The organism is Streptomyces sp. NBC_00249 (assembly GCF_026342355.1).
Lineage (GTDB): Bacteria > Actinomycetota > Actinomycetes > Streptomycetales > Streptomycetaceae > Streptomyces.
In genome coordinates, this window is record NZ_JAPEMV010000003.1 from 1 (window position 1) to 56,636 (window position 56,636).

Annotated in this window: 49 protein-coding genes and 4 pseudogenes (1 of these 53 running past the window's edge); 37 read left to right on the top strand and 16 right to left on the bottom strand. The window is 72.9% G+C overall.

Annotated elements, in window-relative coordinates; translation table 11 throughout:
- The first annotated feature begins 373 nt into the window (after positions 1-373).
- From OOK31_RS14325 to OOK31_RS14335, 4 genes and pseudogenes are all read left to right on the top strand, one after another.
- Positions 374-1,489: a hypothetical protein gene (locus OOK31_RS14325; RefSeq protein ID WP_267012890.1), complete on the top strand. Its 1,116-nt coding sequence runs from the start codon at positions 374-376 to the stop codon at positions 1,487-1,489.
- A gap of 48 nt (positions 1,490-1,537) precedes the next feature.
- A pseudogene (locus OOK31_RS14330) lies at positions 1,538-1,750 on the top strand (DUF6444 domain-containing protein); the annotation flags it as partial.
- Positions 1,751-2,104: 354 nt separating this feature from the next.
- Positions 2,105-2,347: pseudogene (locus OOK31_RS39535) on the top strand (transposase); the annotation flags it as partial.
- 128 nt (positions 2,348-2,475) lie between these two features.
- Positions 2,476-2,925 carry a transposase gene (locus OOK31_RS14335; RefSeq protein WP_267012891.1) on the top strand — a complete coding sequence of 150 codons (450 nt, stop codon included), beginning with the start codon at positions 2,476-2,478 and terminating at the stop codon, positions 2,923-2,925.
- Positions 2,926-3,055: 130 nt separating this feature from the next.
- Here OOK31_RS14335 and OOK31_RS14340 read toward each other — a convergent pair.
- Together OOK31_RS14340 and trpS are read right to left on the bottom strand one after the other, a co-directional pair.
- Positions 3,056-3,307, bottom strand: a pseudogene (locus OOK31_RS14340) (2'-5' RNA ligase family protein); the annotation flags it as partial.
- Positions 3,308-3,461: 154 nt separating this feature from the next.
- Positions 3,462-4,478 carry a tryptophan--tRNA ligase gene (trpS, locus tag OOK31_RS14345; protein WP_267012892.1) on the bottom strand — a complete coding sequence of 339 codons (1,017 nt, stop codon included), beginning with the start codon at positions 4,476-4,478 and terminating at the stop codon, positions 3,462-3,464.
- Positions 4,479-4,545: 67 nt separating this feature from the next.
- Here trpS and OOK31_RS14350 point away from each other — a divergent pair.
- From OOK31_RS14350 to OOK31_RS14360, 4 genes and pseudogenes are all read left to right on the top strand, one after another.
- Positions 4,546-5,065, top strand: a pseudogene (locus tag OOK31_RS14350) (RNA polymerase sigma factor).
- Between the two features lie 123 nt (positions 5,066-5,188).
- A complete protein-coding gene (locus tag OOK31_RS14355; RefSeq protein ID WP_267012893.1) occupies positions 5,189-5,512 on the top strand; it encodes a hypothetical protein in 324 nt (107 codons plus the stop codon).
- Positions 5,513-5,546: 34 nt separating this feature from the next.
- The gene (locus tag OOK31_RS39540) at positions 5,547-5,747 is read left to right on the top strand and encodes a transposase family protein (RefSeq protein WP_353962693.1); all 201 of its coding nucleotides are present in this window, start codon (positions 5,547-5,549) and stop codon (positions 5,745-5,747) included.
- The gene (locus OOK31_RS14360; protein ID WP_267012894.1) at positions 5,708-6,421 is read left to right on the top strand and encodes a transposase; all 714 of its coding nucleotides are present in this window, start codon (positions 5,708-5,710) and stop codon (positions 6,419-6,421) included. Before OOK31_RS39540 ends, OOK31_RS14360 begins: the two co-directional genes overlap by 40 nt.
- 186 nt (positions 6,422-6,607) lie before the next feature.
- Here OOK31_RS14360 and OOK31_RS14365 read toward each other — a convergent pair whose 3' ends face one another.
- Positions 6,608-7,150, bottom strand: coding sequence for a TIGR00730 family Rossman fold protein (locus tag OOK31_RS14365; protein WP_267012895.1), 543 nt, complete (start codon positions 7,148-7,150; stop codon positions 6,608-6,610).
- 151 nt (positions 7,151-7,301) lie between these two features.
- Positions 7,302-8,318 (bottom strand): pyridoxal-phosphate dependent enzyme, encoded by a 1,017-nt coding sequence (locus OOK31_RS14370; protein ID WP_323188214.1) that lies wholly within the window; start codon positions 8,316-8,318, stop codon positions 7,302-7,304.
- Positions 8,319-8,863: 545 nt separating this feature from the next.
- On the opposite strand from OOK31_RS14370, the gene OOK31_RS14375 reads away from it, so the two are divergent.
- The 8 genes from OOK31_RS14375 to OOK31_RS14410 are packed head-to-tail and all read left to right on the top strand — an operon-like array spanning position 8,864 to position 16,118.
- Positions 8,864-9,871, top strand: a complete 1,008-nt coding sequence (locus OOK31_RS14375; protein ID WP_267012896.1) for a pyridoxal-phosphate dependent enzyme — start codon at positions 8,864-8,866, stop codon at positions 9,869-9,871.
- Between the two features lie 38 nt (positions 9,872-9,909).
- Entirely contained in the window at positions 9,910-11,088 is a 1,179-nt protein-coding gene (locus OOK31_RS14380; RefSeq protein WP_267012897.1) for an MFS transporter, read from the top strand.
- Positions 11,085-11,732 (top strand): bifunctional 2-polyprenyl-6-hydroxyphenol methylase/3-demethylubiquinol 3-O-methyltransferase UbiG, encoded by a 648-nt coding sequence (locus tag OOK31_RS14385; RefSeq protein WP_267012898.1) that lies wholly within the window; start codon positions 11,085-11,087, stop codon positions 11,730-11,732. Before OOK31_RS14380 ends, OOK31_RS14385 begins: the two co-directional genes overlap by 4 nt.
- A gap of 8 nt (positions 11,733-11,740) precedes the next feature.
- Complete coding sequence (locus tag OOK31_RS14390) at positions 11,741-12,373, top strand: YqcI/YcgG family protein (protein WP_267012899.1); 633 nt, start codon at positions 11,741-11,743, stop codon at positions 12,371-12,373.
- Positions 12,370-13,605, top strand: coding sequence for a hypothetical protein (locus OOK31_RS14395; protein WP_267012900.1), 1,236 nt, complete (start codon positions 12,370-12,372; stop codon positions 13,603-13,605). Before OOK31_RS14390 ends, OOK31_RS14395 begins: the two co-directional genes overlap by 4 nt.
- Complete coding sequence (locus tag OOK31_RS14400; protein WP_267012901.1) at positions 13,592-14,404, top strand: SAM-dependent methyltransferase; 813 nt, start codon at positions 13,592-13,594, stop codon at positions 14,402-14,404. Before OOK31_RS14395 ends, OOK31_RS14400 begins: the two co-directional genes overlap by 14 nt.
- A complete protein-coding gene (locus OOK31_RS14405; RefSeq protein ID WP_267012902.1) occupies positions 14,401-14,973 on the top strand; it encodes a non-canonical purine NTP pyrophosphatase in 573 nt (190 codons plus the stop codon). The genes OOK31_RS14400 and OOK31_RS14405 overlap by 4 nt, the downstream gene beginning before the upstream one ends.
- Entirely contained in the window at positions 14,970-16,118 is a 1,149-nt protein-coding gene (locus OOK31_RS14410) for a GNAT family N-acetyltransferase (RefSeq protein ID WP_267012903.1), read from the top strand. Before OOK31_RS14405 ends, OOK31_RS14410 begins: the two co-directional genes overlap by 4 nt.
- A gap of 250 nt (positions 16,119-16,368) precedes the next feature.
- Here OOK31_RS14410 and OOK31_RS14415 read toward each other — a convergent pair whose 3' ends face one another.
- From OOK31_RS14415 to OOK31_RS14425, 3 genes are all read right to left on the bottom strand, one after another.
- Positions 16,369-19,128, bottom strand: a complete 2,760-nt coding sequence (locus OOK31_RS14415; RefSeq protein WP_267012904.1) for a LuxR family transcriptional regulator — start codon at positions 19,126-19,128, stop codon at positions 16,369-16,371.
- 147 nt (positions 19,129-19,275) lie between these two features.
- Positions 19,276-19,437 carry a hypothetical protein gene (locus OOK31_RS14420; protein ID WP_267012905.1) on the bottom strand — a complete coding sequence of 54 codons (162 nt, stop codon included), beginning with the start codon at positions 19,435-19,437 and terminating at the stop codon, positions 19,276-19,278.
- Positions 19,438-19,549: 112 nt separating this feature from the next.
- A complete protein-coding gene (locus OOK31_RS14425) occupies positions 19,550-20,635 on the bottom strand; it encodes a LuxR family transcriptional regulator (RefSeq protein ID WP_267012906.1) in 1,086 nt (361 codons plus the stop codon).
- A 197-nt stretch (positions 20,636-20,832) separates the two neighbouring features.
- Between OOK31_RS14425 and OOK31_RS14430 the strand changes: the two genes are divergently transcribed.
- The 3 genes from OOK31_RS14430 to OOK31_RS14440 are packed head-to-tail and all read left to right on the top strand — an operon-like array spanning position 20,833 to position 25,414.
- Positions 20,833-21,774 (top strand): oxygenase MpaB family protein, encoded by a 942-nt coding sequence (locus OOK31_RS14430; protein WP_267012907.1) that lies wholly within the window; start codon positions 20,833-20,835, stop codon positions 21,772-21,774.
- Positions 21,756-23,828 carry a serine/threonine-protein kinase gene (locus OOK31_RS14435; RefSeq protein WP_267012908.1) on the top strand — a complete coding sequence of 691 codons (2,073 nt, stop codon included), beginning with the start codon at positions 21,756-21,758 and terminating at the stop codon, positions 23,826-23,828. Before OOK31_RS14430 ends, OOK31_RS14435 begins: the two co-directional genes overlap by 19 nt.
- On the top strand, positions 23,825-25,414 hold the full coding sequence (locus OOK31_RS14440) for an NAD(P)/FAD-dependent oxidoreductase (RefSeq protein WP_267012909.1): 1,590 nt from the start codon (positions 23,825-23,827) through the stop codon (positions 25,412-25,414). The genes OOK31_RS14435 and OOK31_RS14440 overlap by 4 nt, the downstream gene beginning before the upstream one ends.
- A gap of 39 nt (positions 25,415-25,453) precedes the next feature.
- On the opposite strand, the gene OOK31_RS14445 is transcribed toward OOK31_RS14440, so the two are convergent.
- Positions 25,454-25,894 (bottom strand): nitroreductase family deazaflavin-dependent oxidoreductase, encoded by a 441-nt coding sequence (locus tag OOK31_RS14445; RefSeq protein WP_267012910.1) that lies wholly within the window; start codon positions 25,892-25,894, stop codon positions 25,454-25,456.
- A gap of 72 nt (positions 25,895-25,966) precedes the next feature.
- A complete protein-coding gene (locus tag OOK31_RS14450; protein ID WP_267012911.1) occupies positions 25,967-27,181 on the bottom strand; it encodes an FAD-dependent oxidoreductase in 1,215 nt (404 codons plus the stop codon).
- A 79-nt stretch (positions 27,182-27,260) separates the two neighbouring features.
- Here OOK31_RS14450 and OOK31_RS14455 point away from each other — a divergent pair, with 79 nt between their 5' ends.
- Positions 27,261-27,878: a TetR/AcrR family transcriptional regulator gene (locus OOK31_RS14455; RefSeq protein WP_267012912.1), complete on the top strand. Its 618-nt coding sequence runs from the start codon at positions 27,261-27,263 to the stop codon at positions 27,876-27,878.
- 9 nt (positions 27,879-27,887) lie between these two features.
- Positions 27,888-28,265, top strand: coding sequence for a VOC family protein (locus OOK31_RS14460; protein ID WP_267012913.1), 378 nt, complete (start codon positions 27,888-27,890; stop codon positions 28,263-28,265).
- A 187-nt stretch (positions 28,266-28,452) separates the two neighbouring features.
- Here the strand turns inward: OOK31_RS14460 and OOK31_RS14465 are convergent, their stop codons facing one another.
- Entirely contained in the window at positions 28,453-30,333 is a 1,881-nt protein-coding gene (locus OOK31_RS14465; protein WP_267012914.1) for a serine hydrolase, read from the bottom strand.
- 148 nt (positions 30,334-30,481) lie between these two features.
- On the opposite strand from OOK31_RS14465, the gene OOK31_RS14470 reads away from it, so the two are divergent.
- A complete protein-coding gene (locus OOK31_RS14470; RefSeq protein WP_267012915.1) occupies positions 30,482-31,588 on the top strand; it encodes a nitronate monooxygenase family protein in 1,107 nt (368 codons plus the stop codon).
- Between the two features lie 33 nt (positions 31,589-31,621).
- Positions 31,622-33,187 (top strand): acyl-CoA synthetase, encoded by a 1,566-nt coding sequence (locus tag OOK31_RS14475; RefSeq protein ID WP_267012916.1) that lies wholly within the window; start codon positions 31,622-31,624, stop codon positions 33,185-33,187.
- Between the two features lie 28 nt (positions 33,188-33,215).
- Here OOK31_RS14475 and OOK31_RS14480 read toward each other — a convergent pair whose 3' ends face one another.
- Positions 33,216-33,767, bottom strand: coding sequence for a DinB family protein (locus tag OOK31_RS14480; RefSeq protein WP_267012917.1), 552 nt, complete (start codon positions 33,765-33,767; stop codon positions 33,216-33,218).
- Positions 33,768-33,926: 159 nt separating this feature from the next.
- Between OOK31_RS14480 and OOK31_RS14485 the strand changes: the two genes are divergently transcribed.
- Positions 33,927-35,060 (top strand): calcium:proton antiporter, encoded by a 1,134-nt coding sequence (locus OOK31_RS14485; RefSeq protein ID WP_267012918.1) that lies wholly within the window; start codon positions 33,927-33,929, stop codon positions 35,058-35,060.
- A gap of 36 nt (positions 35,061-35,096) precedes the next feature.
- On the opposite strand, the gene OOK31_RS14490 is transcribed toward OOK31_RS14485, so the two are convergent.
- Positions 35,097-37,604 carry a penicillin acylase family protein gene (locus OOK31_RS14490; RefSeq protein ID WP_267012919.1) on the bottom strand — a complete coding sequence of 836 codons (2,508 nt, stop codon included), beginning with the start codon at positions 37,602-37,604 and terminating at the stop codon, positions 35,097-35,099.
- Positions 37,605-37,774: 170 nt separating this feature from the next.
- Here OOK31_RS14490 and OOK31_RS14495 point away from each other — a divergent pair, with 170 nt between their 5' ends.
- A complete protein-coding gene (locus OOK31_RS14495) occupies positions 37,775-39,274 on the top strand; it encodes a fatty acyl-CoA synthetase (protein WP_267012920.1) in 1,500 nt (499 codons plus the stop codon).
- Positions 39,275-39,335: 61 nt separating this feature from the next.
- Here the strand turns inward: OOK31_RS14495 and OOK31_RS14500 are convergent, their stop codons facing one another.
- Positions 39,336-40,223, bottom strand: coding sequence for a YhjD/YihY/BrkB family envelope integrity protein (locus OOK31_RS14500; protein ID WP_267012921.1), 888 nt, complete (start codon positions 40,221-40,223; stop codon positions 39,336-39,338).
- A 189-nt stretch (positions 40,224-40,412) separates the two neighbouring features.
- On the bottom strand, positions 40,413-41,714 hold the full coding sequence (gene paaK, locus OOK31_RS14505) for a phenylacetate--CoA ligase PaaK (RefSeq protein ID WP_267012922.1): 1,302 nt from the start codon (positions 41,712-41,714) through the stop codon (positions 40,413-40,415).
- Positions 41,715-41,829: 115 nt separating this feature from the next.
- Here paaK and OOK31_RS14510 point away from each other — a divergent pair, with 115 nt between their 5' ends.
- Both OOK31_RS14510 and OOK31_RS14515 read left to right on the top strand, forming a co-directional pair.
- Positions 41,830-42,678, top strand: a complete 849-nt coding sequence (locus OOK31_RS14510) for an alpha/beta fold hydrolase (protein ID WP_267012923.1) — start codon at positions 41,830-41,832, stop codon at positions 42,676-42,678.
- Between the two features lie 81 nt (positions 42,679-42,759).
- Positions 42,760-42,975 (top strand): hypothetical protein, encoded by a 216-nt coding sequence (locus tag OOK31_RS14515; protein WP_267012924.1) that lies wholly within the window; start codon positions 42,760-42,762, stop codon positions 42,973-42,975.
- 70 nt (positions 42,976-43,045) lie between these two features.
- On the opposite strand, the gene OOK31_RS14520 is transcribed toward OOK31_RS14515, so the two are convergent.
- A complete protein-coding gene (locus OOK31_RS14520) occupies positions 43,046-44,677 on the bottom strand; it encodes an acyl-CoA synthetase (protein WP_267012925.1) in 1,632 nt (543 codons plus the stop codon).
- 175 nt (positions 44,678-44,852) lie between these two features.
- Here OOK31_RS14520 and OOK31_RS14525 point away from each other — a divergent pair, with 175 nt between their 5' ends.
- The 10 genes from OOK31_RS14525 (at position 44,853) to OOK31_RS14570 (ending at position 54,878) form a co-directional block, all read left to right on the top strand.
- Positions 44,853-45,653, top strand: coding sequence for a crotonase/enoyl-CoA hydratase family protein (locus OOK31_RS14525; protein ID WP_267012926.1), 801 nt, complete (start codon positions 44,853-44,855; stop codon positions 45,651-45,653).
- 178 nt (positions 45,654-45,831) lie between these two features.
- Positions 45,832-46,794 (top strand): Zn-ribbon domain-containing OB-fold protein, encoded by a 963-nt coding sequence (locus OOK31_RS14530; protein ID WP_267012927.1) that lies wholly within the window; start codon positions 45,832-45,834, stop codon positions 46,792-46,794.
- A complete protein-coding gene (locus OOK31_RS14535; protein WP_267012928.1) occupies positions 46,794-47,876 on the top strand; it encodes a thiolase domain-containing protein in 1,083 nt (360 codons plus the stop codon). The genes OOK31_RS14530 and OOK31_RS14535 overlap by 1 nt, the downstream gene beginning before the upstream one ends.
- On the top strand, positions 47,873-49,048 hold the full coding sequence (locus OOK31_RS14540; RefSeq protein ID WP_267012929.1) for a thiolase domain-containing protein: 1,176 nt from the start codon (positions 47,873-47,875) through the stop codon (positions 49,046-49,048). The genes OOK31_RS14535 and OOK31_RS14540 overlap by 4 nt, the downstream gene beginning before the upstream one ends.
- 106 nt (positions 49,049-49,154) lie before the next feature.
- Positions 49,155-49,364 (top strand): DUF397 domain-containing protein, encoded by a 210-nt coding sequence (locus OOK31_RS14545; protein WP_267088280.1) that lies wholly within the window; start codon positions 49,155-49,157, stop codon positions 49,362-49,364.
- A 270-nt stretch (positions 49,365-49,634) separates the two neighbouring features.
- Positions 49,635-50,099 (top strand): hypothetical protein, encoded by a 465-nt coding sequence (locus OOK31_RS14550; protein WP_267012930.1) that lies wholly within the window; start codon positions 49,635-49,637, stop codon positions 50,097-50,099.
- Between the two features lie 10 nt (positions 50,100-50,109).
- Positions 50,110-50,517 (top strand): ACT domain-containing protein, encoded by a 408-nt coding sequence (locus OOK31_RS14555; protein WP_267012931.1) that lies wholly within the window; start codon positions 50,110-50,112, stop codon positions 50,515-50,517.
- A 101-nt stretch (positions 50,518-50,618) separates the two neighbouring features.
- Positions 50,619-53,339: an AAA family ATPase gene (locus OOK31_RS14560; RefSeq protein WP_267012932.1), complete on the top strand. Its 2,721-nt coding sequence runs from the start codon at positions 50,619-50,621 to the stop codon at positions 53,337-53,339.
- Between the two features lie 78 nt (positions 53,340-53,417).
- On the top strand, positions 53,418-54,236 hold the full coding sequence (locus OOK31_RS14565) for a maleylpyruvate isomerase family mycothiol-dependent enzyme (protein ID WP_267012933.1): 819 nt from the start codon (positions 53,418-53,420) through the stop codon (positions 54,234-54,236).
- A gap of 141 nt (positions 54,237-54,377) precedes the next feature.
- Positions 54,378-54,878, top strand: coding sequence for a hypothetical protein (locus OOK31_RS14570; protein ID WP_267012934.1), 501 nt, complete (start codon positions 54,378-54,380; stop codon positions 54,876-54,878).
- A gap of 27 nt (positions 54,879-54,905) precedes the next feature.
- Here OOK31_RS14570 and kstD read toward each other — a convergent pair whose 3' ends face one another.
- Positions 54,906-56,636, bottom strand: the 3' portion of a protein-coding gene (gene kstD / locus OOK31_RS14575) for a 3-oxosteroid 1-dehydrogenase (protein WP_323188215.1). Its footprint extends 48 nt past the window's final position; 1,731 of the gene's 1,779 nt are visible here — the last part of the coding sequence; its start codon lies beyond the right edge, outside the window; it ends in the stop codon at positions 54,906-54,908.

Below are 56,636 nucleotides of genomic sequence, written 5' to 3' on the forward strand. Positions count from 1 at the left end.
GCTCACCTCCTTGATCCTCATGGCCGGGCCTCTTCGGAAGACGCGGGACTTCCCAGAAGTGCCTGTCGTGGTTCTACAGCCGTGAGCCTTTCCCGAAGTTCCGCGGTTGGTATCCATCGCATGCCAGGTCAGGCTGCTCTGAATTCCGAAATCATTGGGACACGTTTTGTTTGCTGCACTTCTGAGCGCCGGCCTTCTCGCCCATCAATTCATCTACGTACTCATGTACAGGCGAGAATACCTGACGTTGAGCTTCGCACCTGCTCTGGGACTCACGCTTCCGCGTCCAGTCTTCACTGCCGTGCAGATTGCCGCTATACCGATAATTTCGATACTGATGATTCTTGGGGGTCGAGCGGCAACATTCGCCGCCTTGGTCACCCTGCTTCTCTGGTCATCGATTCAAAGCCTGCGCATGTCGAATCACATCTGGCTGACTCTCTTCGGTGTGCTGGTTTTTGCCTTCTCGAACCCGGCCGAGCACGTTGTAGAGGCTCGCATGCTGCTCGGCTACCTGTACGTTGCCGCAGGAGTATTCAAATGCAACAGCGAGTTTCTCCTGTCGGACCGAAGTCTGGCCAGGGGGATAGTTAACCGTCAGGCGTCCGGTCTTAATTTGCGGGCTCCCAAGCTCTTCGTTGCGCTGTCTCCGGCAGCCGTCGTACTCGGCGAACTGGGTGCGGGATTCATGCTCTTGCTCAACTACAGATTGGACATCGCTTTCCTGGTGTGTGCCGGGCTCCACCTGGCGTTCAGCATCGTGGGAAACGCGCACTTCGCGCTCATCGCCCTTGCGTTCTGGTACGAGGCTCTGGGGGGAAGCCTGTCCTTCACGGAACTGTTGATCGGGAACGTTGCTCTGTTGGTAACGGTCATCGTGATCGGAGGGCTCTCCGGCTACGTCATCGGAAATCACACGCTGCACGGCAGTAGGATTAAGGGTGGACTCGCGGACGCCCTTCTCGTAGGCATCTATTGCGCCGCCACCGTCCTCGTCTGGAAATCTGCTGCCACGTCCACGCTGCGCGAGGGGGAGTGGAGTGCCGGGGCCGTAGTTGTTCTGGCCGCATTCTTTCTCAACTTCGTGCTGCTCTTCCTTGGCCTCAAAGGGGAGTGGGCCTTCGCCATGTTCTCGAATGTGCGCCCGTACGGAAAGGCCAAGATCCTCGGCGTCGCTCCGCGTTGGCGGACGACCTATTTCCGAGTTGAATGGGACGGCGATTTCCCCAAGTCGGCATCTGATGCACTACCCCGACATGTCATAGCACAAGTCAAGGATGGCCGGAATGTGGTCTCCGGGCCTGTTGCACATGAACTTGGGATGACTTCGGAGAAGTTCAGCACAGGCCTGCGTCTCATACCGCAGAAATATGACGAAGTTGCCGACGGTTTCGTCGACCTCCAGGACTCTGAAGTTAAGGTGAAACGGGGCCCGATCTGGGTCGCGCCGATCATCAGTCGCGACCCGGAGGCCGCCCACAAAGGATAGGTAAGTGTTCAGGGGTGCCGCTGACCTGGGCTGTTGTTCGTGGGGTGGATGGGGCCGGATAGGCTGCCGGTCGTGTCGGATCCGAGCGGGCCTGTGAGCGGTGAAGTCGCCGCGTTGAAGCTGGCGTTGGCGGCGTCCGAGGCGCGTGCGGATCAGCTTGCGGGGCTGGTGGAGGGCCTGCTGGTGCGGATCACCGAGCTGGAGGCCGCGCTGAACAAGGCCTCGAAGAATTCCTCGAAGCCGCCGTCGAAGGACGGCCCGCCCGGGGAGTGTGCCGGCTGCCTAGTGCTGTGACCGGAAAGGTTCACCGTGTCGCGGCGCCCGGCACGGCACCTCGCTGCGTTGTCGGACCACCCGAGTACGTCCAGTACGAGCGGCGGCCCTCCGCCTTGCGAGGTACCGCACCGGACACCGCGACCCGGCAAACCTTCCCGGCCACAGCACTAGCGGGATCTGTCCGGGCTGGATCTCCCGGCGCCAGAAGACGCCGAGGTGGCAACCGTGGCCCAGGTGCTGGACGTGGAGCCGGTGAAACTTCGCTGCACCGAGTACCGCACGGTGAAGGCCACCTGCCCCGCTTGCGCGGCTGTCACATCTGGACGACTGCCGGATCGAGTGTTCGGGCCGGTCTGCTACGGACCGAACGTGAAGGCGGCCACCGTGCTCCTCGCGGTCCGTGGCCACATGAGCGTGGAACGCGCGGGACAGATGATGCACGCGCTGCTGGACGCGGAGGTTTCGACCGGATTCACCAGCGGCCTGACACGACGCCTGGCCACCGAACTCGAACCGTTCATGCGCGAGTTGACCAACCGGCTGCGCGCCGCTCCGGTTCTGCACGTCGATGAGACCACTGCCACAGTCTCCGGTGACGAGGTCCGGTTTGCTGAGCGTCAGGCCCTGCTGGTCGGCGAATCCTTGGACGGCGCACGTGCGGACGCGGCGCCGGCGAGTGGGGTCTCCCCTGCTCGAACGAAGTTGAGAGCTTGGGGAAGTATGTGCACACCGCGACCACCCCGGGCGGCTTGGTTTTCCTCGGCGCTCACAAGCGCCGTTCGCACAAGGCCACCGACTCCCTGGGAATCCTGGGCAACCACCAGGACGTCCTACGCGACTTCAACACCGCCGTCGAGACGGCGAAAGCCGCAGGTCACACCCGACTCGACCCAAACATCGCGGCCGAACTGGCCGAACGCTACAAACACGCCCACCTCGTCGGACGCGCGAACAACACCGGACGCCGCACCAGCAAGGGCAAACGTCGTCCGGCCTGGGTGATGGCCGAGACCCTGCACAAACGACAAGACGAGATCCTGCTGTTCACCCGCCGCTTCGACGTGCCCTGGACCAACAACGCCGCCGAGCGCGCGCTCCGCATGGCCAAGTCGCAGATGTGCGTCTCCGGCTGCTGGCGCCGCGTCGAGACCGCCGACTGATACTGCACCGTCCGCTCCTACCTCGACACCGCCCGCAACCACGGCGCCAACCTCCTCGACGCACTCCGCGACGCCTTCACCGGCACCCCCTGGATGCCCCCGCACCACGCGTAACCCCTGAACAGTTACCCGGTGACAGGGGGCGGAAGGTGCCGGTGCCGCTCAGCCGCAGCGGGAAGGGGCGTCCGGACGACGCCACCTCCGCGAGGTGGCGTTCGATGCCGGGCAGCGCCTCCGCGTCCGCCTCGGTCGGCGGGAGCAGCGTGATGTGGGTGGGGATGCCATGGGCCGCCGGGTCGCCGAAGCCGGCCCGGCGGGCCTGGAGCAGGCTGCCGTGCGGCTCCGGGACCGCGATCGAGACACCGAGAGTGACGGTCCCCACGTTCCTCATCCTCCGTCTGCGGAGTCGTGCGAAGTCATGCGAGTGGGGTGGTGCGCGGGCAGTGTGGCGGGCGGCAGGTCCCGGCCGCCAGAGCCCAAGGGCCCGGGCCGGTACGGAATGTACCGACCCGGGCGGCCGCTCAGTGCTTGGCGGGTCAGTGCTTGGCGGGCAGGAAACCCACCCGGTCGTACGTCCGTGCCAGGGTCTCCGCGGCGACCGCACGGGCCTTCTCGGCGCCCTTGGCAAGGATCTGGTCCAGCGTCTCGGGGTCGCCCAGGTATTCCTCGGTACGGGCCTTGAAGCCGGTGCAGAAGTCCGCCATGACCTCGGCCAGGTCGGTCTTGAGCGGCCCGTACATGGAGCCCTCGTACCGCTTCTCCAGATCGGCGACCGGGGTGTCGGTCATCGCGGAGAGGATCGTCAGGAGGTTGGAGACGCCCGGCTTGGTGTCCCGGTCGAAGCGGACGACGGCCGGGTCGTCGGCGTCCGTCACCGCGCTCTTGATCTTCTTGGCGGTGGCCTTGGGCTCGTCCAGGAGGTTGACCAGGCCCTTCGGCGTCGGCGCCGACTTGGACATCTTCACGGACGGGTCCTGGAGGTCGTAGATCTTGGCGACCTCCTTGAGGATGTGCGGGTCCGGGACAGTGAAGGTGTCGCCGAAGCGGCCGTTGAAGCGGGTCGCGATGTCGCGGGTCAGCTCCACGTGCTGGCGCTGGTCCTCGCCGACCGGGACGGAGTTCGCCTGGTACAGGAGGATGTCCGCGACCTGCAGGATCGGGTAGGTGAACAGGCCGACGGTGGCGCGGTCCGCGCCCTGCTTGGCCGACTTGTCCTTGAACTGCGTCATCCGGGACGCCTCGCCGAACCCGGTGATGCAGTTCATCACCCACGCCAGCTGGGCGTGCTCCGGGACGTGGCTCTGCACGAAGAGCGTGCAGAGCTCCGGGTCGAGACCGGTCGCGAGCAGCTGGGCGGCCGCGATACGGGTGTTGACGCGCAGCTCGGCGGGGTCCTGCGGGACGGTGATCGCGTGCAGGTCGACCACCATGTAGAAGGCGTCGTGGGACTCCTGCAGCGCCACGTACTGACGGATCGCGCCCAGGTAGTTGCCGAGGTGGAACGAGCCCGCGGTGGGCTGGATACCGGAGAGCGCACGAGGTTGGGAAGGCATAGCGCTCATTGTCTCAGGTGGCCCGTGCACACGGGGAACCGATCCGGCTCCCGCGGTGTACACAGGTGTGAGCACGCGGGAGGGGAGCCGCACCCTGACACCGGGGGACGAGAACGCGCTGATCGCGCGCGTACGCGCCGGGGAGGCCGAGGCGTACGCGGAGGACGTGGTGCAGGCCGCGTTGCTCAAGGCGTACCGGGCGCTCGGATCGTTCCGGGACGGCGCCTCGTTCCGTCCCTGGCTCCTTCGGATCGTCGCCAATGACGAAGAACACGGCGCGCGGGGAGGTGCGACGGCGGTCGCTCGCCGACCGAGAGGCGCGGCTGCGCACCCCGGACACCGGCCCCGATCCGCTCTCGGCCGCCCTCGACGGGGAGCGCCGCACCGTCCTTGCCGCCGCCCTCGGGCAGCTCAGCGACGAGCACCGGCAGGTCGTCACCTACCGCTACCTTCTGGAACTCAGCGAGTCCGACACGGCGGCCGCGCTCGGCTGCCGTCCCGGCACGGTGAAATCCCGGCTCAACCGGGCGCTGCGGAAACTGGAGCGGGCGCTGAGGGAGGAAGGGGGCGAGGGGCGTGTCGTCTGAGCTGGAGAACGAGCTGCGGTCGTACGGCCGCGGCCTCGCCGGTCCCGCGGACGGTGACGCGATGGCCGCCCGGGTCCTCTCGGAGATCGCGGACGGTGGTCTCGTCCCGGACGTCCCCCGGCCGTGCGGGTCTGGGCGCGGCGGCGCCGGCAGGCGCTGCTCGCCGTGTTTGCGGTGCTGGTGCTGGTGCTGGTGCTGGTGCTGGTGCTGGTGCTGGTGCTGACGCCGCCGGTGCGGGCGCAGGTCGCGCAGTGGTTCGTGCCCGTCGTGCCGGGTGAGGCGGCCGGGCTGGGCGCGCCCGACGCGGTGACCGTCGCCGGGACGGAGGAGGGCCGGCGGGTGGTGTCGCTGTGCTGGCGCGACGGCAGTGACGGCGGGTGGATCCGGCTCGACGCCGGAAGACGTCGTGAACGTCCTTCTGCCGCATCTGGCTGCGGTGGTGGTTGAGTCGGGCGTGGTGGACGACGGGGTCGTGGTCGTCATGGCGCGTACCCGGGATGGTCCGGCGGCGTGTACGGGCTGCGGGCAAGAATCGCTGTGGGTGCACAGTGACTACCAGCGGCACGTGGCCGATGAGGCGGCCGGAAGCCGGTCGTTGCGCATCGATCTGACGGTCCGCCGTCTGTACTGCGAGAACCCGTCGTGCCCAAGACGACGTTTGCCGAGCAGGTCGCCGACGTAACGGTGCGCTACCAGCGGCGGACCCCGGCCCTGCAGCAGGTAGTGGCCGCCGTGGCCGTGGCCCTGGCGGGCAAGGCCGGATCGCGTCTGCTGCACCATCTGAACCAGACGCTGAGCTGGGCTCCTGTGCTGAACGGCCTGATGGCGCTGCCGGATCCGCCGGCACCGGAGCCGAGGGTGATCGCGGCAGACGATTTCGCGCTACGCCGCGGTCGTCGCTACGGGACGCTGGTAGTCGACGCGGAGAGCCGACTTCCGCTCGATATGTGGGACAGCCGCGACGCCGAACCGCTGGCCGCCTGGCTGCGTGTCCACCCGGGCATCGAGGCGGTCTGCCGGGACGGCTCGCAGACCTACCGCTCCGCGATCAGCGCCGGGGCACCCGAAGCGACCCAGGTCAGCGACCGCTTCCACCTGTGGCAGGGGCTCGGGCGAAAGGTCTACGAGGTCGTCGCCGCGCACCGGGGATGCCTGCCCGAGCCCGGGCCGGAGGCGACCGCGCCAGCGGTGGCGGGCGGCCTGACCGCCGCCCGAACGCGCCGCCGCCGAGGCACGCCTTGGTACGGATCATCAACGGAGAAGCTGCATCGGGATCTGAAGGCCGTCGGTCGCACCCGAGGGAACCTTCCGCCCGGAGGGCCGATGGCCTCGTGCCCCGGCGAAACACCCCCGTGACCTGCGGTGTACCAAAGTGCCAGCTGTCTCGCTGATTCCATACCAGCAGTTACTGAACCTGGTTGGCATCGATGCAGGTCCCGGACGTGGCCTGGTGCCAACTACGAAGCCTGGTCACAACGCCGGTGGCCCCGCCGGAGAGTCGCGTGCGGGTCAGGAGGGTTCCCGCTCTGCGGTCATCATTTCTTACGCCGGCCCCGACGCCGGTGTTGCGTGGATGGCCGACATGACTTCCTCGGGTGTTTCCACGAATGCGGCCACGTCGGCGAGTGGCACGTTCAAGAAGTCCTCTTCGTGCATTCGCTGCAGAAGCTCCTGCAGCGGACGGTAGAAACCATCGGTGCTCAGGAAGACCAGCGGGGCCGACGTCATGCCGTGGCGTCGCAATTCGATTGCGTCCGTGGCTTCGTCCAACGTACCGGTTCCGCCGGCGACCACCACGACGGCGTCGGTGTTGGAAAGAAGCTGTTTCTTTCGGTCGGCGAGGTCTTGAGCAATGGTCATTGTCGATCCAGGTCTGATGTACCGCTCCAGGAAACCGACGGAAATGCCTTCGGACTTTCCACCGGCCTCTTCGGCAGCATCGACCAGAACCTTCATGAGGCCCAGATCCGTTCCGCCCCACACGACGGTGTGCCCGGCTTCGCCGAAGAGGCGTCCGAGATGACCGGCCGCTCGTTGATAGCGATCGGGAACAGGGTTCGAGGACAAGAAGACTGTGATCCGCATCCGGGCATCCTAAGGAGGGCTGTTACGCAAGATCAGCGCTATTTCGCTCAGCAGGTCGAACATAGTGGTGCCCGGTCGCGCCGCGCGGATATTCGAGCGGTACTGGAGGGCGCCTGGACCGGGCCTCCGGCCCCGGGCGCCCTCGCAGTGGTCAGCCCGCCGCCGTGACCAAGGCGACAACATGGCCCTTGTGTCCACGCTGCCGGAGCTCGGCCGCGCCGGCCAACGCTGCGGCGGAGGAGAGTTCGACCAGCCAGCCGTGCGAGGCGGCGACAGCCTGCGCCTTGGCCAGGTCGTCGTCGTCGACGACCAGGACATCGCCACCGCTGTGGCGAACTGCCCGTGCGGCAGCGGCCGTTGCCTGGGGGTCGCTGATCGACAGTGCCGCCACCCGGTCGGGGTACTCGCTGGTCAGCGGCTGCCGGCGGCCGCTGCGGACCGCCTCCTGGAGGCTGGGGAAGCGCACCACCGCGAGCATCCGGGGGATCCGGGAGATCCAGCCGAGCCGCCGGATCTCGTCGAACCCCGCCACCATCGCGCAGAGGGCATCGGCGCGGGAGACCGGTACGGTGATCCAGTCGGGGACCGACCAGGCCCGCTGTTCGGCGATCTCGTAGGCCAGCGTCCGGTAAGCACGAACTCCGACGGGATGGCTGCTCACCGGCGGGACCTGGTAGTTGCTGACGGGGAACCAGCCCCGCTCGCGGACCCCGCGTTCGAGTTCGGTCCAACGGTCCTGCCAGGATTCGGTGAAACGGATCTCGGCCCCCATGGCTCGCAGCGAACGCTCCGTGTCCGGCGACGCCATTCCGCCTTCTTTGGCGAGGATCACGCAGTGCAGTCCCGCGGCAGCGGCATAGGCGGCCGTGGAGACGGCTGCGTTCCCGGTCGAGGCGACCGCGACCGTGCCGAATCCCCGGGCCTGTGCCCATGACACGGCCGTACTCGCCATCCGGTCCTTGAATGATCCGGTCGGATTCGCCCGTTCGTCCTTGATCCAGACTCCTGTCATGTGCCGGAGGGGGACCAGCGGGGTGTTTCCCTCCCCCAAGGAGACCGGGTCCGGCAGGGGAGGGAAGAATTCGCGCCACTTCCACATGGAGGCATCGCCCTGCACAGAGGTGGGGCGCTGCGGTCCGATGCCTTCACGGTGCAACTCGACGGCCATGTGTATGCCGTGGTCCAGGCACTGCGGGCAAGGCTGTACCGCGTGGGATATTCCGCCCTCCCACAGGCAGCTTGGGCATCGCAGGCCCCAGACGTCATTGTGGTTGGCCAAAATTGTTCTTCCCTTCAAAATCTGACAGTGATCTTGTGTGTCTTCGTCAAGCCGAATCACTACAGGCCTTGGCGTAAGTCTGTCTACTTCGGGGGAAGTTCATGGATCGGCGTGTGCGTGTGCTGCGTAAGGGGCCGGCGAAACGTGGAGCCCGGTGGCCCGATTCGGTCCCTGACGGCGCTGTCGAGCCCGCCTGAGCCGGGCCGTCACCTCCAGCGCTCCCTTCTCTGAGACCCCGCACCCGACCCTGTCGCCGTCCGCGTTCCTCTTCGTGAACTCGGACGAGTCCGCGCGGCCGGTGCGGTCCGCGCCCTCGGGGCCCCTGTCGATCCGCTGTGCGCGGAGCGGGTCCCTCCTTCGGCGCGGGTGCTGACCACCGGCGTGTCCGCCGACCTCAAAGCCGCCCGTTACCTGATCCGTGGAGAGCTCTTCTCGTGTACAAGCACATCGCAGACATGCTCGCGCAGCCGGCACTCGTCCAACTGGACCCCGGCTTATTGGTCATCCGGTTCGAGTGCATGAAGGTCGCATCGGCCCTCGGTGTCGTCGAGTCCCTGATCCAGGACGGGGTCGTGGAGAAGGGCGACACCCTCGTCGACAGCTCAAGTGGCCTCTACGCGCTCGCGCTCGCGCTGGCCTGCTCGAAGTACGACCTGCGATGTCACATCGTCGCCAGCCCTGCCGTCGACCCGGCCCTGATGGTCCAGCTCACGTCCTTGGGCGCCACCGTGGAGCAGCCCTCCGGAACGGGCGACGCCACGTTCGACCAAGGTGCGCGGGTCCAGCGCGTCCAGGAGATCGTCGCCGGCCTCCCCGGCGCCTACTGGATGCGCCAGTACCACGACACACGGCACTACGACGGCTACCGGGCCATCGCGAAATCCGTCGCCGCCTCGCTCGGGTCGGACGAGGCCGTACTCGTCGGCGGAGTGGGTACCGGTGTGTCCACCGCGGGGATCGGGCAGGGACTGGCCGAGTGCGGCATCAGCCCCACTGTCATCGGGGTCCAGCCGTTCGGCAGCGTGTCCTTCGGGAGCCAGCACGTCGAGGACCCCGAGTTCCTCATATCCGGGCTCGGCAGCGGCATCCCCTTCGGCAACATCGACTACTCGATCTACCGTGAGATCCACTGGATCGACTACGCCACGGCACGACGCGGGGCGATCACCGTCCTGCGGCGGCACGGGTTGTTCGCGGGCCTGTCGAGCGGTGCGGCCTACGCAGTCGCGAACTGGCACCGTCGCTCGGCCGACCGGCCGGTCGTCTTCATCAGCCCGGACCCCGGCCACCGGTACCTGTCGACGGTCTTCGCCGGAGCCGACTCCGTCTCCGAACTCGGACAGGCCGATGTCCCGCGGCGCGTCTCGTCCTCGTCCGAGCTGGCTCCGCCCTGGTGCTGGACCCCCTGGCAGAGCACCGGCCAGCAGTTCACCGCACCGTGAGCAGGACGGCCCCGGATTCGCCTCCCCGTCCGGGCGGGATGCATCGAGAGGAGGTGCTGCTGCTCGCGGGCGCCTTCCTCTCGAGCGTCGGTGTCCTGCTCGTCGCGCCCTATCTCGCTGTCTACCTCACCCGCGACCTCGGGTGGAGCAACACAGCCGCCGGCTTCGTCATCGGCCTCAGTTTCTGCTTCACACGGGCAGCGGGACTGGCGTCCGGATGGCTGTGCCGACGCATCCCCGCGCTGACCGTCATGCACTCGGGGAACGTGCTCCGGATCATCGGCTACCTCCTGCTGCTCCGGGACGACGCCCCTTCGACCACCGCGGCGCTGGTGCTGACGGGCGCGGGCGCGGGGATCTACTTCCCGGCGGCAAAGGAGCTGCTTCTGCGAGTCGTGCCCGAGGAACGGCAGTTGCGCTCCCTGGCCGTGCGCAACGGGGCCGCCAACCTGGGTGCCGCCCTCGGGCCGCTGGCGGGCCTCCTGGCGCTCCACTACGACTCGAGGCTGATGTTCGTCGCAGCGGCTACGGTATTCCTGGCCCTGACGCTGTCCCAGCTCACGATGGCCGGAGCGCGGGCCATCGCTCCTGCGGTCAGGGGCGGTGCGGGACCGACGCTGCGGCTGCTGCGCCCGCTCCTCGTCATCGCGGTGGTGGACGGTACGGCGGCGATACTCCTGGAGAGTTCGCTGCCACAGGTCGTGGCCGGAGGCGGCAACGACTCCGCGCTGACCTTCGTCTTCCTCGCCAACAGCGTTGCCGTCATCCTGCTCCAGCCGTTCGCGCTGTGGACCGTCGGCGGGGGCAGACGGATCACCCTTCCCGTGGCCGGCGCCGCCATGGCGCTGGGCATCCTCCCGTTCAGCCTGGCCGCCTCCCACGTCGCGCTCTGGGTCGGCGGAGCCGTGGCCATCGCCGTGGCTGAAGTCCTCGTCGTCCTGTGGCTCGACGACCAGGTGCGGCATCTGCCGTCTCCGGCCACCGCCTACGGATACCTGAGTCTGGGCGACGGTATCGGCGGCCTGTGCGGCGCCACCGTCTCGTCATGGCTCGTCGCGAGAACGACGGGGACGGGTGCCGTCTTCGCCAACTCGCTCTGGGTGCTCGCGGCCGCCTTCCTGGCCGTCGGAGCGCTCGCCACCGTCCTGCCTCGCCACCGGGCCGGTCCCGGCGCCGAGGTCACGAGAGTTCGAGAAACCGAAAGGAACAAGGGATGAAGACAAGCAGCCTCTGGGGCAAGCCGCAGTCGCGCTACTACTCCTACCTCGCACGGATCGAGGCGGCGGAGGCGGCGAAGGCGCCCACCTTGGCAGTCATCGGCTGCGCCGACGGCAAGTACGTGCTCCCGGCCGCCCGCAAGGGCTTCGAGGTCTGGGCCGTCGACGTCGACGACATCGCCGTCAACGGAGGAGTCAAACAGGACGCCTCGGGCGAGGTGCAGGTACCGGGCCTGGTGAGCCGGGTCAAGCAGGAAGACCTCTCGGACCGTGTCGAGGTCACCTGCGGTGACTTCATGGACTTCCCCCGGCCAGGACAGTTCGACGCCGTGTTCACGAGCGGAGCGCTGCAGTACTCGTTCAACAGCAGGCATCGGCTCGCCGGCATGGTCGACGCGGTCTGCGACCTCGTCCGGGTGGGCGGCCTCGTCTACTTCGACTACATGCTGCCCCTGGAGAAGAAGTACAAGGGCCGTGAGAACTGTCCGGAGGCCCAGTGGTGGAAGGACCACTTCGCGGGCCGTTCGGACTTCCAGGTACTGCACCACCGTGTTCTCCCGCCGGTCCTCGACAAGGCACACATCGAGTTCCCGGTCGATCACTACCACCAGTGGGGACACCTCCTCGTGCGGCGGGCCGAATGAGGCCGCCCGTGTACGTCCCCCCGTCCCGGCAACGCCCGCCCGGCTTCGAGGAGATCGTCGAGTCCACGCTGTGCCCGTATGCGCAGACGGCCGTCGTCCGAGTGCTGCCGCCCCTCGGCGACGAACCGATCGACACGTACTTCCGGCGCATCGCCCCCGAGATCCGCCGCCGCGTCAGCAGCGCGGAAGCGGACGGCACCGATGCCGTGCTCACCGAGCTGCCCGTCGAGCGGGTCGGCAGCCGGCCCCAGGAGCTCGCGCCGGTCCTGGGCGCGTGGATCAGGGAGATAGCCGACGAAGGGTCGGAGTGCTTACCGGACACGGTTCCTGCGCGCTGGCGTCTCAAGGTGGCGGGCAGCGATGTCTTCGTCGCCGTGTTCACGCCGGATTTCGGCAGGCGGCACGCCCGGTACACGCCGGACACACGCCATGTGTACGTCATGCTCCAGCCCGATTCGTCGTTCCACCGCCGGCTGCCGGAAGACTCCGGTCGGGTGCGGAGGTCGATCCGGCGCCGCTTCGCCAGAGCCGGACGAGACTACGACACCACCTGCCCGGAGGCCGAGCGCTTCCTCCCGCCGTGTGGCGGCGAGGAGCCGACGGCATGGTGGGAGTACAGCATGAAGGAGGTCTACCGATGAGGCACGTAGCCATGCTCGAGGCTCTCAACCATGGTCTGCGGTTCTTCGACGCGGCTGCCGCCAGGCTCGGGGTCCAGCTGCACCTGCTCACGTTCGACCAGCCGTACTACGCCCAGGAACTCCGTGCGGCACCCGCAATCCGCTGCCACTCGATGGACACCTCCTCCGTCGACGACGTCGCCGGGTTCCTCGTCGAGCACGACATCGCGGCGCTCATCAGCAATACGGACCGCTGGGCGCCGACGGCGGAGGCGCTGGCCGAACGGCTCGCCCTCCCGGGAGTGCAGCGGAACACCGGAGAGCTGCTCGACAAGACATCGACGCGGCAACGGCTCCACGAGGCGGGGCTCGCGCGGAGCCGGGCCGTGGCCGGCACCGAGGCCCTGGCCCTGGGCGGAGAGGTCCTCGATGTCGCCTCCCGGCCGGTCATCGTGAAGGACGCGCGCGGCTCCGGCAGCAAGGACGTCCTCTTCGCCACCACCGCCCGAGGTGTGCTGCGACGGATCAAGGAGCTGGAGTCCCGCGGGGTGCCCGCGAGCCGGTGCACCGTCGAGACGTACGCGACGGGACCGATGTTCAGTGCCGAGACCTGGACCACGGACGAGCGTACGCACCTGCTGGGTGTGAGCAGTCGAACCATCTCGCCCATGCCGAACTGGAAGGAAACGGATTCGACCTACCCGGTCCGCCCCGGCAGTGACTGGGAACGGGAGGTGGGCGTCTGGGTATCGAGTGTGCTGGAGGCCGTCGGACGAGGTCCCGGACCGTCCCATGTCGAATTCATCGACACCGGACACGGATTCGAGCTCGTCGAGGTGAACCCCCGCCTCGGAGGCGGCCTCGGAGGCGCCGGAATCGTAGAGGCCACCGGCGTCGACGTCTACGCTCTCCTCATCCACAACGCGCTCGGGGACTCTACGGAGAAGGTGTTCGCACAGGAGAGCGGAGTGCCCGGCGTCGGCGGATACGCGCAGGTCGACAAGTACGCGTCGCGTACCGGTCCGCTCGGTTCCGTCCTCGGCGAGGAGATCCTCGCCGGCTTCCCCGGCCGACCGCAATGGCATCCTGTGCGGCTGCCCGACTACATCGTGTCGGACCTCACGCACCAAGGGGCCGCCTTCGGCACGGTCTCGGCCGTCGGTGACGACGCGCAGACGGCACTCTTCCACGCACACGCGGCCGCACGACACATCGTTCCAGCGAGCGACTGGGTGACCGATGACCAGGACTGACACCACACGCGACAACGCCCTGTCCATCGTGGGCATCGGCTACGGAGGAGACGTCACGGCCCGTGCGTCGGAGCTGCTGGGCCGCGCCGACCTCGTCGTCGGCCATCCCGACTTCATCCGGCAAGTGGCCCATCTGCTGAAGCCCGGTGCCGAATCGACGGACGTGGTCGCCGACGCGGAACCCGGCCAGGACGTCTTCGCGCTGCGAGCCCGCCTCGCCGCGGAGGCGCTCGCCTCCGGGAAGCGCGCCGTCATCGTGACGGCGGGCGACCCGGGCCTCCTCGGGATGGCGGGGCCCACCCTGTCGGCGCTGCGGGGTCAAGTCGGCCTCGAAGACGTGGGTATCGTCCCGGGCCTCTCGGCGTGGCAGTACGCATCGGCGATGCTCGGAGCCCCGTTCAACGGCGGCCTCGTCACGTTCCCTCTCTGTCTCCACGGTGAGTCCGACGCCGACGTCGCGCGCCGCGTACGGAGCGCGGCCGACAGTGGCCTGGGAACGTGCCTCTACATGCTGCGACATAATGGCGAGGCCCACCCCGAGCTCTTCCCGACCGACGAACCCGCGGTCGAAATAGCCCTACGCCGCTTCGCGATGGTGCGTGACGCCTTCCTCGCGGCCCGCCCCGAAGACACCCCCGCAGTGATCGTCTCGGATCTCGACCACGAACGACCGCGCCGGGTGACGACCTCCCTCCTCGACCTGAAATCCGTGTGGGACGAGGTAACCGAAACCTCCGTCCTGTGCATTCCCGGAGAACGGTTCGCCGCCGACTCCGGCCGACTTTGGACTGTGACATGAGCACCAGCCAACGCCCCGCCGTGGGACTCGCCAGCCGTAACGCCATCAAGTTCGACGAGACCCAGGGCATATTCCCCGACGTCGTCCGGCTCGGCCTCGACCTCACGGAGATCCAGGACACCGATCCCCGCGTCGTCGTCCAGCACAAACTGGACCAGGTCGCAGCGCTCGAGCTGGACCATCCGGTCATCGTCGAGGACACGGCTCTGAGCTTCCACTCCTGGAACGGGCTTCCCGGCGCACTCATCGCCTGGTTCGTCGAGAAACTCGGGCCGGAGGGGATCTGGGACCTCGTCGCCGCTGCCGAGGACCGTCGCGCGGTCGCGGTGAGCGCGGTCGGAATCGTCCACCGCGGTCAGCAGGCGACCTGGTCCGACTCCACCGAGGGCCTCCTCGTAGCGCCTCGGGGCCCTGCCGCAGGATGGACGTCGATCTTCGAGGTGGCCGGGACCGGTCAGACGCTCGCGGAGATGTCCCGGGCGATGCGACACCAAGTGACCATGAGGCGAGCCCCCTTGCTGGAAGCACGGGACTGGCTGGACCAGGTGTCCGCCACGGCGGGCGCATGACGATGCCCGGGACAACGCACGTCGTACGAGTGGAAGGCCTGGACGCGGCGGGCCCGTTCTGGGACGGGCTTCCGCACAGCCTCTTCTCCTCCGCGAACTGGCTGCGCACGGGGGAGGTGCTCGGGGGCACGCCGGCCCGCTACACCGTCGTCCAGCGGGAGGGCCGCCCCAGTTCGGCGCAGGTGACCTGGCAGAGCACCGGCGAGATGTGGGTGTACAACGATCCGGTCGCCCTTCTCCGCCTCGGCGCGGCGGAGCTGGCCGGCCATGTCGACGAGGCCGCGGCGACGGAGGTCGCGGAGCTGGCGGGCGCGGTGGAACGGGCGGCGCACGAGCTGTACCCGGCTCGCGTCAGCGTTCTCCCCAGCGGGTACCGGCCCGGGCTCGTCGTGGGCTGCGCCGACGACGTCCCTCTCCTGCTCGACGATCTGGAGAAGGACGGCGATCCCACGACCGCCGTCATGCACGTCGACGACGGGGACGACCGCACGGTCGCCCTCCTCAAGGAGCGTGGATACATCGGCCTGACCGCGGCCGGAGACAGCGTCCTGGAACTGGACCCGGCGTGGGGCGGTCTCGAGGACTACGCGGCAGCCGAGAGGAGGCGGGGCAAGCGGGTCCGGCACGAAGTCGACGCGTTCCGTGCCGCGGGCGCCACGATCCGCCAGGTCGACGTCGCTGCCCTCGGGGCTCGGCACGCGGAGCTCCACGCGGCGCATCTGCGCCGCTACGGCCACGACGCCACCGAGGACTCGTCACGTCGGCTCATCTCGGCCATCCAGCAATGGCCCGCGGGCCGGCCGCTCGTCCTCGAGATCGTCCAGGACGGCACCGTCGAAGGATTCCTCGTGGCCTACGAGTGGGGCGACGAGCTGTTCGCCAGCATGCTCGGCATTTCGCCCGAGGCGCCCTACGGGTACTTCAACCTCATCTACTACGAGCCCATCAGGCGGGCCGTCGCGGCAGGGCTGTCACGCATCCGCTTCGGGCCGGGCACCTACCAGGCGAAGCGGCAGCGTGGATGCACCGTGCGGCCGCTGACGAGCTACGTCCGGGTCCCGGACCGCTGGGAAGCCACCGTTGCCCGTCTCGCTTCGCTGCTCGACGCTGCCTACCGTCGCGAGATGGGAGCGTCGGGAGGGTAGGGGCGAGGCGGCGGCTCCGGACTCCGGGAAGAGCGCCAGGAAGTCAAAGGGCCCGCCCACGCACAGGGTCTGACCTTCCCTGTGCTGGGGCGGGCGGGCCCGGGGAAATGCCCGCCCGGGTCCCCGTGGGGTCCTGGGCGGTGCGCCGGGGTGTGGGGGGCACGACCCGGCGCGGTACCCACGATGCCCTGCGGGGGCGGCGCCGGGCATCGTGGAAGACCACGAACACAGCCCCGGTCAGGCGGGGCGGTCAGGTCCGGGCCGCGGGGAACGCGGCCGTCTCCACCGGGTCCAGGTGGGCCGCGAGCTGGGTGCGGCGTGCCACGCCGAGCTTGCGGTAGGCGTTGGTGAGGTGGGTCTCCACGGTGCGGCGGGCCAAGTGGAGTTCCGCGCCGATCTCGGCGTTCGTCCGTCCCCGGACCGCCAGTTCGGTGACGCGCCGCTCCCCGCGGGTGAGTGCTGCGCTGCCGGCCGTGGCGGGCCGGGCCCGGCGGATGCCCGCGGCCCGCAGGGCCTCTTCGGCGACCCGGACCAGGCGCCCGGTGACCTGGGCCGGCCCGGTGGCGTCCGCGGACTCCGGTGGTCCGGCCGGGCCGGGCGCCGGCAGCCGCAGCGCCAGGGAAAGGGCCTCGCACAGGTCGTCCCGGCCCTTGCGGCCGCTCCCCGCGTCGATCCGGGCGTGGCCGAGGTCGATCAGGGTCTCGATGAGTTCCACGGGCGCCGTCGCGGTCCTCAGTACGGTCACGGCCTCGCCGAGCGCCTCCAGCCCCTGGCGGCCGCCCACGGCCGCGGCGCGGGCCCGCAGGGCCCGGCCGACCGTACGGGGCGTTCCCCAGGTCCGCGCGTGGCGCAGCTCCTCCTCCGCGAGCTCCATGGCGCGCGCGGGCCGGCCGAGCCGGACCAGGACCATGGCCGCGCCGGACCGCCAGGGGGTGGCCACGGGGCTGACGAAGTCGCGGGCGGCCTGTCCGGCGCCGCAGGACAGGAAGTCGTCGAGAGCGGCCTGCCACTGGCCTTCGGCCGTGTGCAGGAGGGCCCGGGCGTAGCGCAGTTCGTTCCATTCCCAGGAGCTGCCGGCGCTGTCCTCGTCGAGGGTGCCCAGCAGCCGCCAGGCGTGGTCCCGGTGGCCCAGCTCGTACTGGGCGAGGGCCACCATCGACACCAGGTGCGGCATGCGCACCCCCTGCCCGGTGCACACGGCGAGCAGCGGGGTGTTCTCCGCGATCACCCGGTGGAAGTCTCCGGCCCACAGGGCCGCTTCGGCCCGCACGCTGAGCAGGCACTGCTGTCCGACGTCCGTCAGGTCCGGGAGGGCGGGCGCCGCGGGGAGGGACTCCTGCGCCAGGGCCCTGGCCTCGTCCAGCCGGTCCGCCCATTGCAGCAGGGTGGCCGCGGATCCCAGCCAGCCGGTACGGAGCCGGGGGTCCACGGGGGCCGCCAGCCGGGGCAGTACCCGCGAGAGGACCTCGGCCGCCGACAGGGTGCCGTTCCCGGCCTCGTACTCGGTGACCAGTCCGCAGGCGAGCGGTTCGACGGTGGCGGGGGCCGTCGCCGCCAGGTCGCGCATGTGGGCGACGGCGCTGCGCCACGCGGTCGCGTCGTGGGAGGCCATGACGGCGGCGGTGGTCTGCAGCACGCGGACGAGTTCGCCGTCGTCCATGGCACTGCCCACCTGGTGCATGATGCGGACGGCGGTGTCCGCGCGGCCCCGGGCGACGAGGGCCGCGCCGAGGGCGGGCGCGACGGCGGCGCGTCCGTGGTGACCGGCGTCGAGCTCCAGCGCCGCGCGCAGCCTGCGGATCGCGGCGTCGGCGCTGTGCGGCAACTCCAGGGCCCCGAGCCGCAGGACGAGCGAGGCCCGGCGGCCGGGCGCGAGCGGGCCGGTGAGGGCGTGGCGCAGGAGGGCGGTGGCCTCCTCGGCCCGGCCGCCGCGTACGGCCTCCTCGGCGGCGTCCTCCAAGGACTGGGTCATCCACGGCTCGTCGGGCCGCTCGATGTGGAGCAGATGGGCGGCGACGCCCGTCGCGGGAGCGCCCTGCTCGTCGAGCGAACGGGCGACGCGGCGGCGCAGCGCGTCCAGTTCGGCCGGGTCGGCTGCCGCGAGGGCGGCCTCGCGTGCCAGCGGATGGGAGAACAGCCGGCCGAGGCGGGCGGTGTCCGGGAGCGCGGCGCCACTGTCCGGGCCGAGGCCGGCGGCCTCGTGGAGCAGGGCCTCGTCCAGCGGACCGGAGCCGTCCGCGGTGACGGCGAGCGCGAGCGCCAGGCGGCGCGACCGGGCGTCGGCCCGGCCGCGTATCCAGTGGGCGATCGCGTCGCGGTAGCGGCTGCCCGCCAGATCGGACAGACGGCGCGGCAGCGGACCAATCCGCAGTCCGGAGAGCAGGGCGCGCACCAGCGCAGGACTGCCCGCGCACGCCTGGACGCACAGTTCGGCCCGGTCGGCGTCGTGTCCGAGGGCGCGCACGAGACGCGTGACGGCGGCCGGGCCGAGCGGGCGCAGCTGTACGGAGGTGCCCGTGGCCGCGGGCAGGGCGGTGGCGGCCCGCTCCTGGCACTCGGTGAGGACCAGCAGCACGGGCAGGCCGGCCAGGCGGCGGGCCAGGTAGCCGATCCAGCGGCGTGACGCCGCGTCGGCGTCGTGCAGGTCGTCGACGGCCAGCAGGACGGGCTGCCGCTCGGCGGTGGCCGCGAGGTGGGTCACCAGGAAGTGGAAGGTCCGCTGCTCCTCGGCGGCCGGCGGGTCCGCGAAGGGGATGTAGCCGGCTTCGGGGAAGAGCTGCCGTACGAGGGCGAAGGGGAAGGCCGACTCCTCCGGCGCGCAGCGCGCGTGCAGGACGCGCATGGCGCCGTCCGCGGCCTCCCGCCGCACCACCTCCTCCAGCAGGGCGGTACGGCCGGTCCCCGTCGCCGCGCCCAGCCTCAGCCAACGGCCGTTGCCGGACCGCGCGGACGCTCCGGCACTCGCGGCCGCTCCGAACGCTTCCTCACGTTCGAGAAGCACTTCCCCCACGCCCGTCCTCATCTCGATGTGCACGGCGCGCCGTTCGACGGGGCGCGCTGGTCACGATCTTCGCAGGTCGGAGGGGTCGATCGACCCGGCCTCAGGGAGGCGGGCGGCGGCGGTCCGCGCGGTGGAGGGTCCGGCCCGGCGCACCGGTCAGCGCGGGCCGGGGCCGTCCGGCGGGGTGGCGCGGACGATGACGAGCGAGCACTCGTACGTCGGCTGCGTGCGCAGGTGGCCGAAGCGGGCGTCCCAGGCGCCGGAGGCCAGGTCGCGGCGCAGCGTCTCGTCGAAGAGCCCGCGGACCCCGTCGTCCACGAAGCTCCAGGACGAGCAGGCCTGGCCCGGCGGCCGCGCCGACGTTGAGCACCTTCCGGGCCCCGTCGAGGGCCGTGCTGCTCGCCTGGTCGCTGGCAGGGCTGGCCCTGCTCTACGCGAGCTCCCGCCGCCGGTCCCGGCCGGCCGCGCCGGGGGAGTCCTCCGCGTCCTCGCCGTCCGTCCCGTCCTCCCCGCCCGACCCGTCGGCGCCGTCCGCCGGCAGCAGCCCGGCGGTGGCGACGAGGTAGCCGAGCTGGGCCCGGCTGCGGCTGCCCAGGCTCGCCGCGATCCGGCTGACGTGGGCGGCGACGGTGCGGCGGCTGGTGCCGAGCCGGCGGGCGATGGCCTCGTCGGTGTGACCGGCCACGAGCAGCCGTACGACCGCCTGCTGGACCTCGTCGGCGATACCGGGTTCCATGCCGCGCGAGGTTCCGGGGGCGAGCGGCGAGCCCCGCTCCCAGGCCTGTTCGAAGACCTGGACGAGGAAGGCGACGAGGGAGGGCTGCCTGATCTCCAGGGCCGAGGTGCGCCTGCGATCGTGGCCCGGCAGGTAGGCGACGGCGCGGTCGACGACCACCAGCCCGTCGACGACCTCCTCCAGGGTGCGGACCTCGCCGCCCGCCCCGGTGAGCCGCTCGATCCGGCGCAGGGCGGGCGCCTGGGTGCGTACCGCGTGCGGGTACAGGGCCCGGTGCCGGACACCGGCCGGGACCTGACCGGGCCCGTCCGGGCCGAACGCGGGCCGGGCGCCTCCCGGCTGGACGGTCATCAGCTCCTCGCGGCACCCGCGGACCGCGTGCGCGTGCGCGGAGCGGACGAGTTCGTCCCCGTCGATCACCGTCGCCCATCCGGCGTGCTCGCGTTTGGCGGCGGTGTAGATGGCGCTGACCGGGACGAAGCTGTCGGCGATGGCCCGGACCTCCAGCCGGCGCCGCTCCAACGACCGTTCGACGGGCCGGACGAGTTCGGCCTCGGCCACCTCCGGGGCGACGGGCACCAGGACGTCCGGGTCGTCGGGCGGCGGCACCAGGAGCCCCATCCGCACCAGGCAGCCGGGTGCCCCTTCCCGGGGCGCACACCCCTTCACCACGGCCGCGCGGTAGACGGTCAGCCCCTCCCCGCACACCCCGCCGACCGGTCCGGCCGGGCCCTCGCGGTCACGGCATTCGCCCGGGCACTGCCCCACCTGATCCAGCATCTCCCCATTATGTCCGTCGCAGACTTCGAAACCATGTCCATTCCGGCCCTCAGGATCGCGACATCGCATCTGAATGGTGTTTTGACCATGGAATTCGACCCGCCGCCGAGGAGGGGGCGACGGAAGCCGGCCACCGCCCCCGTCCGGGCGCCTGAGCCGCACCCCGGCTGGGTAGGCTCCCCGCCGGGAGGCGGGCGATGAGCGAAGCCGCGTACGAGGGCGCCGACCCCGGCCTGTTCGGGCCCGGGTCCGTGACCTGGCAGTGCCACGGCGACCCGGTCATGTGGATCGCCGGGGTCCGCGCCCTCTACCTCCAGGCCCTCCACCCGCGCGCCGTGCGCGGGGTGATGGAGAACTCCGACTTCCACAAGGACGCCTGGGGACGGCTGCTGCGCACCGCCGACTTCGTCGGCACCCTCACCTACGGCACCACCGGGGCCGCCGAAGCGGCCGGCGCCCGGGTCCGCGCCATCCACCGGAAGCTGTCCGCCACCGACCCCGGCACCGGCGAGCGGTTCCCCGTCGACGACCCCGAACTCCTGCTGTGGGTGCACTGCGCGCAGATCGACAGCTTCCTGCACGTCCTGCTCCGCTCCGGAGTCCCCCTGACCCCCGCCCAGGCCGACCGCTACGTCGACGAGAACCGGGTGGGCGCCCGCCTCGTCGGCCTCGACCCGGCCGCCGTACCCGCCTCCACGCGGGAACTGGCCGACTACTTCACCGACATCCGCCCCCGGCTCGCCGCCGGGGCCGACGCCCACGCCGTCGACGAGTTCCTGCGCGGCCCGCCCGTCCATCCCCTCCTCGTGCCTGGCCGAAACCTGCTGTGGCGACCGCTCGCCGGGCTCGCCTACGCCACCCTCCCCGGCTGGGCGCACCAGCTGTACGGGCGACCCGCACCGCCCCCGCGCACCGCCACCCGGCGCCTGCGTCACACCGGCCGCGTGCTGCGCAGCATTCCCGCAGGTCTACGCTGGAAGCTGCCTCCAGGTCACATCTTGAAGGCGATGCGCCGCATGGGCCCCGGGAGCCGCCCATCGGCGTACACACTGCGTACATCAGCGGCCATACTGGACCGCCTGGGGAGGGCGCGGCACGACGACGGGGGCGGCTTTAAGACATGGCGGAGTCCAGACTGATCCAGGGCCGGTACCGGTCACTCGATCTGATCGGGCGCGGTGGGATGGGCGAGGTGTGGCGCGCCCGCGACGAGTCGCTCGGCCGGCAGGTCGCGGTGAAGTGCCTCAAGCCGATCGGGCCCGAACAGGACGCCCACTTCACCCAGGTCCTGCGCGAGCGCTTCCGCCGTGAGGCACGCGTCGCCGCCTCGCTCCAGCACCGGGGCGTCACCGTCGTCCACGACTTCGGCGACGACAGCGCCGCGGGCGGCCCCCTCTACCTCGTCATGGAACTCCTCGACGGCCGCAACCTCAGCCAGCTGATGGAGGACAACGAGGCGCGCCCGCTCCCCGTCGACGTGGTCGTCGACATCGCCGAGCAGATGGCCGCGGCCCTCGGCTACACCCACGACCAGGGCGTCGTCCACCGCGACCTCAAGCCCGCCAACATCATGCGGCTCACCGACGGCACGGTGAAGATCTGTGACTTCGGCATCGCCCGCCTCGCCCACGACATCGGCTTCACCGCCAAGCTCACCGGCGGCGCCATGGCCATGGGCACCCCGCACTACATGTCGCCGGAGCAGATCGCGGGCGGCGAGGTCGACCACCGCAGCGACCTCTACTCCCTCGGCTGCGTCCTCTACGAGATCGCCACCGGAGCCCCGCCCTTCGACCTCGGCGACTCCTGGTCCGTACTGGTCGGCCACCGCGACACCGCCCCCGTACCGCCGCGCGTGCACCGCCCCGAGCTCCCCGGCTACTTCGACCGGATCGTCCTGGACCTGCTGGCCAAGCGCCCCGAGGAGCGGCCCGGCGACGCCCGCCACCTGCACCGCCGTCTCGTCGAGGCCCGCCTCGGCCCCGCCGGGGCGCCCCCCGTCCAGGCCCCGCTGCCCGCGTGGGCCCAGGGGATGACCGCCGGACGCAAGGCCGGCACCGACGCCCGCCCCGCCAGCGGCGAATGGGCCGTCCTCACCGGATCCTGGACGGCCGCGCGCCAGGGCCGGCACTCCGGCGAGCAGCGCATCACCCGGCCCGCCCCCGCCGAGGACCCCCGGCTCACCGCCCTCCACGGGCCCGCGCGGGGCCCCCTCGCCGACGGCGGCGAACGCCCCGACGCCCTCGACGCCGGGCACGTCCGCGCCTTCCACCTCAGCCGCGCCGGCCGGCCCGAGGAGGCCCTCGCCGTGTACGCCGCCGTCGCCCAGGGGCGGGCGCGGGTGCTCGGCCCCGACCACGCCGACACCCTCGCGGCCCGCCAGGAGGAGGCGTACGAACTGGGCCGCCTCGGCCGCCACGGCGAGGCCTACGAGCGGTACGAGGCCGTCCTCGCCGCCCGGCTGCGCACCACGGGCCCGCACCACCCCGACACCCTGCGCTGCCGCCACAACCTGGCCTGTTCCCTCGGCGCCCTCGGCCGGCACGCCGAAGCCCACGCCACCGCCGCCGAAGTGGCCGCCGACCGCGCCGCCGTGCTCGGTGCCGAGCACCCGGACACCCTGCAGACCCGCTACGAGGCCGCCTACGCCCTGGGCCGGCTCGGCCGCTGGCGGGAGGCGCTGTCCGGCTTCCGCCAGGTCGCCGCCGTACGGGAACGCGTACTCGGCCGCGACCACCCCGACGCCCTCGCCGCCCGCTACGAGACCGGCATCGCCCTGGGCCGCACCGGCCGCGCCGCCCAGGCCCTGGACCTCTTCCGGTCCCTGGTCCGCGACCGCACCCGGGCCTACGGCGCGGCCGACCCGGAGACCCTGCGCGCCCGCCACGTCCTCGGCGTCAACCTGGGCCGCCTGGACCGCTGGGAGGAGGCCGTGGCCGAGTCCCGCGAGGTCGGCGCGGCCCGCGCCAAGGCGCTCGGCGCGGAACACGCGGACACCCTGGTCAGCCGCCGCGAGCTGGCCGTCGGCCTCGGCCGGCTGGGCCGCTGGGACGAGGCCCTGCCCATCTACCGGGACCTGTCCGGCATCCGCGAGCGCTCCCTCGGCGACGAACACCCCGACACGGTGCTCGCCCACGCCGACGAGGCCCACTGTCTGGAGCGGCTCGGCCAGGTGTGCTACCAAGAGCCATGACCGCTGCCAGGGGCTCCCGGGGTTTCACGCAGGACGTCTACGACGCCGTGATCGTGGGAGGCGGCCACAACGGCCTGGTCGCCGCCGCCTACCTGGCCCGGGCGGGGCGCACCGTACTGCTCCTGGAACGCCTCGGCCACACCGGCGGGGCCGCCGTCTCCACCCGCCCGTTCACCGGGGTCGACGCCCGGCTGTCGCGCTACTCCTACCTCGTCTCCCTGCTCCCCGCGAAGATCGTCCACGATCTGGGGCTGCGGTTCCGGGTCCGCCGGCGCACGGTCTCCTCGTACACGCCCGTCCTGCGCGACGGCCGTCCGCAAGGGCTGCTCGTCGGCGGCGGCGAGGACCGCACCAGGGAGTCCTTCGCCCGCCTGACCGGCTCCGACCGGGAGTACGAGAGCTGGCAGGCCTTCTACGGAACCACCCGCCGGGTCGCCGGGAAGGTCTTCCCCACCCTCACCGAACCGCTGCCCACCCGCGCCGCCCTGCGCGCCCGCGTCGACGACGAGGCCGCCTGGCGGATGCTCTTCGAGGAACCCCTCGGCCGGGCCGTCGAGGACCGCTTCGCCGACGACCTCGTACGGGGCGTGGTCCTCACCGACGGGCTCATCGGCACCTTCGCCGACGCCCACGACCCCTCCCTCGCCCAGAACCGCTGCTTCCTCTACCACGTCATCGGCGGCGGGACCGGCGACTGGGACGTCCCCGTCGGCGGCATGGGCGCGCTCACCGACGCCCTGGCCGACTGCGCCCGCACGGCCGGCGCGGAGATCGCCACCGGGCACGAGGCGCTGCGCGTCCACCCCGGTGACGGCACGCCCGCCGGACCGTCCGAGGTGACCTTCCGTACGGCGGACGGCGAGGGCTCCGTCACCGCCCGCACCGTCCTCGTGGGCGCCTCGCCCCGGGCGCTGGCCGAACTCCTCGGCGAGGAGCCGCCCCCCGCCGCCGAAGGCGCCCAGCTCAAGGTCAACATGCTGCTGAGCAGGCTGCCCCGGCTGCGCGACACCTCCGTCGACCCCCGCGAGGCCTTCGGCGGCACCTTCCACGTCGCCGAGGGCTACGAGCAGCTGGGGCGCGCCCACGCCGAGGCCGCCGCCGGGGAACTGCCGTCCGTACCGCCCTCGGAGATCTACTGCCATTCCCTGGCCGATCCCTCGATCCTGGGCCCCGACCTCGCCGAGCAGGGCTACCAGACGCTCACCCTCTTCGGACTGCACGCCCCGGCCCGGCTGTTCGCGCACGACAACCGGCAGAGCCGGGAGGTCCTGCTGACCGCGACCCTGGCCCAGCTGGACGCGCACCTGGCCGAGCCCCTCACCGACTGCCTCGCCTTCGACGCCGACGGCCGCCCCTGCATCGAGGCCAAGACCCCGCTCGACCTGGAACGCGAACTGCGGCTGCCCGGCGGCCACATCTTCCACCGGGACCTGTCCTGGCCGTACGGGGAGGACGGCGGCCCCGGCCGCTGGGGCGTCGAGACCGCCCACCCGGGCGTCCTGCTGTGCGGCGCGGGCGCGGTCCGCGGCGGCGGGGTCAGCGGCATCCCGGGCCACAACGCGGCGATGGCGGCCCTGGGCCGCTGACCGCCGCCGCCTCCGGTTTCGCCCCCGCCCCCGCTTCCGTCAGGCGGGGTCGATGACGACGACCGGGATCTCCCGGTCGGTCTTGGTCTGGTACTCGTCGTAGGCGGGCCAGTGCTTCACCATCACCGGCCAGAACGCGGCGCGTTCCGCGGAGGTGGCGGTGCGCGCGGTGCCCTGGAGGACCTCAGGGCCGACCTGCACGCGGACCCGGGGGTCGGCGCTCAGGTTCCGGTACCACAGCGGCGCGTCGTCGGCCCCGCCGTTGGAGGCGACGACGAGGTAGTGGCCGTTGTCCTCCCCGTAGATGAGCGGGGTGCGCACGGGCAGCCCGGAGACCCGGCCGACGGTGGTCAGCAGCAGGGTCTGGGTGCCGTTCCAGTACTGGCCCTCGGCGCCGTTCGAGGCGACGTACTGCTTGATGTGGTCCAGCTTCCAGCCCGGCTTCGGGTCCTTGGGGTGGTCCCAGTCGATGTCGGTCATGAGGGGTGCCTGCCTTCGTGTTGAACGGTCAACAGCTTCGACAACGAGTACCGACGCCGGTGGGCACGCTTCCTATTCCGCTTCCGCCCGGGCCGGAAGGGTGAAGCCGTCGAACAGCCCGTCCAGCGCCCTGCGCGTGACCCGGGCGGGCGTGGCGCGGACGGCGAGGTCGCGGGCCGCCACGGCGAGGGGGTGGGTGAGGGAGGCCATGCGGCCCGCGCGGCGGGCCCGGACCCGGACGGCGTCCGTACGGGCGAGCCGGGCCCGGCTGTAGGCGGCGAGGGCGGCCGCCACGTCCGCCGGGTCCACCGCGTCCAGCAGGTGGCCCAGCACCGCGGCGTCCTCCACGGCCTGGCAGGCGCCCTGCCCGAGGCTGGGGTTCATGGCGTGCGCGGCGTCCCCGATCCAGGCGACGCGCCCGTCGTGCAGCCGGGGCAGCGGGCCCGCCAGGTCGTACAGGTCGTGCTGGAGCACCACCGCCGGGTCGATCCGCTCCAGGAGCGCGGGGATCGGGTCGTGCCAGCCGCCGAAGCGGCGCAGCAGTTCGGCCCGGACGTCGGTCGGCCGGTACCCCGCGGGGACGACGGCGGTGGCGTACAGGTAGAGCCGGCCGTCGGCGAGCGGGACCGTACCGAACCGCTGCCCGCGCCCCCAGGTCTCGCAGCCCTCCGGCGCGGCGACGCCGGACAGGACGGTGCGCCAGGCGGTCTCCCCGGCGTAGCGCAGGCCGGGGTGGTCGGGGAAGTGCTGCCGGCGCAGCGGACTGTGGATGCCGTCGGCGGCGACCACGGCGTCGGCGGTGAGGTCACCGAGGCCGGTACGCACCACCGCGCGTCCCCCGGCCCCGCAGCCCGCCCGGTCCACGCCGGTGACGGCGGCGTCGTAGGCGAGGGCGCCCTCCGGGAGCGCGGCGGTCAGGGCGGCGGTCAGCGTCTGCCGGTGCACGGGCAGCGGAGGCCGGCCGTAACGGGCGGTCAGCGCGGCGGTGTCGGTGCGGCTGAGGCGGCGGCCCGACCGGTCGCGCAGGCTCATGGCGCCGGTCGCGGCCGGCGCCTCGGGCGCCTCGGGCGCGCCGGATCCCGCGCAGGCGGCCGCGGGGTCGAAGCCGACGGAGTCGAAGGCGCGCAGGGCGTTGGGGGCGAGGACGATGCCCGCGCCGACGGCGGTCGGTCCCGGGGCCCGCTCGCACACCGTGACCCGCCAGCCCCGGCGGTGCAGGGCCAGGGCGGCGGTGAGCCCGCCGATCCCGGCACCGGCGACTACGGCGTGGCGCTGACGCTGCGACATGGCGGGCTCCTCTGCTGGGCATCACGCCCTCTACATCCGTAGAGGACATGGCTTCACTCTACAGCTGTAGAGTGAGGCCATGTCCACCCCCGAGAACCCGGCCCAGCAGCCCGCCGACCGCAGGACCCTCCTCGCGGACACCGCGATCGGCCTCGTCGCCGCCGCCGGCCTGCGCGGCCTCACCCACCGCGCCGTCGACGCCGCGGCGGGGCTTCCCGCGGGCAGCACCTCGTACTACTTCCGTACGCGCACCGCGCTGATCGCCGCCTGCTACGCCCGGCTGGCCGAGCTGGACCTCGCCGACCTCGACCGGGACGCCCCGCTCGCGGCGCAGGTCCCCGCGGACCGGGACGCGGTCGCCGCCGCGCTCGGCGCGCTGCTGCACCGCTGGCTGACCGTGGGCCGGGAGCGCCAGCTGGCGCGCTTCGAACTGAGCCTGGAAGCCGCCCGGAACCCGGACCTCCAAGCCGACCTGCACCAGGCGGGCCTGGGATCCCGGGCCCTGGCGGCCGCCGTCCTGACCGCCCTGGGCGCGCGCCGCCCGCAGGAGTCCGCCGACCTGATGGTCTCCTGGACCGATGGCCTCCTCTACGACCGCCTCGCGGGCGCCCTCGCCCGCTCCCGCCCGGCCCCCGACCGGACCGAACTGACCGCCACCGTCCGCCGGATGATCGACGCGGCCCTGGCCGAGCCGTAGGCTCGCGTCATGATCGCTGAACTGCAGTGCGTGGTCCTGGACTGCCCCGAACCGCTGCGGCTCGCCGAGTTCTACGCGGCGCTGCTGGGCGGAGACGTCAACCGCCCGGACCGGCGCTGGGCCGTGGACGAGGAGTGGGCCACCCTGCACGCCCCGTCCGGCACGGTGCTCGCCTTCCAGCGGGTCGCCGGCCACCGGCCGCCGCGCTGGCCGGACCCCGAGCGGCCGCAGCAGTTCCACCTGGACCTCGCCGTACCCGACCTCGCCCGGGCCCACGAAGAGGTGCTCGCCCACGGCGCGACCCTGCTCGACGCGGGCCCCGACACCCGGGGGTGGCGCGTCTACGCCGACCCTGCGGGGCATCCGTTCTGCCTGGTCCGCGACTGAACCGGACCCTGCGCGGCCCGGGAAAACGGCGTGGCGGCCCGCCTCGCGCCGCCGCTACCATCGGGCGCCCCGGCCGGCCGCTCTCCTGGCCGGCCCCGACCCGGAACGAAACGCCCACATCGTCGGCGCGATCCAGGTCGTCCACGAGTTCCGCTGAGGTCCGCCGGATTCCGCCGGGGCCCCCTCCTCAGTCCGCCGAGCGGGACCAGCCCACGGCCTCGATGCGGGACGCGTCCGAGGGGCGGTCCTCGGCGAAGAGCAGGGCGGCCGGTTCGGCCACCCGGACGACGTCCACGTAGATCCCGCGCCCGACGTAGCGCCCGGTCGCGGAGTGCCGCAGGCGCAGACGGACCTCGCGGCCCGCCCAGGCGGTGAGCGGGGCTTCCAGGCGGTGCCAGATGCGGCCCGACCAGCCGGCGACGGCGCCCTGCGGCCACTGCTCGGGGGCGCCGCCCGTGGTGCGGACCGTACTGAAGGGCAGCGGCTCCCAGACCGTCCCGTCCGCCGAGGCCTCCAGGTGCAGGGCGCCCGCACCGGGCACCGTGTCCCACCACACCGCGCAGCGCAGCCGGGCCCGCGCGGTGGCCGGGGTCAGCGGCGGCAGGGTGAGGGTGCCCGAGCCGCCCGTCTCCATGCCGGAGTACCAGGCCGGGCCGCCGTGCCGGGTACGGACGGGCACGGCGCGCGCGAACCGGTTGCCGGTCGCCACCCGGGGCGCGCTGCCGGCCCGCCAGGTCCGTACGGGGTGCACGGAGTTGCCGAGCAGGACCAGGAAGGAGTCGGTGGAGGGGTCCAGCACCAGGGAGGTGCCGGTGAAACCGGTGTGGCCGGCGGAGTGCGGGGTGGCCATGGCGCCCATGTACCAGTGCTGGTAGAGCTCGAAGCCGAGGCCGTGGTCGTCGCCGGGGAAGGCGGTGTTGTAGTCGGTGAAGAGCAGTTCGACGGAGGCGGGGCGCAGGATCCGGCGGCCCGCGTAGACCCCGCCGTCGAGCAGGGCGCGGGAGAGGACCGCGAGGTCCCAGGCGGTACCGAAGACGCCCGCGTGGCCCGCGACCCCGCCGAGGGCGTACGCGTTCTCGTCGTGGACCTCGCCCCAGACCAGCCCGCGGTCCAGGCCCGACCAGGGCGGGCGCTGCACCTCGGTGGCCGCGGTGACCCGGCGCCAGGAGAGCGGCGGGTTGTACCGGGTGCGGTGCATCCCGAGCGGAGCGGTGATCTCGTCGTGGAGCAGGACGTCCAAAGTGCGGCCGGTGATCCGTTCCAGGAGCAGCTGGAGGGTGATGAGGTTCAGGTCGGAGTACCGGTAGACCGTCCCGGGAGTGTCCTGCGGCCGCACCGACCACAGCAGCCTCAACTGCCCCTCACGGGTGGCCTCCTTGTAGAAGGGCGCCCACGAGCGCAACCCCGAGGTGTGCGTGAGCAGCTGCCGGACGGTGATCGCCTCCTTGCCGCCCCCGGTGAACTCGGGCAGGTAGCGGTCCACCGGAGCCTCCAGCTCCAGCTGCCCCCGCTCCATCTGCTGGACGGCGAGGATGGAGGTGAACAGCTTGCTGAGCGAGGCCAGGTCGAAGACGGTGTCCTCGGCCGCCGCGATCCGCTCGGCGGCCGGGAACTCCTTCGGCCGGTCGGTGCGGCCGTCGTAGTCCGCGTACCGGACCGCGTCGCCCATGGCCCGGTGCAGGGCGACCGTACGGCCCCGCCCGGCGAGGACCACGGCCCCGGCGTAGTAGGGGTGTTCGGGGGAGGGGCCCAGGAAACGCCGGGCTTCCTCCGCCACGCCCTCCAGGTGCCGCTCCAGCAGCCCGGCCTGACGCGCGGAGCCGTACCGCAGCCGCAGCCCCTGCAGGGCGCGCCGCTCGGCCGGCCCCCCTCCGGCGGCCCCGGCCGGGGCACCCGGCAGCGCGGCGTGCAGCACGAGCACCCCGCCCAGCGCCAACAGCCGCGCCCCGAGCCGCCTCCGGCTCGGCCCGCCACCGCCACTCACCCCCGCGCCGCCGAAGCCCGTACCGCTGAAGCCCGTACCGCCGAAGCCCGTACCGCCGCCCGCCGCAGCCCCGTCACCGCTCATGTCCCGGCCCTCCTGTTCCTGCCCGCGCACGCTACTGGGTGTGTGCCCGCCCACCGCGCACCCTCCGCACCGCCCGGCCGTCAAAGAATCTGACACAGCATCAGAAAATCTCTTCCCTAGCCCGCCGCCCTGCGGCATCCTCACGCCCATGGAGACGGAGCTGAGCAAGAAACTGGGAGTCGAGCACGCCATCTTCGGCTTCACGCCCTTCCCGGCGGTCGCCGCTGCCATCACCCGCGCGGGCGGCTTCGGCGTCCTCGGAGCGGTCCGCTACACCGCTCCCGACGACCTCAGGCGCGACCTCGACTGGATGCAGGCGCACACCGACGGCAAGCCCTACGGCCTCGACGTGGTCATGCCCGCCAAGAAGGCCGTCGACGGCGTCAGCGAGGCCGACATCGAGGCGATGATCCCGGCCGGGCACCGCGAGTTCGTCCGCGAGACCCTCGCCAAGCACCACGTACCCGAGCTGGCCGAGGGCGAGGCCTCCGGCTGGCGGATCACCGGCTGGATGGAGCAGGTCGCCCGCAACCAGCTCGACGTCGCCTTCGACTACCCCGTCAAACTCCTGGCGAACGCCCTCGGTTCCCCGCCCGCCGACGTCATCGCGCGCGCCCACGACCACGGCGTCCTCGTCGCCGCCCTCGCCGGCAGCGCCCGGCACGCCCGCCGCCACGCCGAAGCGGGCATCGACATCGTCGTCGCCCAGGGCTACGAGGCCGGCGGCCACACCGGGGACATCGCCACCATGGTCCTCGTCCCGGAGATCGTCGAGGCCGTGGCCCCGCTCCCCGTCCTCGCCGCCGGAGGCATCGGCAGCGGCGAGCAGATCGCCGCCGGACTCGCCCTCGGCGCCCAGGGGGCCTGGCTCGGCTCCCTCTGGCTCACCACCACCGAGGCCGACCTCCACTCCCGCGCCCTCACCGCGAAACTCCTCGCCGCCGGCTCCGGCGACACCGTCCGCTCCCGCGCCCTGACCGGCAAGCCGGCCCGCCAGCTGCGCACCGAGTGGACCGACGCCTGGGACGACCCGGACGGCCCCGGCGCGCTCCCGATGCCCCTCCAGGGCCTGCTCGTCGCCGAGGCCGTCTCGCGGATCCAGAAGTACGAGGTCGAGCCGCTGCTCGGCACCCCCGTCGGCCAGATCGTCGGCCGGATGAACACCGAACGCAGCGTCCAGGCCGTCTTCGACGAGCTCACCAGCGGCTTCGAACGCGCCATCGACCGCATCAACCGCATCGCCGGCCGGGCCTGAACCCCGCAGGCCCGAGGGAGGACCGCAAGCCTCATGAGCGACCAGCAGCACACGCAGCGCCCCACCGGGTTCTGGGCCCAGGCGGCCGCCGACCCCGACCGCACCGTCCTGGTCACCCCCGAGGGCGAGGAATGGTCCGCCGGGCGCCTGCACGCCGACGTGAACCGCCTCGTCCACGGGCTGCGCGCCGCCGGAATGGAGACGGGCGACGCCTTCGCCGTCGTCCTCCCCAACGGCGTCGAGTTCTTCACCGCCTACCTCGCCGCCTCCCAGGCCGGCTTCTACCTGGTCCCGGTCAACCACCACCTCGTCGGCCCCGAGATCGCCTGGATCGTCTCCGACTCCGGAGCCAAGGTCCTCCTCGCCCACGAGCGCTACGCCGAGGCCGCCACCGCCGCCGCCGAGGAGGCGGGCCTGCCCGAGGCCGGCCGCTACGCCGTCGGCGCCGTCCCCGGCTTCCGCCCGTACGCCGAACTCCTCGAAGGCCAGCCCGCCACACCCCCCGCCGGCCGCACCCTGGGCTGGGTGATGAACTACACCTCCGGCACCACCGGCCGCCCGCGCGGCATCCGCCGCCCGCTGTCGGGCCGGCTCCCGGAGGAGACGCACCTCGGCGGGTTCCTCGGCATCTTCGGCATCCGCCCCTTCGACGACAACGTCCACCTCGTCTGCTCGCCGCTCTACCACACCGCCGTGCTCCAGTTCGCGGGCGCCTCCCTGCACATCGGGCACCCCCTGGTGCTGATGGACAAGTGGGGCCCGGAGGAGATGCTGCGCCTGATCGACCGGCACGCCTGCACCCACACCCACATGGTCCCCACCCAGTTCCACCGCCTGCTCGCCCTCCCGCAGCAGACGAAGGAGGCCTACGACGTCTCCTCCATGCGGCACGCCATCCACGGCGCCGCGCCCTGCCCGGACCACGTCAAGCGGGCGATGATCGACTGGTGGGGCCGGTGCGTGGAGGAGTACTACGCGGCCAGCGAGGGCGGCGGCGCCTTCGCCACGGCCGAGGAATGGCTCAAACGGCCCGGCACCGTCGGCAAGGCCTGGCCGATCAGCGAACTGGCCGTGTTCGACGACGACGGCAACCGGCTGCCGCCCGGCGAACTCGGCACCGTCTACCTGAAGATGAACACCGGCGGCTTCAGCTACCACAAGGACGAGGGCAAGACCCGCAAGAACCGCATCGGCGACTTCTTCACCGTCGGGGACCTCGGCCTGCTGGACGAGGAGGGCTACCTCTACCTCCGCGACCGCAAGATCGACATGATCATCTCGGGCGGGGTCAACATCTACCCCGCCGAGATCGAGTCCGCCCTCCTCACCCACCCGGCGGTCGCGGACGCCGCCGCCTTCGGCATCCCGAACGACTCCTGGGGCGAGGAGGTCAAGGCCGTCATCGAGCCCGCCGAGGGCTTCGAGGCGGGCGAGGCCCTGGCCGCCGAGATCCTCCACCACTGCGAACGGCAGCTGGCCGGCTACAAGCGCCCCAAGTCGGTGGACTTCATCGAGACGATGCCGCGCGACCCCAACGGCAAGCTGTACAAGCGCCGCCTGCGCGACCCCTACTGGGAGGGCCGCGACCGCGCCGTGTGAGCCCGCGCCCGGTTCCCGGCGTGCCCGGTCAGACGCCGACGGCCCCGTCGATCCGCTCCCGCAGCAGATCGGCGTGGCCGTTGTGCCGGGCGTACTCCTCGACCATGTGCAGCAGCACCCAGCGCAGCGAGACCACCCCGAGCCATCCGTCACGGCCCTCGACGTCCAGGTCGGGGGCCCGCGCGGTGAAGTCCTCGGCGAAGGCGACCTCCTCGCGCCAGGCCCGCCACGCCTCCTCCACCGCCGCGGGCCCGGCCACCGCGCCGTCGAAGTCCCCGTCCGGATCGGCCCCCGAGGAGAAGCGCGCCGGCACCTCCTGCCCGTCCAGCACCTGACGGAACCAGCGGCGCTCCACGTCGGCGAGATGGCGCACCAGGCCGAGCAGCGAGAGCGAAGACGGCTCCACCGACCGCCGGGCCAACTCCGCACCCAGCCCCGCGCACTTCAGCTCCAGGGTCGCGCGCTGGCCCGCCAGGACCGACAGGAGCAGGGTCCGCTCGTCCCCGGTCACGGGCCCCTTGAAGCGCCGCTCGCCCGCCTCGCCGGCCCATATCCCTGCTCTTCGCGTAGGACTCGTCATGGCGAGATCATCAACCATCCCGACGGGGCGGGGGAAGCCCCCGGCCCCGGGGGCCGCAGAGCCCGCCACGCCCGGGGGTTTCGTGAGAAGCGCCACGCCAGAGCCCCGGAGGCGGTACTTGCGCCGCACCAAAGGGGTACTTCTGGCAAGTTGGCTGATATGAGTACGGCTACCCGCAGATCCCCCCTGACCGACTGGACCGTCCTGGTCCCCGTGGTGGCGCTGGTGGCGCTCGCCCTCAGCTGGGGCAGGGACCTGCCCTCGATCGCGGTGGCGCTGGTGTCGCTCTGCCTCGCCGGGGCGGTCCTGGCCGCCGTCCACCACGCCGAGGTCGTGGCCCACCGGGTCGGCGAACCCTTCGGCTCGCTGGTCCTCGCCGTCGCCGTCACCGTCATCGAAGTGGCCCTGATCGTCACCCTGATGGCCGACGGCGGGGACAAGACCGCCTCCCTCGCCCGGGACACCGTCTTCGCCGCCGTCATGATCACCTGCAACGGCATCGTCGGCCTGTCCCTGCTCGTCGGAGCGCTCCGCAACCGGGTGGCCGTCTTCAACGCCGAGGGCTCCGGCGCGGCCCTCGCCACCGTCGCGACCCTCGCCGTACTGAGCCTCGTCCTGCCCACCTTCACCACCAGCAAGCCCGGACCCGAGTTCTCCACCGCCCAGCTGACCTTCGCCGCCGTCGCCTCCCTGGCCCTGTACGGGCTGTTCATCGCCGTCCAGACCGTCCGCCACCGCGACTACTTCCTGCCCGTGGACACCACGCCCGCCACCCCCGAGGGCAAGGCGGCGGCAGCAGCCGCCGCCGAGGACGCCGGCCACGCCGACCCGCCCACCTCCCGGGCCGCCCTCGTCAGCCTCGGCCTGCTGCTCGTCGCACTCGTCGCCGTCGTCGGCAACGCCAAGGCCGTCTCCCCGACCATCGAGGCGGGCGTCGCCCGCGCCGGACTGCCGAACGCCGTCGTCGGTGTGATCATCGCCCTGCTCGTACTGGCACCCGAGACCCTGGCCGCCGTCCGCGCCGCCCGCCGCGACCGCGTCCAGACCAGCCTCAACCTCGGCTACGGCTCCGCCATCGCCAGCATCGGCCTGACCATCCCGGCCATCGCCCTGGCCTCCATCTGGCTCACCGGCCCGCTGCTGCTCGGCCTCGGCCCCATCCACATGGTGCTGCTCGCCCTCACCGTGGTCGTCAGCGCCCTGACGATCGCGCCCGGCCGCGCCACCCTGCTCCAGGGCGGCGTACACCTCGTCCTGCTGGCCGCCTACCTCTTCCTCGCCGTCAGCCCGTGAGGGCGGGGCCGGGAACTCCCCGGCCCCGCCACACGGTCAGCGGCGCTCGCGCGCCAGGACCACCTTCAGCCGGGGCGAGGCCAGGATGTCCCGCTCGCAGAACCGCGAGGTGACCCAGCGCTCCTGCGAGAACAGCCGCGTCTGGTCGGCGAAGAAGGGCGAGACCGGGTTCGAGGACTGGCCGTACGTCAGGACCGTACGCGCCACCGGGCAGCGGCTGCCGTCCCAGCCGACCGCCTGGATGTGGCTGGAACCGTGCGCGACCTCCGTGTATCCGCCGGCCGCGGCGTTCCAGGGCGCCTCGATCTTGTTCCAGACGCCGAGCGCCTCGGTGCCGCCGCCCACCGGCAGCCGCTCGCCGCCGCGCACCACGAACTGGTGCGCGCCCAGCGGGGCGTCCAGGGCGATCCCCGCCGCGCGCAGCTCGGCGACCGCGTCCGCGAGGGCCCGTCCGATGCCCGGGGCCGCCTGGTTCAGCGTACGGGGCGTGCCCACCGGATCGGCCGGTGAGAACGGCACCAGCCACAGGGACCCGGCCGGGGTGGACGCCGTCAGCTTCCGCCAGAACCGGTCGAACAGCAGCGCGCCCCGGCTGGTGGTGTCGGCGGTGCGGTCCCAGCGCGCCAGCACCGGGCAGGCCGCCGAGACGTCCACCGCCGCGCCGTCGCTGCCGGCCGCCGTACCGCCGGGCAGAGCGGCGCAGGCCTTCGCCGCGTCGGCGGCCGCCAGGTCACCGGCCGGGACCCGGTTCGCGTACTGCTGCCCCTGGAGGTCGGCCACCGTGAGCCGGCCCCGCGCGGCCATCGCCGACACGTCCTCCAGCGCCCCGCGCGTCCGCACCGAACGCGGGGTGCCGACGGTGCCCCAGATCCGCTCGTAACCGGTCAGCGGCCGCTCCGCGTTGGCCAGCCAGGCGCTGTCGTTGGAGTTCTCGGCGTACGGGGCGTCCCGCAGGGCCGGAGCCCGGCCCGGCCCGAACACCCCCGGCTGCACCGCGTCCGGGTCCGAGCCGGTCGCGCAGTCCGCGCGCGAACCGTCCAGCACCGCCAGCCCGGACGCCGGGTACGTCGCCCTGCCCAGCGGGGTGGAACAGCGGGCCGCGAGCTCGTCGGTGATCCGGGGGAGCACCTGGGACTGCGTGAAGAGGGTGCCGCCCGCCGAATCCGCGGCGACCGTGTTCACCCAGGGCAGCCCCTGCGTGCGCGCCAGGGCCTCCTGGATCCCGGCGACCGAGCGGGCCCTGCCCAGGGCGAGGGCGGAGTCGGAGCCGCGCAGGTTGAGGGCGTTCGGGTCGGCCAGCGCGTAGGCGGTGGCCGCCGTCCAGGGCAGGGGCAGCCCCGGGCCGAGGTTCGAGACGACCGGCCCGTACCGCGTCCACCACTGGCTGCGGGTGACGGCGGGCCCGCCGCCCGCCACCGGGACGCTGACCTTGCGTTCCGTCATCCTCTCCGGCTTGCCGTCGACCAGGTAGGCGGTGGGGTCGGCCGGGTCGAGGACGAGCTGGTGCAGGTTCAGCGGGGTGCCGGTGGCCACCGTGTGGCTCCAGGCCACCTTCTCGTTGAAGCCGATGTTGACGACGGCGGTGCCGAGCAGGGAGCCGCCCGAGACGTTCAGCTCGCCCGGGATGGTCTGCTGCGACTGCCAGAACCGGCGCCCGCCCTGCCAGGGGTAGTGCGGGTTGCCCAGGAGCAGCCCCCTGCCGCCCGCGGTCGTGGACCCGGCGAAGGCCACCGCGTTGGAGCCCATGTCGTAGCGGGCGGTGTCGAACAGCTGCCGTGCGGCCTCGGCGGCCGCGCCCGGATCGACGTCCTGTCCGGCCGGGCCGCCCGAGCCGTCCTGTCCGTCCGTGCCGTCCGTGCCGTCCGTGCCGTCCGGCCGGCCGACGGCCCGGGCGGGCGGCTGCGCCGCCGCGATCCCGTCGACGGCGCGCCCCTGACCCCCCAGGACCGACACCGCGAAGCCCCGCGCGGCCACGTCGGTGGCGGTGACCGGCCGCACCCAGGCGGCCCCCGCGCACGCCGGGTCGGTGATCCTGTTCTGGGCCAGCCAGGCGTTGTACCCGGCCGCCCAGCCCCGCATCAGCTCGCGCACGTCCTTGCTCGGACCGGCCGGGGCGGGCGTGGCGAGCAGCTTCTCCACCGTCCCGGAATCCCGTACGCCCTTGAAGTACAGGTCGCTGGAGAGGTTCTTCGCGGCCGAGGAGAGCGAGCCGTCGGGCGCCGCGTCCGGGCCGAACCAGCGCGAGCGCTCCCCGGAGACCGTCAGGAACCCGTCGGCCAGCACGCACACCTGGTCGGCGGCCTGGGCCCAGCCGGTGCCGAACCCCAGGTGCGCGTAGTCCCGCGCCAGGATGTGCGGGACGCCGTTCTCGGTGTACCGGATCACCGCCGACAGGCCGCCGCCGGACGGCGCGGAACCCGGATCACGGGCGGTGGCGGCCTCGGCCTGCGGTATCGCGGCCGTGGCGGCGAGCAGTGCGGCCCCGGTGAGCGCGACCCGGCGCAGCAGCGGGCGGGTGCGGCGGCGGCCATCGGACGATCGCAACGTACCTCCCAAGTGGCCTGCCCGGCAGGCCTGTTCGGCCCCACGGCAGGCTGCGTTCGCGTGTCCCCACACTCACGCAGGCGGCCGACGCCCTGTCAACATGCCGTCGGGCATCCACCGCCCGCGCGCCGATATTGACCTTGGACACCGGGCGGGGCGAGGATCGCGCCATGACGGCAGTGCGGGACAACACGGTCGACGGACTCCTGCGGGACAGCGCACGGCGGGTGCCCGACCGGGTCGCCGTCCGCTACCGCGAGCGGACCTGGACGTACGCGGAACTCGACCGGGCAGTGACCACCGGCGCCGCCGTCCTGCGCGAGCGGTACGGACTGTCGCCCGGCGACCGGGTCGCGGCCTTCGCCCACAACTCCGACGCCTACCTCATCGCCTTCCTCGCCTGCGCCCGCGCCGGGCTCACCCACGTCCCCGTCAACCAGAACCTCACCGGCGAGGACCTCGCGCACATCCTCGGCGACTGCGCGAGCGCCCTCGTCCTCGCGGACCCCGACCTGACGGACAGGATCCCCGGGGGGCGGGCCGTACGGGCGCTGCGCGACGCGCCGGGATCCTTCCTGGCGGAGCTGGCCGAACCCCTGCCCTTCGAGGCCGCCGCGGACCCGGGCGCGCTGGTGCAGCTGCTGTACACCTCCGGCACCACGGCCCTGCCCAAGGGCGCGATGATGACCCACCGGGCCCTCACCCACGAGTACGAGAGCGCGATCGCCGCCCTCGACCTGGCCGAGGAGGACCGGCCCGTCCACTCCCTGCCGCTCTACCACTCGGCGCAGACGCACGTCTTCCTCCTGCCCTACCTGGCGGTCGGCGCGCGCAACACCATCCTCGACGCCCCCGTCGCCGAAGAGGTCTTCGACCTGGTGGAGGCGGGCGAGGCCGACAGCCTGTTCGCGCCGCCCACGGTGTGGATCGCGCTGGCCAACCACCCGCAGTTCCCGGACCGGGACCTGCGCGCCCTGCGCAAGGCCTACTACGGGGCCTCGATCATGCCGGTCCCGGTGCTGGAACGGCTCCGCTCCCGGCTGCCCGGCCTCGGCTTCTACAACTGCTTCGGGCAGAGCGAGATCGGCCCGCTGGCCACCGTGCTCGGACCGGGGGAGCACGAGGGGCGGATGGACTCCTGCGGGCGGCCGGTGCGCCACGTCGAGGCCAAGGTCGTCGACGAGGACGGCGCGGACGTGCCGGACGGCACGGCGGGGGAGGTGGTCTACCGCTCACCGCAGCTGTGCCTGGGCTACTGGAACGACGCCGAGGCGACGAAGAAGGCCTTCCGGGACGGCTGGTTCCGCTCCGGGGACCTCGCTGTGCGGGACACCGACGGGTACTTCACCGTCGTCGACCGGGTGAAGGACGTCATCAACTCGGGCGGGGTCCTCGTCGCCTCCCGGCAGGTCGAGGACGTGCTGTACACCCACCCCGGGGTGGCGGAGGCGGCCGTCGTCGGACTCCCCGACGAGCGGTGGATCGAGGCCGTCACGGCGGTGGTGGTCCCGCGCGGGGAGGTGACCGAGGCGGAGCTGATGGAGTACGCCCGGGAGAAGCTGGCCCATTTCAAGGCCCCGAAACGGGTCCTGTTCGTGGCCACCCTGCCCCGCAACGCCAGCGGCAAGATCCTCAAGCGCGAACTCCGCGCCCGCTTCGCCGAAGGCTGAGCGGGCGCGGGCTCAATCCCCTGTGTGGCAACGGAGTTACCGGTACCGCGCGGTGATCTGGTCACCCGGCCGGGGGCTGTGGCCGGCCCGGTCCCGGATCACGGGACGGGGGTTCGGGGCCGCTGTCGTCGGCGGGCAGGAGTCCGGTTTCGCGCAGGCGCCGCAGGACGAGGTGCTCGTGGAGCAGGCGCCCCACCAGCGCTCCGCCGTAGACCACGAACCCGACGCCGACCAGCCAGGACTGGACGACCAGCAGGGTCCCGAAGGGGCCGTACGTGACGGCGTTCGAGGCGATCAGCGGGGAGAACACCAGCTGCGAGAACACCCGCAGGCCGAGCAGGCCCAGGCTGGTGGCCACCGCGCCGGGCAGGAGGGCGCGCCAGCGGACCCGGCCGCCGAGCAGTAGCCGGCCCGAGGTCCAGAAGAACAGGCAGGTGCCGGCGATGTCGCCCGCGGTGCCGAGGATCGTGCCCGGGGCGTCGTCGGAGGGGGCGGGGATCTCGACCAGCAGCGCGAGGTAGCAGACCAGCATGGCCAGCCACACCACGTGCCGCCACATGGTGTGCCAGCGGGCGGTCGGCAGGTCCCACACCTTCTCGTAGCCGGTCTGCACGGCGGAGCCGAAGGTCAGGCCGAAGACCGCGAGGGCCGCCAGCCCGAAGGCGGTGGTCCGCTCCAGCGCCAGGTCCGCCGCGCTGAACAGCATCTCGACCCGCGCCCGGGAGGATTCCGTCACCCCGAGGGCCTGCCCCAGCCAGCGGCCGAAGCCCGAACCGCTGCCCGGCGCGGCCGCCGCCACGACCACCAGCAGCGGCACCAGGGTCAGGAAGCCGAGGGCGGCGAAGCCCATCGCCCGGTGCATCAGCTCGATCTCCCGGCCACGGCTCCAGGCCAGCCCGGCGGGGGAGCCCTGGAGCCGGTCGTAGAGCCGCCGGAGGAACGAGGTCACGCCTCATGGACTACCCGGACGGGCCGACGGACTCCCGGAGGCAGGCCCGAAGTGAGCCCGAAGGGGTGGTTCCACCCTCCCGCCGGCCCTCCCGCCGGCCCTCCCGCCGGCCCTCCCGCCGGCCCTCCCGCCCGGCCCTCCCGCGCTGCCCCGCCCGGGGGCGCCGCCGTTCCCTCCCGCCTGCCCGTCCTACCCGGGCTCGCGGAGGTCCCGTACCCGCTTGATCTTGCCCAGCGAGCGCTCCAGGGTCTCCGGTTCCACCACCTCCACCCCCACCGACACCCCGACGGACTCCTTGACGGCCCGCGCCAGCTCGGCGGCCGCCTCCCGGCGCCGGCCGGCATCGGCCTCCCGGCGCGCTTCCACCCGTACGGTGAGGGCGTCCATCCGGCCCTCCCGGGTGAGCCGCAGCTGGAAGTGCGGGGCGAGGCCGTCGGTGCGCAGGAGGATCTCCTCGATCTGCGTCGGGTAGAGGTTCACCCCCCGCAGGATGATCATGTCGTCGGTGCGCCCGGTGACCTTCTCCATCCGGCGGAAGGCCGGCCGGGCGGTCCCCGGCAGCAGCCGGGTCAGGTCCCGGGTGCGGTAGCGCACGAGCGGCATGGCCTCCTTGGTGAGGGAGGTGAAGACCAGCTCCCCCGGTTCGCCGTCCGGCAGCACCGCGCCGGTCAGCGGATCGATCACCTCGGGGTAGAAGTGGTCCTCCCAGATGTGCAGGCCGTCCTTGTGGGAGGCGAACTCCTGCGCCACACCGGGGCCGATGACCTCGGACAGGCCGTATATGTCCACGGCGTCGATGCCGAGGCGCTCCTCGATCTCCCGGCGCATCTCCTCGGTCCACGGTTCCGCGCCGAAGATTCCGGTCCGCAGGGAGGTGGAGCGCGGGTCGATGCCCTGACGCTCCATCTCGTCGAGCAGGGTGAGCATGTAGGACGGCGTCACCATGATCACTTCCGGCCGGAAGTCCTGGATCAGCCTGACCTGGCGGTCGGTCATGCCCCCGGAGGCGGGTACGACCGTACAGCCGAGCCGTTCTGCGCCGTAGTGGGCGCCGAGGCCGCCGGTGAACAGGCCGTACCCGTAGGCGATGTGCACGATCTGGCCGGGCCGCCCGCCCGCCGCGCGGATCGACCGGGCGACGACATCGGCCCAGGTGGAGAGGTCGCCCTCGGTGTAGCCGACCACCGTCGGCCGGCCGGTGGTGCCGCTGGAGGCGTGCACGCGGCGCACCTCGGAGCGGGGGACGGCGAACATCCCGAAGGGGTACTCCTCGCGCAGGTCCGCCTTGGTGGTGAAGGGGAAGAGGGAGAGGTCGGCCAGGGAGCGGCAGTCGTCCGGGTGCAGCCCGGCCTTGTCGAAGGCCCGCCGGTAGAAGGGCACGTGCTCGTAGACCCGGTGCAGGGTGGCCCGCAGCCGCTTCAGCTGGAGGGCCGCCAGCTCGTCCGCGCTCAGCCGCTCGCCCTCGTCCTGTACATCCGCGTACGCCCTCATGTCGTCACCCCATCACCGGAAACCCTCGCCAACCGAACGTTCATTCGGTAGATTGCCGGACCCCGCCCGGTAAATCAATGACTCGAACGAGTGATCGTCTGTTCTGATGGCGCCCATGCCTGCCTTCACCACCTATGACGGAACCGCACTCGCCTACCACCTCGAGGGGGAGGGCGAACCCCTCCTCTGCCTCCCCGGCGGCGCCATGCGGTCCTCGGCCTACCTGGGCGACCTCGGCGGCCTGTCCGCCGGGCGCCGGCTGGTCCTCCTCGACCCGCGCGGCACCGGCGGCTCGGCGGTCCCGGCGGACGAGTCCACGTACCGGGTCGACCACCAGGTCGCCGACGTCGAGGCGCTCCGCGTCCACCTGGGCCTGGAGCGCGTGGACCTCCTCGCCCACTCCGCCGGGGCCAACCTCGCCATGCTGTACGCGGCCGCGCACCCCCGGCGGGTCCGCCGGACGGCGCTGATCACCCCCACCGCCCGGGCCGTGGACCTCCCCGTCACCGCCGAACAGAAGCTGGAGGCCTGCCGGCTGCGGGCGGGAACCGAGCTGTACGACCGGGCCGTCGAGGCCTTCGCGCAGATCCTCGCCGGGGCCGACACCGACGAGCTCTGGGACCTGGCCGCCCCCCTCTTCTACGGCGACTGGAACGAGGCCGCGCGGGCCGACTACGCGGCGGGCGCGCACCAGCAGAACGCGAAGGCGGCGGCGGCCTTCGCCGGTCCGGGCGCCTTCGATCCGCCCGCCACCCGCGCCGCCCTGCGGCAGGTCCACGGCGAGGTGCTCGTCCTCGCGGGCGCCCTGGACAACAACCCGCCGCCCGCCCTGGCGGGCCGGATCGCGGAGCTCTTCCCGAACGGCACGACCGACGTCCAGCCGGGCGCCGCGCACTTCCCCTGGCTGGACGACCCCGCCCGGTTCGCGGCCCGCGTCGAACGCTTCCTCGCCACCGGCGCCTGAGCGGCGGCCTCCCCGCCGGGGGCGTACGGTCGTACCAGGACCCCCAGGCCCTGTCGTCGGTTGCGAAGGGAGGCGGCGGCGATGTCCGTCATCGACCCGGCGGTATCGGTACGGCTCAGCGCGGCAGGCGCGCGCCGCCTCGCCGGGATGCTGGCCGAGGCCGCCCACCTCCTGGAGGACGCGGGACCGCAGCGGCTCACCGACGAGCAGGCCGGCGTACTGGGCCAGGGCGCGGACCGCCCCGAACTGGCGGGCTGGGCCCGCGGCCTCGCGGCCGAGCTCCGCGCCCAACTCTGACCGGCGCACGGGCGGCCCTTCGGTGCGGGGCGCCCCGCACCGGTGAGCCGCCCGCCCGCCGCCGGCCGTGTCAGCGTGCCGTGTCGGCCTCCGTGGCCACCGACTTCGCCCAGCGGTAGTCCGCCTTCCCGCTCGGGGAGCGCTGGATGGCGGGCGCGATCACCAGCTGGCGCGGGATCTTGTACCCGGCCAGCCTGCTGCGGCAGTGGAGCTGGATCTGCTCCAGCGTCGGCTCCGCCGCACCCTCCCGCACCTGTACCACCGCCGCGACATGGCTGCCCCAGGTCGGGTCGGCGACCCCCGCCACCAGCGCGTCGTACACGTCCGGGTGCGACTTCAGCGCCTGCTCGACCTCCTCCGGGTAGACCTTCTCCCCACCGGTGTTGATGCACTGCGAGCCGCGCCCGAGCACCGTGACGATGCCCTCCTCGTCGACGGTCGCCATGTCGCCCAGCAGTACCCAGCGTTCGGCGCCCTTCTGGAAGAAGGTCTCGGCGGTCTTCGCCGGGTCGTTGTAGTAGCCCAGCGGAACGTACCCGCGCTGGGCGAGCCGTCCCGGCACGCCCACGCCCACGGGCTCGTGCGTCACCGGGTCCACGACCTGGGTGCGCTCGTTGACCTGGAGCCGGAACCCCTTCTCCGGCCCGGAATCGTCCGTGGCCTTGCCGTTGGAACCGGATTCGGAGGAGCCGAAGTTGTTCAGCAGCATCACGTTCGGCACGAGCTGCCGGAACTCCGCCCGGACCGTTTCCGACATGATCGCGCCGGACGAGGAGACGCTGAACAGCGAGGACAGGTCGGTCCCCTTCAGCGGGCCCTTCAGCGCGTCGATCAGCGGCCGCAGCATGGCGTCCCCGACCAGCGAGACGCTGGACACCTTCTCCTTCTCGATGGTGCGCAGCACCTCCTCCGGCGCGTACTTGCGGTGGATGACCACCCGCTGGCCGTAGTTGAAGGCGATGAACGAGGTCAGGGTGGAGGTGCCGTGCATCAGCGGCGGAGCGGGGAAGAAGGTGAGCCCCGCCCCCCGCGCCGCGACCCGCTCGGCCAGCTCCTCGGGCCGCTTGACCGGCTCGCCGGACGGCTCCCCGCCGAACAGCCCCGCGAAGAAGAGGTCTTCGGCCCGCCACATGACGCCCTTGGGCATCCCCGTCGTGCCGCCGGTGTAGATGATGAACAGGTCGTCGGGGCTGCGCGGCGGGAACCCGCGCTCCGGCGAGCCGGCCGCCTCCGCGTCCTCGTACCGCACCGGGGCGAGCGCCGGCTCCGGCGCGCCCTCGGGGACGGGTCCGACCCGGATCAGGTGGCGGAGCTTCGCGGTCCGGGGGAGGGCCGCGGCCACCCGCTCCGTGAACTCGCCCTCGAAGACGAGGGCGGCGAGGTCGGCGTCGTTGTAGAGGTAGACCAGCTCCTCCTCCACGTACCGGTAGTTGACGTTCACCGGGACCAGCCGCGCCTTGAGGCAGGCCAGTACGGTCTGGAGGTACTCGACGCCGTTGTAGAGGTGCAGCCCCAGGTGTTCGCCGGGCCGCAGCCCGCTGTCGAGCAGGTGGTGCGCGAGGCGGTTCGCCGCCGCGTCCAGCTCGGTGTACGTGAGCCGGCGCTCGGCGCCGGTCCCGGGGTGGTCCACGTACACCAGGGCCTCACGGTCCGGGACCACGTCCACGACCGACTCGAACAGGTCGGCAAGGTTGTACTCCACCGTTCCTCCTGACCCCGAAAAACTCCATGGCTGGGCTGCTCGGCGGCCATTAGAGCCGCGCTCGGCCCAAGTGGGAAGGGCGTGCGCCAAGAAAACTGACTGGGTGTCAGAAAACTATTGAACTGCACCCGCCCCTACTGCAACCTGTTCTAGGTCTTGAGACGGGAGGACGGCAATGGGTGGGACGGAACACCTGACCGTGGAACGCCACGGCGCCACGCTGGTGCTCACCATGAACAGACCGGAGGCGAAGAACGCGCTCTCGCTTCCCCTGCTGGTGGGGCTGTACGACGGCTGGCTGGAGGCCGACGCGGACGACACGGTCCGCTCGGTGGTGCTGACCGGCGCGGGCGGCGACTTCTGCGCGGGCATGGACCTGAAGGCGCTCGCCGGAAAGGGCATGGACGGCGACCAGTACCGAGACCGCCTCAAGGACGACCCCGACCTGCACTGGAAGGCGATGCTCCGCCACCACCGGCCGCGCAAACCGGTGATCGCGGCGGTGGAGGGGTACTGCGTCGCGGGCGGCACGGAGATCCTCCAGGGCACCGACATCCGCATCGCGGGCGCCGGAGCCACCTTCGGCCTGTTCGAGGTCAAACGGGGCCTGTTCCCGATCGGCGGCTCCACGGTGCGCCTGCCGCGCCAGATCCCGCGCACGCACGCGCTGGAGATGCTGCTGACCGGACGGCCCTACGCGGCCGAGGAGGCGGCGCGGATCGGCCTCGTCGGGCGGGTGGTGCCCGACGGGACGGCCCTGGACGCCGCCCTGGAGACCGCCGAGCTGATCAACGCCTGCGGGCCGCTCGCGGTGGAGGCCGTGAAGGCGTCCGTCTACGAGACGGCGGAGATGACCGAGACACAGGGGCTGGCCTCCGAACTCCTGCGGGGCTGGCCGATCTTCGACACGGCGGACGCGAAGGAAGGCGCGAGGGCCTTCGCCGAGAAGCGGCCCGCGCTGTACCGCCGCGAGTAGCCGGCCGGCCGGCCGTGCCGTGCCGTTCCGCTCCTGCGTTCTCGTCCCGGTGGTGCCGGTCGGGGCGCGGGTGCGGCGCCGTTGCCGGGGGCTCTGCCCCCGGACCCCCGCGCCTCGAACGCCGGAGGGGCTGGATCTGCGCCTCGAAGCCACCCGTCTGAAGATCGGAGACCCACGTATGACAGCCGCGTCCCCGCCGGAGGTCCTCCGCGCGCCCCTCGTCGTCGAGTTCCCCTTCACCCGGTCCCTCGGGCCCGTCCAGAGCGCCTTCCTCAGCGGCCTGCGCGACGGCCTCGTCCTCGGTGTCAGGACCTCCGACGGGAGCGTGATGGTGCCGCCCGTCGAGTACGACCCCCGCACCGCAGAGGAACTGCGCGAACTCGTCGAGGTCGAAGCCACCGGCACCGTCACCACCTGGGCCTGGAACGGCTCCCCGCGCCCGAACCAGCCCCTCGCCACGCCCTTCGCCTGGGTGCTGGTCAAACTCGACGGCGCCGACACCGCCCTCCTGCACGTCCTCGACGCCCCCGGCCCGGAGGCCGTCACCACCGGCATGCGGGTCCGCGTCCGCTGGGCGTCCGAGCGCACCGGCGCCATCACCGACATCGCCTGCTTCGAGCCCCACGACGCCCCGGCCGCCCCCGCCGGCGCCACCCCGCACGACGGCGTCTTCGCCGACCCCGTCACCGGCATCGTCGCCGAGGCCCGCCTCGACTACACGTACAGCCCCGGCCGCGCCCAGACCGCCTACATCAACGCCCTCTCCGAGCGCCGGACCGTCGGCGAGCGCTGCCCCTCCTGCCACAAGGTGTACGTCCCGCCGCGCGGCGCCTGCCCCACCTGCGGCGTCGCCACCACCGACCAGGTCGAGGTCGGCCCGGCCGGCACCGTCACCACCTACTGCATCGTCAACATCAAGGCGCGCGGCCTCGACATCGAAGTCCCCTACGTCTACGCCCACATCGCCCTCGACGGCGCCGGCCTCGCCCTCCACGGCCGGATCGGCGGCATCCCGTACGACCAGGTCCGCATGGGCCTGCGCGTGGAACCGGTCTGGACCGACGGCGGCCGCTACCCCGACCACTACCGGCCCACCGGCGAACCGGACGCCGACTACGACGTGTACAAGGAGCTCATCTGATGGCCACGCAGCGCACTCCGCGCACGCCGGGCCCCGCCCGTGAGGTCGCCGTCGTCGCCTTCGCGCAGAGCGACCACCTGCGCCGCACGGACGAGCTCAGCGAGGTCGAGATGGTCATGCCGGTCCTCCACCAGGTGCTGGCCGCCACCGGGCTCAAGGCCGGCGAGATCGGCTTCACCTGCTCCGGCTCCAGCGACTACCTCGCCGGCCGGGCCTTCTCCTTCACCATGACCCTCGACGGAGTCGGCGCCTGGCCCCCGATCTCCGAGTCGCACGTCGAGATGGACGGCGCCTGGGCGCTCTACGAGGCCTGGGTCAAGATCCAGACCGGCGAGGCCGACACCGCGCTCGTCTACTCGTACGGGAAGTCCTCCCCGGGATCCGTCCGCGACGTCCTCACCCGCCAGCTCGACCCGTACTACCTCGCCCCCCTCTGGCCCGACTCGGTGGCCCTCGCCGCCCTCCAGGCCCAGGCCCTCATCGACGCCGGCGACACCGACGAGGACGCCCTCGCCGCCATCGGCGCCCGCAGCCGCACCGCCGCCGGGGCCAACCCGCACGCCCAGCTGCGCGGCGCCGTCCCGCAGGGCGACTACCAGGTGGCGCCGCTGCGCACCGGGGACTGCCCGCCGATCGGCGACGGCGCCGCCGCCGTGATCCTGGCCGCCGGGGACGCGGCCCGGCGGCTGTGCGCACGGCCCGCCTGGATCACCGGCATCGACCACCGCATCGAGGCGCACGGCCTCGGCCTGCGCGACCTGACCGACTCCCCGTCCACCCGGCTCGCCGCCGAGCGGGCCGGGGTCTTCGACGCCCCGGTGGACACGGCCGAACTGCACGCGCCGTTCTCCTCCCAGGAGGTCGTGCTGCGCAAGGCGCTCGGGCTCGGCGAGGACGTGACGGTCAACCCCTCCGGCGGAGCCCTCGCCGCCAACCCGGTCATGGCGGCGGGCCTGATCCGCATCGGCGAGGCCGCCGCCCGCATCCACCGCGGCGAGTCCGACCGGGCCGTCGCCCACGCCACCTCCGGCCCCTGCCTCCAGCAGAACCTGGTCGCCGTCCTGGAAGGGGACCGAGCATGAACACGACGGGCAAGGAGCCGGTGGCCGTCGTCGGCATCGGCCAGACCAAGCACGTCGCCGCCCGCCACGACGTCTCCATCGCCGGCCTGGTCCGCGAGGCCGCCGCCCGCGCCCTCACCGACGCCGAGCTGACCTGGGCGGACATCGACGCCGTCGTCATCGGCAAGGCCCCCGACTTCTTCGAGGGGGTGATGATGCCGGAGCTGTACCTGGCGGACGCCCTCGGGGCCGTCGGCAAGCCGATGCTCCGCGTCCACACGGCGGGGTCCGTCGGCGGGTCCACCGCCCTGGTCGCCTCCAACCTGGTCGCCGCCCGCGTCCACCGCACCGTCCTGACCCTCGCCTTCGAGAAGCAGTCCGAGTCGAACGCCATGTGGGGGCTCTCGCTGCCCGTCCCCTTCCAGCAGCCGCTGCTGGCGGGCGCGGGCGGCTTCTTCGCCCCGCACGTGCGCGCGTACATGCGGCGCACGGGCGCCCCGGACACGGTGGGCTCCCTCGTCGCGTACAAGGACCGCCGCAACGCCCTGAAGAACCCGTACGCACACCTGCACGAGCACGACATCACCCTGGAGAAGGTCCAGGCCTCACCCATGCTGTGGGACCCGATCCGCTACTCCGAGACCTGCCCCTCCTCGGACGGGGCCTGCGCGATGGTCCTCACCGACCGGGCGGGCGCGGCCCGTTCGCCCAGGCCCCCGGCCTGGGTGCACGGCGGGGCCATGCGCAGTGAGCCGACCCTCTTCGCGGGCAAGGACTTCGTCTCCCCGCAGGCGGGCAAGGACTGCGCGGCGGACGTCTACCGGCAGGCCGGGATCACCGACCCGCGCCGGGAGATCGACGCGGTCGAGATGTACGTCCCGTTCTCCTGGTACGAGCCGATGTGGCTGGAGAACCTGGGCTTCGCGCAGGAGGGCGAAGGCTGGAAACTCACCGAGGCCGGGGTCACCGAACTCGACGGAGACCTCCCCGTGAACCCCTCCGGCGGGGTGCTCTCCACCAACCCCATCGGCGCCTCCGGCATGATCCGCTTCGCGGAGGCGGCCCTCCAGGTGCGCGGACAGGCGGGCGAGCACCAGGTGCCCGGCGCCCGGCGGGCGATGGGACACGCGTACGGCGGCGGCGCGCAGTTCTTCGCGATGTGGCTCGTCGGGGACCGGCCGCCGGGATCCTGAACACACCGCCACATGTGACGCACAGTGGTCTGTGCGGCACCCGCTGCGATGGCTACCCTTGGCCCCCGGGACGACGACCGGGAGGAGCACGCGCGTGACCGAGAGCATGACGTGGGGAAAGCCGGAGCTGGATCTCAGCGGGGCGGACTGGCAGTCGGGCAGCCGGGGAGTGGGCGAGGTCCAGATCGCCTTCGTGGAGGGCTTCATCGCGATGCGCAACCGCGAGCGCCCCGACAGCACCTCCCTGGTCTTCGCACCGGACGAATGGCGCAAGTTCACCCTCCAGGCCCGAGGCGGCCGCCTCGACCCGACGTAGCCCCACCGGGCCCCACCCCGGCCGGGCCCACGTGGCAGGGGTGGGGCCTGCCGACGGCGGTGCGGTGTTCCGGGGTCCGGGGCGGAGCCCCGGCGAACGGTGGAAGGGCGGGCAAGGGACAGCCCCGCAGGGCGCCGGCGGACCGGGACCGAGCCTCAGGCCCCGGCGCACGGCCGCCCGGCCGGCCGTCCCGCCCCCCCCGGAAACGGGTTGCCGACCGGCGGGGTCTCGCGGACGATGGGGACATGACGATCAGCCGCCGAAAGGGCGATGCCGCGTAGACGCCCCGGCGCCCTGCGCGCCGAACGGGGAACCTTCGCGGGCCGCCGCGCGCCCGCCTGGGCGCGCGAGCTGCCCCCGGTGGACCGGCTGTCGCCCGAGGCGAGCGCCGATGTCCACCGGGTGCGCGGCCGGGGCCACTTCTACCCCCTCGAAGACCTCCTGTCCCGCTACCGGGCCTTCCTGGAGAGACCTGGCGGCCGCCTGCGCCTGACGTACGCGCTCTGCCCCGCCCCCGGCTGCGAGCTCGACGACCTCGCCGTCGTCCGCGACGGCCTCGCCGAGTGGTGCGCCGACCTGCCGCCCGAGGCCCGCAGCGCGCTGGCCCGCGTACTGGTGGGACTGGACGCCCGGCTGCGGCGGCGCACCCTGCCCGACCCCGAGGCCCCCCGCACGGACCGCGCCGGAACCCCCCGCCCCTGGTGGCACCGCCTGCGCTACGAGGACCATCAGTAGGGTGTGCCGCATGAGCGGAGAGAGTGACCTGCGGAAACTCCTGAGCGGCATGCGCCCGGAACTGAACGAGGGCCGGTACGCGTTCTGCACGCTGCCCGGCGAGACCCGCCCCCCGGCCGGACTCGCCCCCGTGGCCACCGTCCGCGAGCCCGAGGGCCTCACCCTGGTCCTGCGCCAGGAGGAAGCGGACGCGGCGGGACTGCCCTACGACCACACCGCCGGCTGGATCACCCTGCGCATCCACTCCGCCCTCGACGCCGTCGGCCTCACCGGAGCCTTCGCCGCCGAGCTCGCCGCGCACGGACTCAGCTGCAACGTCATCGCCGGCTACCACCACGACCACCTCTTCGTGGCCGCCGACCGGGCCGCCGAAGCCGTCTCCGTCCTGGAGGAATTGGCCACACGTTCGGCGGAATAGCGAAATCCGGAAAAGATTCCGATCTTTCCCGACCGGGGCCCTTCCCCGGCGCACACGCGGGCGTACGCTGATGCCCCGAACAGGCCTGGGGGGTACCAGCCATGACGGAACGCCGGACCCGCACACGGCGCACGCTCTTCGAACGCGAAGCGGAACTCGTCACCGTCGACGAGGCCCTGGACCGGCTCACCGAGCCCGGCCCGGCGGCGGGCGGCGGCCTGCTCGCCCTCTCCGGCCCGGCCGGCCTCGGCAAGACCACCCTGCTCGCCGAAGTGCGCCGCCGCGCCCTCGACCGCTCCTGCACCCTGTTCGCCGCACGCGGCGGCGAACAGGAGCAGACCCAGCCCTTCCACGTCGCCCGCCAGCTCATCCAGCCCCAGCTCGCCGGCCGCCCCGAGGCCGAGCTGCGCGCCGCCCTCGGCAGCTGGTACGCCATCGTCGGCCCGGCCCTCGGCCTCTGCGCCCCCGAACAGGGCGCCGCACCCGACCCCCAGGGCCTGCGCGACGGACTCGACTGGGTCCTCACCCACCTCACCGTCCAGCGGCCCCCCGTCGTCCTCGTCCTCGACGACGCCCACTGGGCCGACCCCGAGTCCCTCGAATGGCTCGCCGCCTTCGCCCCGCGCGCCGAACACCTCCCGCTGCTCGTCGTCGTCGCCTACCGGCCCGACGAACTCCCCGCCCACGCCGAGGCCTTCCGCACCCTGCCCGGCCGCGCCGGACAGCGCCCGCTCACCCTCGCCCCGCTCAGCGCCGAGGCCGTCTCCACCCTCGTCCGCGAGGCCGTCGGGGAACACGCCGAGGACGCCTTCTGCCAGGAGGCCTGGGCCGTCACCACCGGCAACCCCTTCGAAGCCGTCGAACTCACCGCCAAGGTCCGCGCCAAGGGCCTCGACCCCACCTCGGCCAGCGCCCCGCTCCTGCGCGACCTGGCCGCCGCCCAGCGCGGCAGCGGCCTCGTCGCCCGGCTGCACAGCCTCGGCCCCTCCACCGTCCGCTTCGCCTGGGCCTGCGCCGTCCTCGGTACCGCCATCCCGCAGCAGATCGCCGCCCGCGTCGCCGGACTCGGCGCCGAGGAGGCCGCCGACGCCACCGGCCGTCTGCGCGACGCCCGCATCCTGTCCACCCCGGCCGAAGAGGACGGCAGCGGCCTGGAGTTCGTCCACCCCCTCATCGCCACCGCCATCTACCGGGCCATCCCCGACGCCCTGCGCGTCGCCCTCCACGGCAGGACCGCCGCGGCCGTCGTCGACGCGGGCCTCGGCCCCTCCGCCGCCGCCCGCCACCTCCTGGAGACCCAGCCGGAGAACGACCCCTGGGTGGTCCGCGTCCTGCGCGAGGCCGCCGCCGAGAACCTGCGGGCCGGCGCCCCCGAGGCCGCCCGCCGCCAGCTCGCCCGCGCCCTCCAGGAACCCCCGGACTTCGACGAACGCGCCGCCGTCCTCTACGAACTGGGCTGCGCCTCCCTCCTCACCGAGCCCGCCAACACCGTCAACCACCTGCGGGCCGCCCTCGCCGAACCCATCGACGACCCGGCCCTGCGCCAGGGCATCGTCATCCGGCTCGCCCAGGTCCTCGCCCACAGCGACCACCTCTTCCAGGCCTCCGACCTGCTCGCCCGGGAGATCCCGCACACCCCCGACGCACGCGCCCGGCTGCGCCTGCAGTCCGAACAGTTCATGTGGGACGCCTTCAACGCCGCCGAACCCGACTCCCCGGCCCGCTCCCGCCGCCTCGCCAAACTCGCCGACCACCTCACCGGCCGCGACCTCACCGAGCGCTACGTCATCGGACTGCGCGCCTGGGACGCCTGCCTGCGCGGCGAACCCGTCGACGTGGTCCTCCACCACGCCGGCCGCGTCCTCGAAACCCCCTTCAGCTGGGCCCACGAGGACCGCGGCTTCGAGGTCCCGGTCCTGGCCGCCATGGTCCACATGTACGCAGACCGGCCCGGCCGCGCCGAGGAGCTCTTCGAGGCCGGCACCGCCGAGTTCGAACGCCAGGGCTGGCACGGGGCCCATCTCTCCTTCGCCTACAGCCTGCGCGCCTACGTCCGCTACCGGCGCGGACGGCTCGTCGAGGCCGAGGAACTGGCGCGCGCCGGACTGCGCCTCGCCGAGCGCGTGGGACGCCGTACGCCCGTGCACTGGTACGCCATCTCCATCCTGATCACCACCCTCGTGGCACGCGGCCGGGTCGACGAGGCCTGGGAGCTGGCCCGCGAACACGAGTACGGGGAGCCCTTCCCCGCGGCCGTGGTCTTCCCCGACTCCCAGACCGTCTACGCCGAACTGCTCCTCGCCCTCGGCGACCGCAAGGCCGCCGCAGCCGAACTCGAGGCGGTCGACCGGCGGCTGACCCCGCGCGGCATCCAGAACCCGGCCTGGTGTCCCTGGCAGCTCCACCTGGCCCGCGCCCTCGCCCCCGACGACCCCGCCAGGGCCCGGGACCTCGCCGCCGACGCCCTGCGCCGGGCCCGCGCCTTCGGCGCCCCCTCCGCCATCGGGCAGGCCCTGCGCGTCTCGGCGGAGACCGCCCCCGCCGAGGAGCGCGTACCGCTGCTGCGGGAGGCCGTGGCCCAACTGGAGGACTCCCCGGCCGCCTACGAACTCGCCCGCGCGCTGGCCGCCCTCGGCGCGGAACTGCGCGACCCCGACGTGGCGGCCCGCGCCCTGCTGACCGGCCGGGCGTGCGGCGCGGAAGGCCTGACGGCCGCCGTCACCGACCTGCTGCACTCCCTCGGCGCCACCCCGCCGGCCGACCCCCAGCCGGCCGCGGCCCGCGAGCCCCGGCCGGCCCCGGCTCCGGCTCCGGCCGCGTAGCCCTGTCCGTCCCGCCCGCCCCGTTCGCCCGTGGCGCAAGGCGGGTCGGGGCGGGGCCCGACGGGCAGGGTGAGCCGTATGGATCACCACACCTGGCTGGATCACCTGGAGACCGAGGCGGCCGCCTTCGACAAGGCCGTCCGGCGGGCGGCCGACGGCGGGCGCGAGGCGCCCGTGGTCCCCTCCTGCCCCGGCTGGTCGGTCACCGACCTCGCCGGGCACCTCGGCAGCATCCAGCGCTTCCTGACCCACATCCTGCGCGAACGGCTCACGACGCCCCCCGACCCCACCGACCCCACCCTCTACGACCTCCCCGCCGACCCCGCCGTCCGGGCCGCCTGGCCCCGGCCGGACCACACCCCGACCACCGGCCCCGTGCCCCCGGAGCTCCTCGACTGGTCGGCGGAGGCCGCCCGGGGCCTGGTGCGGGCCCTGCGCGAGCTCGGCCCCGACGTCCCCGTGTGGACCTGGTCGGAGCAACGGTCCAGCGGCTTCTGGGCCCGTATGCAGGCCATCGAGCAGGCCGTCCACCGCTGGGACGCCGAAGCGGTCACCGCGGACCCGGCCCCCTTCGACCCCGCCCTCGCCACGGACGCCGTCGCCCAGACCTTCGAGGTGATGGCCCCCGCCCGGCGCGGCTGGGCCCAGGCCCCGCCCGGGGCGGGGGAGCGGTACCGCTTCCGCCGCACCGACGGCCCCGGGTCCTGGACGGTGGAGTTCTCCGGCGACGAGGTCCGGCCGGTACCGGGCGGCGACGGCCCCGTCGGGGTGGAGGCCGCCGGCAGCGCCTCCGACCTGATGCTGTTCCTCTGGCAGCGCATCCCCGCCACCCGCCTCCAGGTCACCGGCGATCCCGCGCTCCTGACCCGCTGGTTCACCCTCGTCCCGCCCGTCTGAGCACACCCCCACCGGTAAGGAGCAGCCTCGCCGGACGCTCCATACCCGCAGGTCCGGGATCTTCGACCCCGCCACGGGCCCCGCACGGCGGAGGCGGGCCCCCGCGCCCGGAAAGGGCGCGGGGCCACGTACCATGGCGGCATGTCCTTCCTCCGCCGCCACCGCGCCGCCACACCCGCCGGCCCGGACTTCGACGTCCTGGCCATGGACCCGGGGGACTGGCCGGGCAACCTCGGGGCCGGGCTGCTCCCCGCCCCCGACGGCAGCTGCCAGGGCGTCTTCCTGCGCTACGACCTGTTCGGCGGCCGCGGCCCCGCGATGATCATCGGAAACCTCCCCGAGGGATCCCCGGCCCGGGACCTCTCCGACGGCCAGGTCCCCTTCGAGGTGGCCCAGCTCCTCGACGCCCTGGAGAACGACGAGGAGGTCGAGGTCACCGGTACCGAGGACTGCCCCGTCATGCAGGGCGACAACCTCCTCATCGTCCGCAAGGTCAAGCTGTCCGAGAGCCGGATCTCCTGCGTGCAGTTCGACCGCAGCGACAACGTCCTCGTGACCATCGCCAGCTGGGACCGCCCCATCACCGACGACCTCTACGCGCTCCTGAAGCCGCTCCCCGCCGAGCTGTTCCAGCAGGGCTGACGCCAGGAGCGCGCGGGCCGCCGCGCGCTACGCGTCCGCGATGTCGTTCGCCGCCACGTAGCCGAAGGTCATCGCGGGCCCGATCGTCGACCCGGCGCCCGCGTAGCTGTGGCCCATCACCGCCGCGCTCGCGTTGCCCGCCGCCCACAGGCCCCGGATCACCGAGCCGTCCGCCCGCAGGGCCCGGGCCCGCGCGTCCGTGACGATCCCGCCCTTCGTGCCCAGGTCGCCCGGCACGATCCTGAAGGCGTAGAACGGCGGCGCCCAGACGGGCGCCAGGCAGGAGTTCGGCGTCACGTTCGGGTCCGTGTAGTAGTGGTCGTACGCCGTGTCCCCCCGGTGGAAGTCCGGGTCGGCGCCGTTCCAGGCCTGGGCGTTGAACCGGCCCAGCGTCGCCCGCAGCGCCCCCGCCGGCACCCCGATCTGACCCGCCAGCGCGTCCCAGGTCCAGGCCTTGCGGGCCGCCCCCGCGTCGTACCAGGCGTCCGGGAAGGGGAGCGTCGGCAGGATGTCCTTGAACAGGTACTTGTTGCGGTAGTTCTGGTCCACGATCAGCCAGGCCGGGATGTGCGAACCCGTCGCCGCCCGGTCCTTCTCGTACATCACGTGCACCACGTCGCTGTACGGCGCCGCCTCGTTCACGAACCGCGTGCCCGCCCCGTTCACGATCAGGCCGCCCGGCAGGGTCCGCTCCGCCAGACAGAAGTACGGTTCCCCGGGCAGCGGGATCGACGGCCCCCACCAGGCGTCCTCCATCAACGCCAGTGCCGCGCCCGCCCGTTGCCCGGCACGGATCCCGTCGCCCGTGTTCTCCTTCGCCCCCACCGACCACTGCGTCCCGATGGGCTGCTGCTGGTACTGGGCCCGCATCGCGGCATTGTGCTCGAAGCCGCCGGAGCCGATCACCACCCCCTTGCGGGCCCGTACGGTGCCCCGTACGCCCCCCTTCTCCACCACGACGCCCGTCACGGCGCCGCCCTCCTGGACCAGATCGACCAGCGGGCTGTTCAGCCACACCGGCACCCCCGCCCGCGACAGCCCGGCCCGCAGCCCGGCCGCCAGGGCCTGGCCCATCGTCAGCGGCTTCTCCCCGCGCAGCGCGGCCTTCGTGCCGCGCGCCAGGCACTCGGTGGACACCGCGAGCCCCTTCGCGCTCACCGCCGCGAGGTTCAGCCACTTGTAGTCCTGGCTGAACACCACCATGCCGGCCGGCACCGGCATGTACGCCGGGTTGAGGTGCGCCAGTTCGGCGCCCAGGACGTTCCCGTCGATCTGGTCCGGCTCGATGGACCGGCCGTTCGGCAGCCCGCCCGGCAGGTTCGGGTAGTAGTCGCTGTAGCCGTCCATGAAGCGGAACCGCAGCGGGCTGTGGGCCATGACGAAGTCCAGCATCCGGGGCCCGTTGGAGAGGAAGGCCTGCTGCCGGTCGGCCGGCACCTCGGGCCCCACCACCGCCGACAGGTACTGCGCCGCCTTCTGCGGGGTGTCCGGCACCCCGGCGCCCAGGATCACCGAGTTGTTCGGCAGCCAGATTCCCGCACCGGAGCGCGCGGCCGACCCGCCGAAGGTCGGCGCCTTCTCCACCACCAGCACGCTCAGGCCCCGCCCGGCGGCGGTCAGCGCGGCGGTCATCCCGGCCGCCCCCGAGCCGACCACCACCACGTCGTACTCCCCGAGCGGGGTCTCGGCGGCCCGCGCGGCGCCGCCCGGCAGGACGGCGGCGGCGAGCACCCCGGCCCCCGCCCCGGCGAGGACCGC

Coding starts and splice junctions, on each gene's coding strand:
- OOK31_RS14425 (WP_267012906.1), bottom strand. CDS start 20,635: ATGCTGGATCAGGTGGGGCAGTGCCCGGGCGAATGCCGTGACCGCGAG.
- OOK31_RS14405 (WP_267012902.1), top strand. CDS start 14,401: ATGAGCACCAGCCAACGCCCCGCCGTGGGACTCGCCAGCCGTAACGCC.
- OOK31_RS14400 (WP_267012901.1), top strand. CDS start 13,592: ATGACCAGGACTGACACCACACGCGACAACGCCCTGTCCATCGTGGGC.
- OOK31_RS14440 (WP_267012909.1), top strand. CDS start 23,825: ATGACCGCTGCCAGGGGCTCCCGGGGTTTCACGCAGGACGTCTACGAC.
- OOK31_RS14495 (WP_267012920.1), top strand. CDS start 37,775: ATGACGGCAGTGCGGGACAACACGGTCGACGGACTCCTGCGGGACAGC.
- OOK31_RS14460 (WP_267012913.1), top strand. CDS start 27,888: ATGATCGCTGAACTGCAGTGCGTGGTCCTGGACTGCCCCGAACCGCTG.
- OOK31_RS14385 (WP_267012898.1), top strand. CDS start 11,085: ATGAAGACAAGCAGCCTCTGGGGCAAGCCGCAGTCGCGCTACTACTCC.
- OOK31_RS14430 (WP_267012907.1), top strand. CDS start 20,833: ATGAGCGAAGCCGCGTACGAGGGCGCCGACCCCGGCCTGTTCGGGCCC.
- OOK31_RS14395 (WP_267012900.1), top strand. CDS start 12,370: ATGAGGCACGTAGCCATGCTCGAGGCTCTCAACCATGGTCTGCGGTTC.
- OOK31_RS14545 (WP_267088280.1), top strand. CDS start 49,155: ATGACGTGGGGAAAGCCGGAGCTGGATCTCAGCGGGGCGGACTGGCAG.
- OOK31_RS14445 (WP_267012910.1), bottom strand. CDS start 25,894: ATGACCGACATCGACTGGGACCACCCCAAGGACCCGAAGCCGGGCTGG.
- OOK31_RS14560 (WP_267012932.1), top strand. CDS start 50,619: ATGACGGAACGCCGGACCCGCACACGGCGCACGCTCTTCGAACGCGAA.
- OOK31_RS14480 (WP_267012917.1), bottom strand. CDS start 33,767: ATGACGAGTCCTACGCGAAGAGCAGGGATATGGGCCGGCGAGGCGGGC.
- OOK31_RS14370 (WP_323188214.1), bottom strand. CDS start 8,318: ATGGCCGTCGAGTTGCACCGTGAAGGCATCGGACCGCAGCGCCCCACC.
- OOK31_RS14535 (WP_267012928.1), top strand. CDS start 46,794: ATGGCCACGCAGCGCACTCCGCGCACGCCGGGCCCCGCCCGTGAGGTC.
- OOK31_RS14410 (WP_267012903.1), top strand. CDS start 14,970: ATGACGATGCCCGGGACAACGCACGTCGTACGAGTGGAAGGCCTGGAC.
- OOK31_RS14530 (WP_267012927.1), top strand. CDS start 45,832: ATGACAGCCGCGTCCCCGCCGGAGGTCCTCCGCGCGCCCCTCGTCGTC.
- OOK31_RS14465 (WP_267012914.1), bottom strand. CDS start 30,333: ATGAGCGGTGACGGGGCTGCGGCGGGCGGCGGTACGGGCTTCGGCGGT.
- OOK31_RS14475 (WP_267012916.1), top strand. CDS start 31,622: ATGAGCGACCAGCAGCACACGCAGCGCCCCACCGGGTTCTGGGCCCAG.
- OOK31_RS14380 (WP_267012897.1), top strand. CDS start 9,910: ATGCATCGAGAGGAGGTGCTGCTGCTCGCGGGCGCCTTCCTCTCGAGC.
- OOK31_RS14365 (WP_267012895.1), bottom strand. CDS start 7,150: ATGCGGATCACAGTCTTCTTGTCCTCGAACCCTGTTCCCGATCGCTAT.
- trpS (WP_267012892.1), bottom strand. CDS start 4,478: ATGCCTTCCCAACCTCGTGCGCTCTCCGGTATCCAGCCCACCGCGGGC.
- OOK31_RS14450 (WP_267012911.1), bottom strand. CDS start 27,181: ATGTCGCAGCGTCAGCGCCACGCCGTAGTCGCCGGTGCCGGGATCGGC.
- OOK31_RS14470 (WP_267012915.1), top strand. CDS start 30,482: ATGGAGACGGAGCTGAGCAAGAAACTGGGAGTCGAGCACGCCATCTTC.
- OOK31_RS14435 (WP_267012908.1), top strand. CDS start 21,756: ATGGCGGAGTCCAGACTGATCCAGGGCCGGTACCGGTCACTCGATCTG.
- OOK31_RS14510 (WP_267012923.1), top strand. CDS start 41,830: ATGCCTGCCTTCACCACCTATGACGGAACCGCACTCGCCTACCACCTC.
- OOK31_RS14525 (WP_267012926.1), top strand. CDS start 44,853: ATGGGTGGGACGGAACACCTGACCGTGGAACGCCACGGCGCCACGCTG.
- OOK31_RS14515 (WP_267012924.1), top strand. CDS start 42,760: ATGTCCGTCATCGACCCGGCGGTATCGGTACGGCTCAGCGCGGCAGGC.
- OOK31_RS14455 (WP_267012912.1), top strand. CDS start 27,261: ATGTCCACCCCCGAGAACCCGGCCCAGCAGCCCGCCGACCGCAGGACC.
- OOK31_RS14570 (WP_267012934.1), top strand. CDS start 54,378: ATGTCCTTCCTCCGCCGCCACCGCGCCGCCACACCCGCCGGCCCGGAC.
- OOK31_RS14550 (WP_267012930.1), top strand. CDS start 49,635: ATGCCGCGTAGACGCCCCGGCGCCCTGCGCGCCGAACGGGGAACCTTC.
- OOK31_RS14555 (WP_267012931.1), top strand. CDS start 50,110: ATGAGCGGAGAGAGTGACCTGCGGAAACTCCTGAGCGGCATGCGCCCG.
- OOK31_RS14540 (WP_267012929.1), top strand. CDS start 47,873: ATGAACACGACGGGCAAGGAGCCGGTGGCCGTCGTCGGCATCGGCCAG.
- OOK31_RS39540 (WP_353962693.1), top strand. CDS start 5,547: ATGGCGCGTACCCGGGATGGTCCGGCGGCGTGTACGGGCTGCGGGCAA.
- OOK31_RS14485 (WP_267012918.1), top strand. CDS start 33,927: ATGAGTACGGCTACCCGCAGATCCCCCCTGACCGACTGGACCGTCCTG.
- paaK (WP_267012922.1), bottom strand. CDS start 41,714: ATGAGGGCGTACGCGGATGTACAGGACGAGGGCGAGCGGCTGAGCGCG.
- OOK31_RS14565 (WP_267012933.1), top strand. CDS start 53,418: ATGGATCACCACACCTGGCTGGATCACCTGGAGACCGAGGCGGCCGCC.